The 57,671-nt window shown below is 51.9% G+C and carries 42 protein-coding genes and 8 pseudogenes (1 of these 50 running past the window's edge); 20 read left to right on the forward strand and 30 right to left on the reverse strand.

Annotated elements, in window-relative coordinates:
- Window positions 1–186: 186 nt before the first annotated feature.
- The 14 genes and pseudogenes from ftsZ to JCM15908_RS04745 form a co-directional block, all read right to left on the reverse strand.
- Complete coding sequence (ftsZ, locus tag JCM15908_RS04675; protein ID WP_025002462.1) at window positions 187–1,503, reverse strand: cell division protein FtsZ; 1,317 nt, start codon at window positions 1,501–1,503, stop codon at window positions 187–189.
- Window positions 1,504–1,555: 52 nt separating this feature from the next.
- Window positions 1,556–2,989, reverse strand: a complete 1,434-nt coding sequence (gene ftsA / locus JCM15908_RS04680; protein WP_025002463.1) for a cell division protein FtsA — start codon at window positions 2,987–2,989, stop codon at window positions 1,556–1,558.
- A gap of 71 nt (window positions 2,990–3,060) precedes the next feature.
- A complete protein-coding gene (locus tag JCM15908_RS04685) occupies window positions 3,061–3,942 on the reverse strand; it encodes a POTRA-like domain-containing protein (RefSeq protein WP_025002464.1) in 882 nt (293 codons plus the stop codon).
- A 6-nt stretch (window positions 3,943–3,948) separates the two neighbouring features.
- The gene (murC, locus tag JCM15908_RS04690) at window positions 3,949–5,328 is read right to left on the reverse strand and encodes a UDP-N-acetylmuramate--L-alanine ligase (RefSeq protein ID WP_025002465.1); all 1,380 of its coding nucleotides are present in this window, start codon (window positions 5,326–5,328) and stop codon (window positions 3,949–3,951) included.
- Window positions 5,329–5,570: 242 nt separating this feature from the next.
- Window positions 5,571–6,669, reverse strand: a pseudogene (gene murG / locus JCM15908_RS12360) (undecaprenyldiphospho-muramoylpentapeptide beta-N-acetylglucosaminyltransferase).
- Window positions 6,670–7,104: 435 nt separating this feature from the next.
- Window positions 7,105–8,394, reverse strand: a complete 1,290-nt coding sequence (locus tag JCM15908_RS04700) for an FtsW/RodA/SpoVE family cell cycle protein (protein ID WP_025002466.1) — start codon at window positions 8,392–8,394, stop codon at window positions 7,105–7,107.
- Window positions 8,395–8,551: 157 nt separating this feature from the next.
- Complete coding sequence (gene murD / locus JCM15908_RS04705) at window positions 8,552–9,883, reverse strand: UDP-N-acetylmuramoyl-L-alanine--D-glutamate ligase (RefSeq protein ID WP_025002467.1); 1,332 nt, start codon at window positions 9,881–9,883, stop codon at window positions 8,552–8,554.
- A gap of 173 nt (window positions 9,884–10,056) precedes the next feature.
- Window positions 10,057–11,327: pseudogene (locus JCM15908_RS12365) on the reverse strand (phospho-N-acetylmuramoyl-pentapeptide-transferase).
- A gap of 85 nt (window positions 11,328–11,412) precedes the next feature.
- Window positions 11,413–12,866 (reverse strand): annotated as a pseudogene (locus JCM15908_RS12370) (UDP-N-acetylmuramoyl-L-alanyl-D-glutamate--2,6-diaminopimelate ligase).
- A gap of 106 nt (window positions 12,867–12,972) precedes the next feature.
- Window positions 12,973–15,126, reverse strand: coding sequence for a PASTA domain-containing penicillin-binding protein (locus tag JCM15908_RS04720; RefSeq protein ID WP_025002468.1), 2,154 nt, complete (start codon window positions 15,124–15,126; stop codon window positions 12,973–12,975).
- A gap of 1 nt (window position 15,127) precedes the next feature.
- Window positions 15,128–15,772: an FtsL-like putative cell division protein gene (locus tag JCM15908_RS04725; protein ID WP_025002469.1), complete on the reverse strand. Its 645-nt coding sequence runs from the start codon at window positions 15,770–15,772 to the stop codon at window positions 15,128–15,130.
- On the reverse strand, window positions 15,759–16,709 hold the full coding sequence (rsmH, locus tag JCM15908_RS04730) for a 16S rRNA (cytosine(1402)-N(4))-methyltransferase RsmH (RefSeq protein WP_025002470.1): 951 nt from the start codon (window positions 16,707–16,709) through the stop codon (window positions 15,759–15,761). Before rsmH ends, JCM15908_RS04725 begins: the two co-directional genes overlap by 14 nt.
- Window positions 16,706–17,186 (reverse strand): annotated as a pseudogene (gene mraZ, locus JCM15908_RS12375) (division/cell wall cluster transcriptional repressor MraZ). Before mraZ ends, rsmH begins: the two are co-directional and overlap by 4 nt.
- A 115-nt stretch (window positions 17,187–17,301) precedes the next feature.
- Complete coding sequence (locus JCM15908_RS04745) at window positions 17,302–17,673, reverse strand: hypothetical protein (protein WP_148295517.1); 372 nt, start codon at window positions 17,671–17,673, stop codon at window positions 17,302–17,304.
- Between the two features lie 56 nt (window positions 17,674–17,729).
- On the opposite strand from JCM15908_RS04745, the gene JCM15908_RS15055 reads away from it, so the two are divergent.
- The 3 genes and pseudogenes from JCM15908_RS15055 to glsB all read left to right on the forward strand — a co-directional run bounded on the left by JCM15908_RS15055 (window position 17,730) and on the right by glsB (window position 20,067).
- A complete protein-coding gene (locus JCM15908_RS15055) occupies window positions 17,730–18,077 on the forward strand; it encodes a hypothetical protein (protein ID WP_148295518.1) in 348 nt (115 codons plus the stop codon).
- A 123-nt stretch (window positions 18,078–18,200) separates the two neighbouring features.
- Window positions 18,201–19,015, forward strand: a pseudogene (glsA, locus tag JCM15908_RS12380) (lyso-glycine lipid O-acyltransferase GlsA).
- A 59-nt stretch (window positions 19,016–19,074) separates the two neighbouring features.
- Window positions 19,075–20,067, forward strand: a complete 993-nt coding sequence (gene glsB / locus JCM15908_RS04755; protein WP_025002473.1) for a glycine N(alpha)-acyltransferase GlsB — start codon at window positions 19,075–19,077, stop codon at window positions 20,065–20,067.
- Window positions 20,068–20,194: 127 nt separating this feature from the next.
- Here glsB and JCM15908_RS04760 read toward each other — a convergent pair whose 3' ends face one another.
- Entirely contained in the window at window positions 20,195–20,755 is a 561-nt protein-coding gene (locus JCM15908_RS04760; protein WP_025002474.1) for a lipocalin-like domain-containing protein, read from the reverse strand.
- A 254-nt stretch (window positions 20,756–21,009) separates the two neighbouring features.
- Between JCM15908_RS04760 and JCM15908_RS04765 the strand changes: the two genes are divergently transcribed.
- On the forward strand, window positions 21,010–22,458 hold the full coding sequence (locus tag JCM15908_RS04765) for a lipopolysaccharide biosynthesis protein (RefSeq protein WP_025002475.1): 1,449 nt from the start codon (window positions 21,010–21,012) through the stop codon (window positions 22,456–22,458).
- Between the two features lie 117 nt (window positions 22,459–22,575).
- On the opposite strand, the gene JCM15908_RS04770 is transcribed toward JCM15908_RS04765, so the two are convergent.
- From JCM15908_RS04770 to tsaB, 9 genes and pseudogenes are all read right to left on the reverse strand, one after another.
- Window positions 22,576–23,538, reverse strand: coding sequence for a glycosyltransferase (locus JCM15908_RS04770; RefSeq protein ID WP_025002476.1), 963 nt, complete (start codon window positions 23,536–23,538; stop codon window positions 22,576–22,578).
- 4 nt (window positions 23,539–23,542) lie between these two features.
- A complete protein-coding gene (locus JCM15908_RS04775; RefSeq protein ID WP_025002477.1) occupies window positions 23,543–24,970 on the reverse strand; it encodes a DUF6080 domain-containing protein in 1,428 nt (475 codons plus the stop codon).
- Complete coding sequence (locus tag JCM15908_RS04780) at window positions 24,967–26,316, reverse strand: DUF6080 domain-containing protein (protein ID WP_025002478.1); 1,350 nt, start codon at window positions 26,314–26,316, stop codon at window positions 24,967–24,969. The genes JCM15908_RS04775 and JCM15908_RS04780 overlap by 4 nt, the downstream gene beginning before the upstream one ends.
- Before the next feature lie 503 nt (window positions 26,317–26,819).
- Window positions 26,820–28,220: an RIP metalloprotease RseP gene (gene rseP / locus JCM15908_RS04785; RefSeq protein WP_025002479.1), complete on the reverse strand. Its 1,401-nt coding sequence runs from the start codon at window positions 28,218–28,220 to the stop codon at window positions 26,820–26,822.
- A 39-nt stretch (window positions 28,221–28,259) separates the two neighbouring features.
- The gene (locus tag JCM15908_RS04790; protein ID WP_025002480.1) at window positions 28,260–29,417 is read right to left on the reverse strand and encodes a 1-deoxy-D-xylulose-5-phosphate reductoisomerase; all 1,158 of its coding nucleotides are present in this window, start codon (window positions 29,415–29,417) and stop codon (window positions 28,260–28,262) included.
- 96 nt (window positions 29,418–29,513) lie between these two features.
- A complete protein-coding gene (gene rimM / locus JCM15908_RS04795; RefSeq protein ID WP_025002481.1) occupies window positions 29,514–30,038 on the reverse strand; it encodes a ribosome maturation factor RimM in 525 nt (174 codons plus the stop codon).
- A 37-nt stretch (window positions 30,039–30,075) separates the two neighbouring features.
- Window positions 30,076–31,387 (reverse strand): annotated as a pseudogene (gene murA / locus JCM15908_RS12385) (UDP-N-acetylglucosamine 1-carboxyvinyltransferase).
- 4 nt (window positions 31,388–31,391) lie between these two features.
- A pseudogene (locus JCM15908_RS12390) lies at window positions 31,392–31,996 on the reverse strand (DUF4290 domain-containing protein).
- Window positions 31,997–32,232: 236 nt separating this feature from the next.
- Window positions 32,233–32,924 (reverse strand): annotated as a pseudogene (tsaB, locus tag JCM15908_RS12395) (tRNA (adenosine(37)-N6)-threonylcarbamoyltransferase complex dimerization subunit type 1 TsaB).
- 93 nt (window positions 32,925–33,017) lie between these two features.
- Here tsaB and JCM15908_RS04815 point away from each other — a divergent pair.
- From JCM15908_RS04815 to nadD, 4 genes are all read left to right on the forward strand, one after another.
- Window positions 33,018–33,896: a YicC/YloC family endoribonuclease gene (locus JCM15908_RS04815; RefSeq protein ID WP_025002482.1), complete on the forward strand. Its 879-nt coding sequence runs from the start codon at window positions 33,018–33,020 to the stop codon at window positions 33,894–33,896.
- 32 nt (window positions 33,897–33,928) lie between these two features.
- Window positions 33,929–34,603 (forward strand): guanylate kinase, encoded by a 675-nt coding sequence (gmk, locus tag JCM15908_RS04820; RefSeq protein WP_025002483.1) that lies wholly within the window; start codon window positions 33,929–33,931, stop codon window positions 34,601–34,603.
- A gap of 108 nt (window positions 34,604–34,711) precedes the next feature.
- Window positions 34,712–35,728 carry a DNA-methyltransferase gene (locus JCM15908_RS04825; protein ID WP_025002484.1) on the forward strand — a complete coding sequence of 339 codons (1,017 nt, stop codon included), beginning with the start codon at window positions 34,712–34,714 and terminating at the stop codon, window positions 35,726–35,728.
- Between the two features lie 127 nt (window positions 35,729–35,855).
- Window positions 35,856–36,425: a nicotinate (nicotinamide) nucleotide adenylyltransferase gene (nadD, locus tag JCM15908_RS04830; RefSeq protein WP_025002485.1), complete on the forward strand. Its 570-nt coding sequence runs from the start codon at window positions 35,856–35,858 to the stop codon at window positions 36,423–36,425.
- 431 nt (window positions 36,426–36,856) lie between these two features.
- Here nadD and JCM15908_RS04835 read toward each other — a convergent pair whose 3' ends face one another.
- The 4 genes from JCM15908_RS04835 to rpsT form a co-directional block, all read right to left on the reverse strand.
- Complete coding sequence (locus JCM15908_RS04835; RefSeq protein ID WP_025002486.1) at window positions 36,857–39,106, reverse strand: helix-turn-helix domain-containing protein; 2,250 nt, start codon at window positions 39,104–39,106, stop codon at window positions 36,857–36,859.
- A gap of 1,135 nt (window positions 39,107–40,241) precedes the next feature.
- Complete coding sequence (locus JCM15908_RS04840; RefSeq protein WP_025002487.1) at window positions 40,242–41,120, reverse strand: helix-turn-helix domain-containing protein; 879 nt, start codon at window positions 41,118–41,120, stop codon at window positions 40,242–40,244.
- A gap of 166 nt (window positions 41,121–41,286) precedes the next feature.
- Window positions 41,287–43,260, reverse strand: coding sequence for a DNA topoisomerase (ATP-hydrolyzing) subunit B (gene gyrB, locus JCM15908_RS04845; protein ID WP_025002488.1), 1,974 nt, complete (start codon window positions 43,258–43,260; stop codon window positions 41,287–41,289).
- 218 nt (window positions 43,261–43,478) lie between these two features.
- On the reverse strand, window positions 43,479–43,733 hold the full coding sequence (rpsT, locus tag JCM15908_RS04850; protein WP_025002489.1) for a 30S ribosomal protein S20: 255 nt from the start codon (window positions 43,731–43,733) through the stop codon (window positions 43,479–43,481).
- Between the two features lie 282 nt (window positions 43,734–44,015).
- Between rpsT and recO the strand changes: the two genes are divergently transcribed.
- From recO to JCM15908_RS14560, 5 genes are all read left to right on the forward strand, one after another.
- The gene (recO, locus tag JCM15908_RS04855; RefSeq protein ID WP_025002490.1) at window positions 44,016–44,741 is read left to right on the forward strand and encodes a DNA repair protein RecO; all 726 of its coding nucleotides are present in this window, start codon (window positions 44,016–44,018) and stop codon (window positions 44,739–44,741) included.
- A 60-nt stretch (window positions 44,742–44,801) separates the two neighbouring features.
- Window positions 44,802–45,677 carry a LytR/AlgR family response regulator transcription factor gene (locus tag JCM15908_RS04860; protein WP_025002491.1) on the forward strand — a complete coding sequence of 292 codons (876 nt, stop codon included), beginning with the start codon at window positions 44,802–44,804 and terminating at the stop codon, window positions 45,675–45,677.
- A 152-nt stretch (window positions 45,678–45,829) separates the two neighbouring features.
- On the forward strand, window positions 45,830–46,012 hold the full coding sequence (locus tag JCM15908_RS04865; protein WP_148295519.1) for a hypothetical protein: 183 nt from the start codon (window positions 45,830–45,832) through the stop codon (window positions 46,010–46,012).
- Window positions 45,988–46,242 carry a DUF2141 domain-containing protein gene (locus JCM15908_RS14340; protein ID WP_025002493.1) on the forward strand — a complete coding sequence of 85 codons (255 nt, stop codon included), beginning with the start codon at window positions 45,988–45,990 and terminating at the stop codon, window positions 46,240–46,242. Before JCM15908_RS04865 ends, JCM15908_RS14340 begins: the two co-directional genes overlap by 25 nt.
- Before the next feature lie 438 nt (window positions 46,243–46,680).
- Window positions 46,681–47,430, forward strand: a complete 750-nt coding sequence (locus JCM15908_RS14560; protein WP_025002494.1) for a hypothetical protein — start codon at window positions 46,681–46,683, stop codon at window positions 47,428–47,430.
- Here the strand turns inward: JCM15908_RS14560 and JCM15908_RS14345 are convergent.
- Both JCM15908_RS14345 and JCM15908_RS12400 read right to left on the reverse strand, forming a co-directional pair.
- On the reverse strand, window positions 47,332–48,036 hold the full coding sequence (locus JCM15908_RS14345) for a response regulator transcription factor (RefSeq protein WP_148295520.1): 705 nt from the start codon (window positions 48,034–48,036) through the stop codon (window positions 47,332–47,334). The two genes, JCM15908_RS14560 and JCM15908_RS14345, sit on opposite strands and share 99 nt — an antisense overlap.
- Before the next feature lie 106 nt (window positions 48,037–48,142).
- Window positions 48,143–49,060 carry a sensor histidine kinase gene (locus JCM15908_RS12400; protein ID WP_159101305.1) on the reverse strand — a complete coding sequence of 306 codons (918 nt, stop codon included), beginning with the start codon at window positions 49,058–49,060 and terminating at the stop codon, window positions 48,143–48,145.
- A 202-nt stretch (window positions 49,061–49,262) separates the two neighbouring features.
- On the opposite strand from JCM15908_RS12400, the gene JCM15908_RS04890 reads away from it, so the two are divergent.
- The 7 genes from JCM15908_RS04890 to JCM15908_RS14565 all read left to right on the forward strand — a co-directional run.
- Window positions 49,263–52,004 (forward strand): choice-of-anchor J domain-containing protein, encoded by a 2,742-nt coding sequence (locus JCM15908_RS04890; protein ID WP_159101306.1) that lies wholly within the window; start codon window positions 49,263–49,265, stop codon window positions 52,002–52,004.
- Between the two features lie 449 nt (window positions 52,005–52,453).
- Window positions 52,454–54,100 carry a M6 family metalloprotease domain-containing protein gene (locus JCM15908_RS04895; RefSeq protein ID WP_159101307.1) on the forward strand — a complete coding sequence of 549 codons (1,647 nt, stop codon included), beginning with the start codon at window positions 52,454–52,456 and terminating at the stop codon, window positions 54,098–54,100.
- An 80-nt stretch (window positions 54,101–54,180) separates the two neighbouring features.
- Window positions 54,181–54,381: a hypothetical protein gene (locus JCM15908_RS14070; protein WP_025002498.1), complete on the forward strand. Its 201-nt coding sequence runs from the start codon at window positions 54,181–54,183 to the stop codon at window positions 54,379–54,381.
- Between the two features lie 102 nt (window positions 54,382–54,483).
- The gene (locus JCM15908_RS04905) at window positions 54,484–55,326 is read left to right on the forward strand and encodes a hypothetical protein (protein ID WP_148295521.1); all 843 of its coding nucleotides are present in this window, start codon (window positions 54,484–54,486) and stop codon (window positions 55,324–55,326) included.
- 11 nt (window positions 55,327–55,337) lie between these two features.
- Window positions 55,338–56,129: a hypothetical protein gene (locus JCM15908_RS04910; protein ID WP_148295522.1), complete on the forward strand. Its 792-nt coding sequence runs from the start codon at window positions 55,338–55,340 to the stop codon at window positions 56,127–56,129.
- A 117-nt stretch (window positions 56,130–56,246) separates the two neighbouring features.
- Window positions 56,247–57,488, forward strand: coding sequence for a hypothetical protein (locus tag JCM15908_RS04915; RefSeq protein WP_025002501.1), 1,242 nt, complete (start codon window positions 56,247–56,249; stop codon window positions 57,486–57,488).
- Window positions 57,371–57,671, forward strand: partial view of a hypothetical protein gene (locus JCM15908_RS14565; protein ID WP_025002502.1) — the 5' portion only. Its footprint extends 551 nt past the window's final position; the window shows 301 of its 852 coding nt (coding positions 1–301); the start codon lies at window positions 57,371–57,373; its stop codon lies beyond the right edge, outside the window. The genes JCM15908_RS04915 and JCM15908_RS14565 overlap by 118 nt, the downstream gene beginning before the upstream one ends.

The raw sequence follows: 57,671 nt of genomic DNA on the forward strand, positions 1-57,671 counted from the left end.
AAAAATATTTCTATACGTATAGAAATTTTCCGCTAACCGTATATAAATTTGAGGCCTCCCTGAAGCCCGGAAAACAACGGCCAATCCTGCCGGAAAACGGTACTGTCCTATAAAAAGACGGGCGCGAACCAACTGATTCGCGCCCGAAGGAAAATGACTTAATTATCTTTTAGAACCCGTAATGCCCTACACAAAACTTATAACTCCCTGCACGGCATTGTCCGACTCGTCTTCTTCGCCAGTCAAAGGATTGCTTGCGTGGCGGATATTCTCCAGCTGCTGCTTGGTCCGCTTGGCGGTAGGAGTAGTCTCTACATCGGCAATGATGTCCTCGTTGTCCAGCTCTTCCGGTGTGAAGAGATAGATATGATGACGACGCTTCTGCAACATGCGGTGAGTATCCTTACCATAATACCTGTCGCGACGGAGTCCGCGCTTCTCTGCATCCTCGTCGAGCTTGGCACGCTCATCGTTGGTACGCACCTTGATATGGTCGTCCATACCGTCCACATCCTTGATTCCGAAGCCGGTGGCGAGAATGGTTACCTTCACCTTGCGGTCAAGTTCGGGGTCAATGGCCGTACCCCACTTCAGCTCGAAGCCGTCGTTGAACTGTTCCATGAAGTCGTTGAGATAGTTCATCTCTTCCATGGTCAGCCCGGAATTGTCCTTTCCGTCACTGCTGAAATTGATGGACATGAGAATCTTCCGCGAGTTGAAAATATCGTTATCGCTCAGCAGCGGTGAGTTCAGCGCATTGTCTATAGCCTGCTTCAGGCGGCCTTCGCCCTCACCGTAACCCGTACTCATAATGGCAACTCCGCCATCTTTCAGGACGGTCTTCACGTCGTTGAAGTCAAGGTTGATAAGGCCGTGCACCGTAATAATCTCCGCAATACTCTTGGCGGCGATGCTCAGCGTATCGTCGGCCTTGGCAAAGCCTCCCAAAAGGCTCATTTCCGGATAGATGCTACGCAGACGCTCGTTGTTGATAACGAGGAGGGCATCGACGTGCTTCGACATTTCCTCCACGCCATCAAGGGCCTGATCAATCTTCTTCGTGCCTTCAAACTTGAACGGAATGGTAACAATTCCGACCGTAAGGATGTCCATTTCCTTGCTGATACGCGCAATGACAGGTGCTGCGCCCGTCCCCGTACCGCCACCCATTCCGGCAGTAATGAAGGTCATTTTCGTACCGTCACTGAGCATGTTCTTTATATCGTCGATGGTTTCCTCGGCTGCTTGCCGTGCCTTTTCGGGACGGTTGCCGGCACCCAAGCCCTCCTTGCCCAGCTGAAGATGCACGGGAACTGGAGAATCGTTGAGTGCCTGCGCATCGGTATTGCAAAGTACGAACGTTACATCGTGGATTCCCTCGCGGTACATGTGGTTGACGGCATTGCCGCCGCCGCCACCTACACCAATGACCTTGATGATGCTGTTCTCGTGTTCAAGGTCGTCGAAGTCCAATATATTGTTATTGATATTGTTGTCTGCCATAACAGTAGTTGGTTTTTAATTGTTCTTGATAGTCTGTAACGAAACGCACGTATTATTCTTCCGGCTCCAGAATGGAATCGCCGAAGCCCTTCAGCTTGCGCTTGAACTTTCCCCACGGGCTGTTCTCGCGACGCTTGCGACGCTCTTCCTCCTCTCTGGCTATGCGCTGACGCTCCTCCTCTTCGAGACGGAGCCGTTCTTCCTCCTCGCGCCGGCGGCGTTCGGCCTCTTCCTTCTCCTTCTCGGCCTGAGTCTTCACCACTCCGAGCTGCTCGCCCTTGGCAATACGGTTGCCCTGCACGCCGTCTTCCTGTGCAAAAGGCAGCTCGCTGGGGTTGTAGGGAGCACCGACGCAGTTCATGTCTGCCTTGGCTATGAGTCCGAGAACGGTATTCATTCGACCGTTCTTGGCATTTACCTCCGGATTGGAAGACGTAACCGGCTGATTGACAAACTTGGCAACGCGCACCTTGTCGGCCTGCGCGTATGTACGGAAGGCACGTTCTATATTCTTCATGTTGGCACCGCCGCCCGTCAGGACAAATCCGTTGATGAGCTTGTCGTGGTATTCTGCCGGAATCTGTACGGCTACATTCTCCACAATTTCCTCCACACGCGCCTCGACAAGGTCTATGAACGCGCGGCTTTCCACGCTCTGTTCGGGGTCTACGGAATACCGCAGGCTGCTGTCGATGTCGCTCAAGTCCGTATAGGCACTGGCATACTTGAGCTTCATCCGCTCTGCATCCTTCTCGTCAATGAGCAAGGAGGTCAGATCCCGCGTGATATTGTTGCCCCCAAGAGGGATGACGGCAATGTGGCGAATGACATTCTTGTGGTAGACGATAACGGTGGTCGTGTCGGCCCCAAGGTCAACCAAGGCACAGCCGCCACGCTTCTCGGCATCGGTCAGCACGCTGTCTGCCAGTGCTACCGGGGCGAGATAGAGTTCCGCAATGTTGATTCCGGCCTTGTCAAAGCTGATATTGAGATTGTTGTAGAAACTCTTCCGCCCGAGGATATTGAGGAAATTGCCCTCCAGATGGCTTGCCGTCATTCCTATAGGGTCAATGGCGGTCTGCTTGTCTACCTTGTATTCCTGTGTGGCAGCGTAGAGAATCTCCATCTCCGGGTACGCCATGTTGCGGTTGGCATCCATCAGGCTGTCAACCATCGTGCCGGTGATGATGGTCTCGTTGGGCAAATCCTTGACAATAACGTTGCGCACGCTGCGTATCGACTGGCCGCCAATGCCGACATAGACCTGCGTAATCTCGTACTTGAGCTGTTTCTTTAGCTTGTTAATAATACCTGTCAGGCATTGTGCGGTGCGGTCTATGTTGTTGACATACCCCTTCCTGATACACTGGGAAGCATCTTCCTGCACAACGGCATTAACAGTGATGCTGCCGTCAAGGTTCTTCTTGCCGGCTACACCTGTTATCTTTGATGAGCCAAGTTCAATGGCTACGACGTATTCTGCCATACACTTTAGAGTATTATGAATATTGTTTTATTTTCTGTTCTTGCTTGTTTCTTGTATTCATCTGCCCAGCATCATTCGGTCAGCTGCTCCACCGGGGCTTCCTCCTGTTTCTTTTCGGGCTTCTGACTGTCGCTGACAGCCTCTTCCTCCTTACGTTCCTCCTCCGCACTGCGCCGCTTGCAGATAATCTGGTTATCAAATTCTACGCTGATGTAGGAGTATTTGTTCCATCCCGCCTGCGACAATCCGTACCGGTAAAACTTCTCCAGCCGGGACAGCTTCCGGTCCGTAAAGGCAATGATTTCGCGGTAGCTGACATTCTTGTTGCGGCTCGTCGGCAGATAGCCGAGGAAGAGTATGTGGTCTCCCACACGCGGTACCAGCTCTATGCCGCGGTCGGGCAGCACGTGTATCTGCTCTATCTGGTTGCTCCAGAACTCCGAGCGGTTGATGCCCTTTGCGAGAGGGGCGATGCCATAGTGGGCAAACCAGCGGTTGATATTTCCCGTGGCGATAATCAGGTCGCTCGTGTACTTCGAGTTGGGGAGTATTCCCCCGTTGTCGTCAAGGTAGTAGTCGGCTCCCCGGTCGCTCTTGATACGGATAATGGGCATCCGCTGCGAGATGGTTATGTCGACATGCCCGTTCTCCGTAACGAAACATTCGGCTGTCCGCACGAAAGGCCCTACCTTCAGGGCTTCCTCTATCTGCCGCGGACTGACAGCCTTCAGCGGTTTGTTGAGCGGATACAGCCCGTCCTTCTCAAGGATATGCTTTATTTCCGCAGCACTAAGGAAGCCGGCATTGTTGGAATCAGATATGTTGATGTCTACCTTCGTGCATACACGGCTGCCCTTGTCGGGACTATTCCATGAGGTTATCGCCATGACAAGATAGACAGCCAGTACGACGTTCAGCGTACAGATAATTATCTTCTTCCAGTTAACGCGCATCTTCGCTTATTCCTTTTCCTTTATCAGCTCCGCTATCTGCGGAACGTAGTTGTCAAGGTCTCCGGCACCGAGAACGACGAGCACGTCGAAATCGCGCTTCTTCACAAATTCGAGAACCTCGTCCTTCCGTATCATCAGTTTGCGCACCCCATGGCGCAGATGGTCGTAAATGAGCTTGGAGGTAACGCCCTCTATCGGTTCCTCACGGGCCGGATAGATTTCGGTGAGGATGACTTCGTCGAAGTAGCTCAACGAGTCGGCAAACTCCCTGTAGAAGTCGCGCGTCCGGGTATAGAGGTGCGGCTGGAAGATAGCCGTTACCTTGCGCCCCCTGTAAAGCTCCTTCAGGCTCCGTGCACTCTGAAGCACCTCCTTGGGATGGTGCCCGTAGTCGGAGAGGAAGACATGCTGGCCGGTCTTCACCTTGAAGTCGAAACGGCGGTCGACGCCCCCATAGGTCTTCATGCCGTTCCTTATCTCGTCGGCAGTGCAGCCGTTGAGCTGTGCCATCGCCATGGCGGCAATGCCGTTCTCTATGTTGATAGGCACGGGCTGCCCCAGTTCCACATCGGCAATGTTCTCTACGGGAGAAACAAAGTCGAAGACAATCGTCCCGTTGGCTATGCGGATATTCTCGGCATGGAAGTCTCCGTCGTTGCGGCCGTATCCGTACACCCTTACCCCGTCGCCGACATGGTGCTGCACCTCCAGCCCCGTGCGTATAATCAGCGCACCGCCCTCCTGAATGAGTTCGGTATAGTGTCGGAAACTCTCAAGATAAGCCTCCTTGGTTCCGTAGATGTCAAGATGGTCGGGGTCGGCAGAGGTGATGACGCTCATCCACGGACGCAGCCAGTGGAAGGAACGGTCGAACTCGTCGGCCTCGATGACCACGTAGTCGCTGTGGTCTGAGAGTATATAGTTGGTGCCGTAGTTCTTCGATATGCCTCCGAGGAAGGCATTGCAGTCTACTGCGCTCTGGTGCATGATATGCGCACACATGGCCGACGTGGTGGTCTTGCCGTGCGTGCCGGCGAAACAAAGTCCCTTATGGGTACGGGTGAGCGTGCCGAGCACTTGGGCACGCTTCTCTATCTCGAATCCGCCGGCACGGAAATAGGCCAGTTCGCTGTGCGATGCCGGGACGGCGGGGGTATAGACGACCAGTGTCGACCGGCTGTCGCGGCACGCCTCGGGAATGAGTTCTTCGTTTTCCTCGTAATGGATAGAGACTCCCTCCTTTTCCAACTGACGGGTCAGGGCAGACGGTGTCTTGTCGTAACCGGCCACGACCGCCCCCTTGTGCAGGAAATAACGGGCGAGGGCACTCATGCCGATGCCGCCTGCACCTACGAAGTAAACTGCTTTTATATCCTTGAGTTCCATTGTTTCGTTTATACTTCTTTCTTTTTGCTTGGGGGTGAGCACTGCGACCGGAGCGCAGAATACGGGAAACGCTGCCGGCAAAGATTCTGTCCGGGCGGACTGACGGGAGCGTCTGTCCCTACAGCGCGGTTGCCCTTGTCAGGGGGCTTGACGGTACTAAATCGGCCGTCCGCCCGTTTCCGGCCCGGGTGCGCCCTCGTTTGGTAATCCGCACCCCTCCCCCGAGGGACTTGGAGAGGTTTTTATATCAGCTTCAGCACCTCGTCGGCAATCACGTCGGCAGAGTTGTGGAGTCCCATTTTCCTTACATTCTCCGCCAGACTTGCCAGCCTTGCATCGTCGGCAACGGTTTCGAGGGCAAGCCTCAGCAGCGTATCGGGAGCCTCGGCATCCCTCACGCAGAGAGCGGCATCCTTATTGACGAGTGCCATGGCGTTCTTTGTCTGATGGTCTTCTGCCACATTCGGGCTCGGAACAAGGATAACGGGCTTGCCGATAAGCTGAAACTCGCTGATGGAGCTGGCTCCGGCACGGCTGACAACAAGGTCGGCAGCCTTATAGGCAGCACCCATATCGCTGATGAAGTCCATAATTTTCAGGTTCGGAAGCTCCTTGCCTCTCATAAACCCGGCGATGCTCTCGCTATAGTATTTGCCCGTCTGCCAGATGATTTGCACGTCTGTTCCTGCCACCAAGTCAAGATGCTCCATGATGGAACGGTTGACGGTGCGTGCCCCAAGGCTGCCTCCCACAAAGAGGATGGTCTTCCTGTCGGGTTGCAGGCCGAAGCTCCGGCGGGCCTCTTCCACGCTCATCGGCGTAGCGAGCACGTTCTGACGGACAGGATTGCCCGTCATGATTATCTTGTCGGCAGGAAAGAACCGCTGCATGCCTTCATAGGCAACGCAGATTTTCCTGACCCGTTTGGCCAACAGTTTGTTGGTAACGCCTGCATAGGAGTTCTGTTCCTGTATCAGGCAAGGGATGCCCATCTTGGAACATTCGTACAGCGTCGCACCACTGGCATATCCGCCTACGCCTACGGCTACTTGTGGACGGAACTCCCTGATGATGGCGCGCGCCATGCGCAGACTCTTCACCAGCTTGCAGAGCACGGAGATATTGTTCAGCTTGTGTGCGCGGTCGAATCCCTTGATGGGAAGTCCCTTTATCTCGTATCCTGCTGCCGGAACGCGCTGCATCTCCATTCTGCTCTGCCCCTACGAAGAGGATTTTGGCTTCGGGATGCTTCGCCCTGATGGCGTTGGCTATGGAAACAGCCGGAAAGATATGTCCCCCCGTTCCACCTCCGCTGATGATGATTCTCAAATCTTCGTCCATATTAATACGTATAGTGTTCTGCAAAGATACTCAATTTTTTCATCACAGGACAATTTTCCCTTTATTTTTAGGCTCTTAAAGCGAGCCGGACTTGCCTTTTCCGCTTTTTCGGCCGGAAAAATATTTACTGCCATTATCTCCTTGGCTCTTTTTCGCACGACGAGACCAAGACTATCGCATCGGGAGCGCAACCAGTTGTCAGACAGAAACTTATCGGACTGCACTGCGGAAGTGGCACTTTCGCTTAGTGAACAAGCCCCTTTCGCAAGGAGAAAGAGCCGCTTTAGAGAGCTGAAAACGGCACTCTGACCATGCCGCCAAGCCTGTCCGGCCAGCCGTCCGCCATCTGATTGCGAAATGTCTTTACAACAAGGGCATGGCTTCCTGCCTGCCGTCTGACATTCTCGCCGGAAAGCTGACAGACCACACTGGCAGCTAAGCTCCGGCTGCAGCGGCTGCAGCCTTGCCTGAGCTCGCGGCCTGCTGCCCCCGGTCTTTTTTCTTTGCCGACCGGCTGATGCTGAGAATGACGCCTATGTAGATGCAATTGATGATGGTAGACGTACCTCCCTTGCTGATAAGCGGGAGCGGCTGACCCGTTACGGGGGCCAGTCCGACGGCTACAAGCATGTTGAACAATGCCTGCGTTACGAGCAGCAGGGCAATGCCCATCGCCAGATAGGCAGGGAAAGCGTTCTCGCACCGATTGGCGATGATGCCCGTACGGAACAGCAGGAAGATATACAGGAAGGCGACAAACGCCGCTCCCTCTATGCCCATCTCCTCAATGATGATGGAGTAGATGAAGTCGGAGAAGGCCTGCGACAGGAAATCGCGCTCGGTAGAGTTGCCCGGCCCCTTGCCGACGATGTTGGACGAGGCTATGGCTATGTTGGAATGGCCTATCTGTCCGTCCTTGTCGAGGTCATATTCATGGGGAGGCACCTCTTTGTTGTCGAAAAACTTGCGGATGCGCGCCTTCCACGTACTGGCACGGTGGAATATTTTCTCGGCGAAGCTGGGGTCTTCCTGCTCTTCCTGCCCTATGGTCTGCTCGGTCAGGTTTTCCTTCTCGGTAGTCTCGCCCTTGTCTCCTCCCACCAGCATAATTACCGATACAGCCAACACGGCACCCAAGGCGAAGATGCCGAGGAGGCGGCCGAGCTGCTTCATGGGCACCCGTCCGTAGAACATCATCAGAAGAACGGTGACGGAAAGGAGCATGGCTGTAGAGAGATTCTCAAGGACTATCGGCCCTATCATGAAAAAAGAGACTATCAGAATATACTTGAAAGCCTTTCTGTCTGCTCCATGGTCGGTCTGCATGCGGCTGAGTATCTGCGCCACAGCCAGTACCAGTGCGCCCTTGGCAAGCTCCGACGGCTGAAATTGTATGCCGAGTATGCTCGTCCACCGGTTGGCCCCGTTGGTCGTCTCGCCTGCAAAGAGCACCCAAATGAGCGTGATGAAGGCAAAGAAGAGGAGGAACGGCGTTGCCAGACGGAAGTACTTGCACTTGATGTTCAGCACGACGACCATCATGCAAGTGCCCAAGGCAAGAAGACCGCAGTGCTTGATAATCGGACTCCAGTAGTTTCCGCCCTTGTACGACAGCGAACTCGAAGCGGAATAGACCTCGATGATGCTGATGATACAAAGGAAGAAGAAGACCATCCAAATGACCTTGTCGCCTTTGATGATGTTGCTGAACGATTTGTTGTTCATCTTTTGTTTTCCGTTTTTGCGATGTTTGCTTTTTGTTTGTCCTTTATGCGTGAGGCTGCCGGAGAACAATTACCTGCCCCGGGCGTCGCCACGACAGGGCGACCTGCCAGACTGCAAGCCGTCAATTCCCAGCGTTCATCGCCCAATCTCCCCGCCGCTACAGCGCACGGGCAAGGGTCTTGAACTGCTCGCCGCGGTCTTCCATGTTCTTGAAGAGGTCGAAACTGGCACAGCAGGGACTCAGGAGAACGGTGTCGCCGGGCTTTGCCAGCTCGTAGCAGGCCCGTATGCAGTCTTTCATTGAATGGGTGTCGCGGACGGGTATGCCGAGGCCGTCGAAGTTGTCGTGCAGCTTCTGGTTGTCGGCACCGAGATATACCAGTCCGGCACACTTCTGCCTGACAAGCTCCTTTATCGGTTCGTAGTCGTTGCCCTTGTCCTTTCCGCCGAGAATGAGGATGGTCGGGGTACGCATACTTTCGAGGGCGTACCAGCAGGCATCGACGTTGGTGGCCTTGGAGTCGTTGATATATTGCACGCCTGCGACCTTGCAGACCTTCTCCAGACGGTGCTCCACACCGGGGAAGTCGCTCAGACTCTTGCGGATGCTTTCCTTTCTGATGCCGCTGATGTTCGAGGCAATGCCTGCGGCAAGCGAATTGTAGATGTTGTGCTTGCCCGTCAGCGACAGCTCCTCCTGTTCCATGTTGAACGGCGTGGGCTGTTCGATGGTGTATTGTCCCTCTTCGATGTAGCCGATGCTTCCCTTTTCCTTCAGTTCCGAGAAGGGATACTGCACTGCCTTTACGTCGAACTTCTCCAGTTCTTTCCTTATGACAGGGTCATCGTTCCAATATATGAAGCTGTCCTCGTGGGTCTGGTTCTGAATAATGCGCATCTTCGAGTCGGCATAGTTCTCGAACTTGAAGTCGTAGCGGTCGAGATGGTCGGGCGTAATGTTCAGAAGGATGGCTATGTTCGCACGGAAATCGTACATGTTGTCAAGCTGGAAACTGCTCAACTCTATGACATAGTAGGCGTGGGGTTCCTCTGCAATTTGCAGGGCAAGGCTCTTTCCGATGTTTCCGGCAAGGCCTACGTCGTACCCGGCATCCTTGAAGATGTGGTAGATGAGGCTCGTCGTGGTCGTCTTGCCGTTGCTCCCGGTAATGCAAATCATCTTGGAGTCGGTGTAACGGCCGGCAAATTCTATCTCGCTGATGATGTGCGTGCCCTTCTCAATGAGCTTTCTGACCATCGGAGCTTGGTCGGGTATGCCCGGACTCTTGATGACTTCGTCGGCACAAAGTATCCTGTCCTCGGTGTGATGGCCTTCCTCCCACTCTATATGGTGGTCGTCCAAGAGCTTTTTGTACTTGTCCTTGATGGCCGACATGTCCGAAACGAAGACGTCGAATCCCTTTGCCTTTGCCAGTACGGCAGCTCCGGCACCGCTCTCTCCGGCTCCCAAAACTACTATTCTCTTCATCATTATCTTGTTTTTATGCTTCTTTCGGATGGTCCCGACTGCAAATCGGCATATCCGTTGTCTCTTTCTTTTTATTTCTCCGCTGCTTTCTGACTTTGCTCTTCCGCCTTTCGTTTCCGGCAGCTAACGGCATCTCACATTCCCTTCTTCGGGGATGCTTGGGAAGACCTTGCCTACCTTATCTTCAGAGTGATAATGGTCAATGCCGCCAAAATAATGGTTATAATCCAAAAGCGGATAGTTATCTTGCTCTCGTGGACGGCAGTGTGCGGCACTCTTATAAGATATTTACATTCCGGGTCCAACTGGCTGTCCTGCGTACGGAAGTTATCGTGGATGGGAGTACGCTTGAATATGCGCTGCTTGATGCCCTTGCGCTTGCCCAGTTTGTAGTAATAGACTTGCAGAATGACGCTCAGGCTCTCCACGAAGAAGATGCCGCAGAGTATCGGGAGCAGCAACTCCTTGTGTATGATGATTGCCCCGACGGCAATAATGCCGCCTATCGTAAGGTGCCCGTGTCGCCCATGAATACCTGTGCAGGGTAGGCATTGTACCACAGGAATCCGATGAGGGCACCGATGAACGCCATGAAGAACACCACCAGTTCTTCAGAACCCGGTATGTACATTATATTGAGGTAGGCGGCATACTGAATATGGCTGCTGACGTATGCCAGTATGCCTAACGCAACGCCTATGATGGCAGAGTTGCCGGCCGCCATTCCGTCCATTCCATCGTTAAGGTTGGCTCCGTTGGAGACTGCCGTAACGACGAAAATAGTCATTATGACGAAGAGAATCCAGCCAGCCGCCGTCTTGTGCTTGCCGCAGAAAGACATGATTTCGGAGTAATCAAGGTTATGGTTCTTGACAAACGGGATGGTTGTCTTCAAGGTTTTTTCGGCCTGTTCCTTATGTTGGACGACTACTTCCTTTCCGTTCTGCTGCACCGTCTCGAGGTTCAGGTTCGCCTTTACGTCCGGGGAGGCCCAGAGAACAATGCCGACTATCAGGCCGATGGTCAGCTGCCCGATTATCTTGTATTTGCCTTTCAACCCTTCCTTGTCGTGGCGGAATATCTTGATGAAGTCGTCCATGCCGCCGAGAAAGCCGAGCCAGATGGTCGTGATAATCATCAGGATAAGGTAGATGTTACGGAGCCGGCCCAACAGAAGCACGGGAACGAGGAGCGCGACGATGATAATGATACCGCCCATTGACGGAACTCCTATCTTCTTCACACCAAACGGGTCTATCGAAGCATCCCGCTGCGTCTCGGTAATCTGCTTGCTCTTGAGATACTTGATGAACCTTTCGCCAAACCATGACGAGATAACAAGGGCGAGAATCATCGCCACAATGGCACGGAAACTGATGTAGCCCCAGAGGTGAGAACCACTGATGCCGAACTGGTCGAGCCATCGGAAGATATAGTATAACATTCTTTCTGCTTTTTATAATTAGTATTGGAGGAGACGGGGCGGACCTTCCGGTATTGCCGACAGGGGCAGCCCGGTGGGCCTTGGACTATATTCCAAAGATTTCCCGTATTACCTCGTGGTCGTCGAAATGGTGCTTCACACCGTTTATCTCCTGATAGTCTTCATGTCCCTTGCCTGCCACGAGTATGACATCTCCCTTCTCCGCCATCATGCAGGCAGCACGGATAGCCTCCCGACGGTCGCAGAGACAGAGCACTCTCTTCTTCTGCGCATCGTCAAGTCCTGCCATCATATCGTCAATAATGGCCTGCGGATCCTCGTCCCGGGGATTGTCGCTCGTAAGGATGACCTTATCGCTCTGCCTTACCGCCTCCTGTGCCATCAGCGGACGCTTGCCCTTGTCGCGGTGGCCGCCGGCTCCACAGACGGTAATGACCTTTCCGCCCTTTCCCTCCAGCACGTCGTGAATGGCACCGAGTACGTTTTCCAGTGCGTCAGGGGTGTGGGCGTAGTCTACAATGGCCGTGAAGCCTTCGGGAGAATGGATGGGTTCAAGTCTGCCGTTGACACTTTTAAGGGTGCTGAGAGCCACAAGGATGTCCTCGGACTTCTTGCCCAACATCACCGCTGTACCATAAACGGCGAGCAGATTGCTGACATTAAACTTGCCGATAAACTGCACTCCGACCTCCCTGCCGTCGATTTCGAGATACATTCCCTCGAAATGACACTCCAAAATCTTCGCACGGAAGTCGGCCATCCGCTGTACGGAATAGGTCTTTACGACTGCCTTGGTATTCTGGACCATCACCATGCCGTTCTTGTCGTCGGCATTTGTTATGGCGAAAGCATCCTTGGGGAGATTGTCGAAGAACTTTTTCTTCGCATCGCGATAATTCTCAAACGTCTTGTGATAGTCGAGATGGTCGCGCGTAAGGTTCGTAAACAGACCGCCGGCAAACTTCAATCCACCAATACGATGCTGATGGATAGCATGACTGGAACACTCCATGAAGCATATTCGCAGCCTGCCGCCACCATCTCGGCAAGAAGATGGTTCAGTTCAATAGGGTCCGGCGTTGTATGACTGGTAGGATATGCCTTGCCGTCAATGTAGTTGCAGACGGTCGAAATCAGCCCGACCCTATGGCCGAACTTGCGGAACATATCATATAATAAGGTGGCGACGGTAGTCTTTCCGTTCGTACCCGTAACACCGACGAGCTTCAATCTGTGCGAGGGATTGCCACAGAAGAGGGTTGCCACCTTCCCTACCGCCTCTTCGGTAGAGCCTACCTGCACATAGGTAACGCCTTCCGACAATTCCGCCGGCATATCTTCGAGCAGCACGGCAGTCGCTCCCAGCTCTACAGCCTTCGCTATGAAGCGGTGGCCATCGGTCTGCGTACCCTTGATAGCGACAAACAGATGTCCCTTTTCTATCTTGCGGCTGTCTATATTGATGCCGGCTACTTCTACGTCCTGACTGCCCCGTATATCGAGCGGCTTGACGTTCTTGAGCAATTCGGTTAATTTCATATCTCGTATATTTTGTTTCTATTTACTCCGAGGGACTGAAAGAGTTAGTAAGATTAAAGGAGCCGAAGGGCGGATATTCCATTTTCCAAGCCACCCTACTGCCCTGTCATCCCAACTGCAGGCTGCAGACCATTCCTTTCTTTACCTTGTCGCCCGGTGCAAGACTTTGCTGCAACACCTTTCCCCGGCCGTTCAGGCGTACCCTTATTCCCCGTTTCTCCATCATATAGACGGCATCCCGTGCACCCATTCCGTGGACATCGGGCACCTGACCCGCCCTGTAGACCTTCTCTCGGTTGAAAGTCAGCGACCTCTTATTACCCGTAACGGTTCCCCAAACAGGGTTGCCGAACGGATAGGCACCGCGCCACCCATTGGTTACATTGAAGCCGAGGGCGTTCAAGACATAGTCGGAGGCAAGCAGATTACCGTTCTTTGCAGACGGGATAAGGACAGACGACGAGTCGCGGGCATCGCTAACGCGGAGTTTCAGGCTCTGTGCCATGATGCCTTCGGCAATATGATGAAAGACGACACCGCTCATACCGCCACCCGACGCAGGCAGCCCCGTCTTCTGAATACAGACGATACAGCTGTAACGGGGGGCATCCGCCGGGAAGAAACCTGCAAAGCTAAGCAGGTAACTCGTTCCTCCGGCCTTGTAGCCGAGCGCACCTTTCGACATCTGCGCAGTACCCGTCTTGCCTGCAACGAGGAATTTGTCCGATCCGGCCTTCTTTCCCAATCCTTCCGAAACGACTTCGGTGAGTATTCTGCTTATTTCCCTGATGGTGCTCTCCTTGGCTATCTGAGGCTTGAGAACGACCGGCGGATAGTCGGCAACGACCTCCCCATCCTTTACTATCTGCTTGACGAAACGCGGACGCATCAGTTTGCCGCCGTTAGCTATGGCATTGTAAAACGCCAAAGTAGATATAGGAGGCACCTGTGTCTCATAGCCGATGCTCATCCACGGCAGAGCCGTCGCACTCCAGTTGTCGTATTGCCCATGCTTATTGCGATGCGGCATACGTATCTTAGCCGGAGAATAGCCGACAATGGGTATCTTGAGGTCGGTCGCCAGACCGAGGTCGTAGATTCCCTGTACGAACTTCTCGGGATTCTTATGGTAGAATCTGTCAATGATACGGCTTACACCGATGTTGGAACTGTACTTCAGCGTCCACGGAAGCGTCAGAACACCGTATCCCCCACGCCTCCAGTTATGGTCTTTCATGTCCCTTCCGTACATGTTCCACACACCACCGCCCGTCTCAATGGTGGCAGTGGTATCAACAAACCCGTCGTCCAACACCGTCATAATGGACGCTGTCTTAAACACGGAACCCGGTTCGAGCAGGTCGCTGACCGCGTGATTCTTTATTTCGCGGTACTCTCCGTCGCTGCAACGGTCGAGATTGACTATCGCCTTCACGTCGCCCGTTTCCACTTCCATCACGATGGCCACGCCGACATTGCCGTTTATCTCCTTGAGTTCTTCTCTCAGGGCACGCTCGGCAAGGTCTTGCATGCCTACGTCTATCGTGGTAACGATGTCGGCACCGTCTATCGGCGGCGTGTCGGTAATGTTCAGATACTTGTTGAGCACCTTGCGGCGGTGTATGATACCGTTGGTCCCACGGAGAATCTTGTCGTACGACAGTTCCAGACCGCAACGGGCGGTATCCTTCGCACCGAACATGTCGCCCACCGTACGCTGTGCCAACGAGCCGAACGGACGGCGGCGGGCATTGAATTCCTCCCAATGGAAACCGCTGGTGTTCTTCCTCAGATGAAATACGGGCAGCGACTGCACCTCCTTGAACGTATTGTAGTCGATGCGCTTCTTCCAGATAGGCCAATGGCGGCTCTCCTTGTGGAGTCCTTCGAGGAGGTCTGCCTTGAACCGAGCAGCACTCTTCTCCGGGAAAATATCGTTCAGCCCCTTGCAGATTTGGCCCAGACTATCTACGAAGGCCGTGTCCTTACCCGATGTCTTGAGGGCGTTGAAGTCCATATACACCTTGAACTCGGGCAGCGAACTGGCCATCAGCTGTCCGTCGCAAGTGAGAATGTTGCCCCGGGTCGGCTTGACGGGCACGCTGTCCTTCTTCTGCGTCGACGCCACATCCATCCAATAGGCACGCTTGGCGGTCATGGTGTAGCCTGCCTTGGCAAGTACGGCAAGAGCTATCAGCGTCATCATAAAGGCAATGACGTTGTAGCGGGGCAGCGATTTGTTGTTATTGAACTTGCTCATACTACTTTTTCGGGACTTCTATTTTATAAGGTGGCTGTGCGGCCATTTTCAGCACGCTGTCTTTATTTGTCTTCAGAAGCTCGAGCACATGGCTTTCACGCGACTTCTCCGTGAGCTGACTGCTGCTCGAAAGGGCACGATACTTGGCATCCTCCAGCTCCGTGTTGAGCTTGTCTATCTCTATCAGGTCTTTCTGAACGCTGTACCGATTGGTGATATAGACGATGACGAAACCGACAATCAGCAATATCAGCTTGATGTTGTTGCGGAAGAGCTGTGCCGAAAGAATGTCGCCGCCAAGGATTTTCTTCAGCGTCAGATTGGGCGACAGGGGCTGTTCGTCCTCCCTCGCATGCTCGGCAATGACGGCCTTTATCACCTCTGCCTCCTTGGCCTCCTCTTCCTCGCGCAGCCTTACCTTCTCAGCGTGCGCGGCAGCCTTTTCCTGTTCCTTCCTCAGCTTCCTTTCCTCGGCCGACGAAAGCTCTGACTCCCCTTCTGCCTCAGGTTCTGCCGTGGACTGAATCTCCAAGGGAACGGACCCGACGACATGGCCGTCATAGTCTCCGGCCTCCGTATCAGCCGGGACGACAGGCTCTGCCAGAACTTCCGCCTCGGTGGTCTTGTTGTTCTTATCGTCGTTCATTCGTCTTCTTTTCTGCTATTCTGAGTTTTGCACTGCGGCTGCGCGGATTGCCTTCCTGCTCCTCCTGCGTAGGGACAATGACCTTGCTGTTGACCAAACGGAACGGGGTCTCTATCCGCCCGAAGAAGTCCTGCTGCACCTTTCCCTCGGGATTGCCTGCCTTAATCACGTTCTTGACGATGCGGTCTTCGAGCGAATGATAGGTGATGACCGAGAGACGCCCACCCGGCCGGAGCAGCCCGGTAGCCGAAAGGAGCATCTCGCGCAGGGCGTCCATCTCGTGATTGACTTCTATACGCAGGGCCTGAAAAAGCTTTGCCATCTCTTTCTTCTCGCGTTCACGCCTGAAGAACGGCTCGACGACGGCCTGAAAGTCGTTCGTCGTGAGGATGGCCTTCTGCCTGCGTGCAGCTATGACGGCAGCAGCTATTCGACGCGAGTTTTTCAGTTCTCCGTAGATGTAGAACAGGTTGGCAAGTGCCTCCTCTTCGTAGTTATTGAGCACATCGGCGGCCGTCTGTCCGGCACGCTTGTTCATCCGCATGTCGAGCGGAGCATCGAATCGGAACGAAAAGCCGCGCGTCTCGTCGTCGAAGTGGTGGCTGCTCACGCCGAGGTCGGCCAGCAGCCCGTCTATATGGGCGACACCGTAGTAGCGCATCCAGTTCCGAAGATAACGGAAGTTTGAGCGCACGAAGGTGAAGTTGTCCAACTGCCTCCGCTCACCGCCAATTCCGTGTATGTTCTGCTCGGCATCTGCATCCTGATCGAAGCTATACAGGTGCCCCCCCCCGGAAAGACGGGAAAGTATCTCCCTGCTGTGTCCGCCACCGCCAAAGGTAACGTCTACATAGATGCCGTCGGGGCGTATGTTGAGTCCGTCTACACTCTCGCTGAGGAGCACCGGCACATGGTAGGTCTCGGCTGTCTTTATCATTTCTGCGGATTGCTGTTGGTAGTGGTGGAGTCCCGGCCCGGCTCTGCCATCAGTTCTTCCAAGGCCTTTCCGAACTCTTCGGGCTGCATGAAGGCCTGCTGACCGTCGTTGCCCCATATTTCGATACTGTCGTCCATGCCGATGAATTTTATCTGCTGGTCGATACGGGCCATCTTCAAATAGCGTTTCGGAATGAGGAAACGTCCGTTCCCGTCGAGTTATCAGTTCGACATCTGCCACAAACTGGCGGTAGACCATCTGGTCGCGCTGGCTCCATCTGTTCAGCCGGACACGCAGATTGTCCAACATTCTGTCCCATACCGACTGCGGATAAAGCACCAGACAGGGCTGGAAAACGTCCTTCCTCATCACAAGCGATTCCTCGCCAGACGCATTAAGGGTCTTGCGAAACACAGCCGGCAAAAAGGCTCTTCCCTTTGCATCGGCCTTGGCTTCTATGTTTCCGAAAAATCGCATACGCACTTGCTAATAGTCGAATTTGGCTTCAAAGTTAAGGAAAATTCCCCACATTCCACCACTATGCCCCTCATTATTTATAAGAAATAGTGTTTTTTGTTTATTTTAACGGATATTATTTTATAGCAACAACAAAAGAAAGGAAGTCTGCCGGAAGTTTTTCCGGAACATCCAAGGAGCTTGTCTCCTGCGCAATGACGCCAACCCGTGCAGCAAGGGAATACCGAGGCGCGGCCTGAAGCCGCAGCAGGCACACAGCCCACGCACACGTTTCCGACGCACAGCAGCACTTTTCTAAATAACGAAAAACATTTACAAGCACTTCCGCGAGAATCGTCCAAACGCCTTTTACTGCCCTTTCGGCCGCAAATACGCGATTTTCAGGCATGCTTGGCAAGCCTTTGAATATCAAGGATTTAAGTCCGGAAAGAAATTTTACACAGGTTCTTCGCCTGTCCAAAAGGCTGTTATCACATCCTCTTTCCATACTTTTAACGCCATGAAACCGCCATTTTCAGAAATCGGACAAGCCTTGTCCGCGATGTGAAAGCGGCACTTTCGCATCGGCAAGGTGGCATTTTCATTTTGCCAATAGCCCTTACTGGCTCTTTCAGAACGTTGTTACCATCTTTTCATTTCTACTTTGCGAGTAAACGAAAGTTAAATTACTATCATTTAATTTTACAATCTGAAGATTATCAAAACTCCAGTTCCGGCATATCTCTCTCCCAACACAATTCTGCCATGCAGCACCCTTGCCACTGGCTCGTGGCGCAAAGTGGAGCAGGAAGAGAGGCCCTTGATGCAGGCAAACTACTCTACCGGCATCCCCACACCGCCAACCCGGATAACGGACTTTACCTGCATTGCTTCATGGCGAAAAAGACATAAGTGTTTCAAAATAAAGTATTTTTGAGACTTTATTGCACATTTCTCGAAAAAAACGCAACTTTTTTCAAAAGGTTTTCCTACTTTTGCATATTGTTAGGAGAAAGAAGAGGTATAGGGAAAGCAATGGAAAAGACGATAGACATAGACAAGATACTGGCAGGAAAGATGGGCGAGAAGGCAAAGTACATGCCCGGCTTCGTCGTCAGATGCTGAAATCGATTGCCCATGAAGACGAAGTGAACGCATTTCTCTGGGAGAGCCGGCATCTTTCGGGCACGGAATGGCTTGCCGAATGTGTGCGCTACCTGAAGATGACGCTCGACATCGTCGGATTGGAAAACCTGCCCGACAAGAACGACGGGCGTCTCTACACCTTCGTCTCCAACCATCCGCTCGGCGGACAGGACGGTGTCGCACTCGGATCTATCATCGGCCAGCACTACGACGGGCGTTTCCGCTACCTTGTCAACGACTTGCTGCTGAACCTGCCGGGCCTGAAACCCGTCAGCATCGGCATCAACAAGACGGGCAAGCAGAGCCGGGACTTCCCACGGATGGTGGAAGCCGGATTCCAGAGCAACAACCACATACTCATGTTCCCGGCCGGACTGAACAGCCGGAAGATAGACGGACAGATTCACGACCTGCCGTGGAAGAAGACTTTCATCAGCAAGAGCGTGGAGTACCGGCGCGATGTTGTCCCCATCCATTTCGGAGGACAAAACTCCGAACGCTTCTACCGCATAGCCCGATTCAGCGACCGATACGTCAGAAAGGTGAACATCGCCATGCTCTTTTTGGTCGACGAGATGTACAAGAACGTAGGAAAGACTTTCCGGGTCGCCATAGGGAAGCCCATCCCATGGCAGACTTTCGACCACTCGAAAACACCGATGGAATGGGCAAAATTTGTAGAAGACCGAGTCTACGAGCTGTAAGACGGATTCGGACAACCACCAGACAGACCGACAAACATAGCACGCAATAAACCGAACGTATGGAAGAAGAGATTATAGCACCTGTCAGCAAGGAGCTGTTGAAGAGCGAACTGACCCCCGACAGGATGCTTCGGATGACGAACAAGAGCCACAACGAAATTTACATCATATCGGCTCACGAGGCTCCGAACGTGATGAGCGAAATCGGAAGGCTGCGCGAAATTGCATTCCGCACGGCCGGGGGAGGCACCGGCAAGACCGCCGACATCGACGAGTTCGACACGATGGAGGGTTGCTGCAAGCAACTTATCGTGTGGAATCCGGAGGCGGAGGAGATTATCGGAGGCTACCGCTATATCTTCGGAGAGGACTGGCAGTACGACGACGAGGGGCAGCCGATACTCGCCACGAGCCACATGTTCCACTTTTCCGACAAGTTTCTCAAGGAGTACGCGCCTTATACGGTAGAGCTAGGACGCTCGTTCGTGTCGCTCGACTACCAAAATGTGCGCAAGAACGCAAAGAGCATTTTCGCCCTCGACAACCTCTGGGACGGTCTGGGTGCGCTGACAGTGCTCAATCCGCACTGCAAATATTTCTTCGGAAAGGTTACCATGTACCCGTCCTACATACGCCGGGGGCGCGACATGATTCTATATTTCCTCAATAAGCACTTCGGCGACAGGGAGAACCTGATTCTTCCGATAAAGCCGCTCATCATTGAGACTCCCCAAAAGGAACTCGAAAACCTGTTCATGCACGATAATTTCAAGGACGACTACAAGATTCTCAACCACGAAATACGACAGCTGGGCTACAATATTCCGCCATTGCTCAACGCCTACATGAACCTTTCGCCTACGATGAAACTCTTCGGCACTGCCATCAACTATGGCTTTGGCGATGTCGAGGAGACGGGAATCCTCATTGCCGTGGACGAGATTTTTGAGGAAAAGCGCATCCGCCACATCGAGAGCTTCGTACAGAAACATCCCGAGGCACTCAACTTCACGAGCGGAGCCAACAACGTCATCTACAAAGACAAACTATAGAAGACGACAAAAGAATCGGGCAGGGAAACCGAATACGGCTTTCCTGCCCGATTGTCGTTCTGTTTTCTCTATATATGAGCGGCGGCATGTCCTGACAAAGACATCGTTACGATTGTCCCGGCTTGCGCTACTTCACTTTCTTCATAGACATTTTGCACGACTTCACGTAGCCTTCCGACTCCGCAAAAATAGCATCCGTGAGATCCAGCTCGAGTTTGTTTTTATTGAGGGCAAGGACTTTGAGAGTCTGAGGCTGCTCGCCAGAGTGAGTGATAACGAGCTTTCCATCCATCAGGATGTAGCTGCCGCTGTCTAAGAACTTCCAGTTTCCGTCCGTGTACTCGTAGGTATCAAAGTGTCCGTCGTCCTTGAACTCAGCACGGGCATAGATAACCGACATAGGTTCCATGTCGGCTCCAAAGCTTTCAAGAGGGACTTTCATGCCGTTCATGTACGCAACAATGAGTCCGTTCTCTACCTTAAAGTCGACGCTTAGGCCCATCCCGACATTGGGAACATCAATAACCATATTGGCTTTCTCCAGTTCCCACGTGCCGATAATGGAAGTTTTCTGCTGATCAACGGGATTATCCGGATCGTCATTGTCGTCTCCGCAGGAGGTCAGGGTGAATACGCCTGCCAGCAAAAGCAGCATCCACAGAGCGTGGCAAGTAATGATTTTCTTCATAACAATATTAGTTTAACATTTTCATATTATTGCGACAAAGATATGGAAAATATTTTATTTCGGACAAAAAAAGCCGAATAAAACTTACATTTGGCGTATTTGAAACGATTTTCTTGGCATTCTCGCTCCATTATATTACTTTTGCAGGTCAATACAAGGGATGAGAAAAGAGGCTTCCAGACTATCTTTCCGCACGGCTATGTGGCGGTATGGAAAGGAGACAGCGCATCTTCTAAACCTTGAATATAGGGAAAATGGGACAAGAAACACTGAAGGACAAGACGGCAAAGGGACTGTTCTGGGGCGCGTTGAACAATGGAACAATGCAGCTCCTCAACATTGTGATAGGCGTATTCCTCGCCCGGCTGCTCTCGCCTGACGACTACGGACTGGTGGGCATGCTCGCTGTATTCACGGCCGTGGCCGGCGCATTGCAGGAAAGCGGCTTCACCTCGGCATTGGCCAATATGGAACGCCCGTCAGACAACGACTATAACGCTGTCTTCTGGTTCAGCACGCTCGTCGGTTGGGTCTCCTACATCGTTCTTTTCTTCTCTGCGCCATTGATAGCCGGCTTCTTTCACCACGCGGAACTCATCGATTTATCGCGCTTTATCTTCGTCTCGCTGCTCTTTTCTTCAATAGGCACCACTCCGGCAGCCTATCTTTTCAAGAACATGATGGTCAGGGAGACGACGCTTCTCCGCGTTTCTTCGCTGACAATATCGGGCATTGTCGGCATCGTCTTGGCTTTCCGGGGCTACGCCTATTGGAGTCTGGCATGGCAGCAGGTGCTTTATATCATGCTGACGAGCCTCGGCCGATTCTTCATTATTCCGTGGCGGCCGTCTTTCCACATTGACTTCACACCTGTGCGTACCATGTTCTCATTCTCGTACAAGATTCTTATTACCACCGTCGTGAACACCTTGAGCCAGAATATCCTCACGTTCATCTTCGGACGTCTCTATCCGGCAAAGGCAGTGGGCAACTTCTCACAGGCCTTCAAGTGGGACACGATGGCCAGCACCTTCGTTTCGGGCACAATAGCACAGGTTGCCCAACCCGTATTGGTGGAGGTTAACGACGACAAGGAGCGTCAGACGAACGTCTTCCGAAAGATGTTGCGCTTCACGGCGTTTCTTGCTTTCCCCGCGATGTTCGGACTTTCGATGGTTTCACGTGAGTTTATCGTTCTTCTGATTTCCGACAAATGGACAGACAGCATCCCGCTTCTGCGTATTCTCTGCGTTAGCGGCGCGTTCCTGCCCTTCTATACCATGTACCAAAACCTCATTATCAGCCGCGGCAAGTCGGCCGTCTACATGTGGTGTACCATCGCCCTGATAGTGGCACAGACAGCTTTTGTCGTCGCCTGCTACCGGGAGGGCATCGTCCTGATGGTCTCCGCTTATACCGCAATCACCATTCTCTGGCTCTTTGTCTGGCAGTATTTTGCCGGAAAGGAGACAGGACTGCGCCTCCGGGATGTGCTAAAGGACATCTGCCCATACCTGTTCGCATCGGCAGCAGTGATGTTCTTAACCTATTTTTCTACCGATTTCATCGAAAATCTATTGCTGCTTTTAGTGGCAAGAGTAGCCTTGGCAACCACCCTCTACTTCACCATAATGAAGTTGGCAGGCTCTAAAATCTTAGTGGAATGTATGAACTACCTGCACCGGAAAGGAAAAAGGAAATAATCATATTAAAGAAGTGGCAGGAACAAAATGCCCGTATGCTCCTCCTATTCCCAAGAAACGGTCAACCCGTCTACTCATTCACTTGCCAGCACACCGACCCTTTCTCCTGCCAGTCCATCAACTTTGGCGATACATATACAGCTGCATGACAGGATAGAGAAAGGCTCTCAGCTTCTTGACGATGCCTCCTCCCTCGGTTTGGAACAACTGCCGTGAGTGCCGGACAAGAAGGATTTGCAAGCGGACGAAGTCGAGCGGAGTATCTGAAACCTCCCTTCTCATCATCTTTTTTGCCTCGATGAAATCGGCTGTTTCCGCATTGATATATTCCAACAATGCCAACTTCCCCCGATAAATAGGCACAGCCACCGACCTCGCTTCGCGGTAATGACGGATTCCCCACAAGAGTTCGTGCAGGCCGTTCCGCCATGAGGGCAGACTGCGCCTGTAATCCTTGTAGGTCGTGGCAGCAGTATGGCGGCGGAAGTTGACCAAGACGAACGGGGTAAAAACCAGACTATCGTATGCGGAAGCAATAATACAGAGAACCGCATCGTACATCGTAATCCTGTAAACTGGATGGCTCAGCGGAGGGAGTTCCGCAAGCAGGCTGCGCCGGAACAGCAGAGTGTGTCCGGGAAGACAAAGGAACAGCATGCGGAAGATGCTCGTATTGTGTACCCGGTCGTCGAAATGGGCAAACGAACCATCCGAGGAGAACGAACGCGAGAGGCCGCTGCACATCATCTTGTCTCCAATGGCATCCATCTGAAGGGCAATCTTGTCGTTCTCCCACACGTCGTCCTGATCACAGATGGCGATATAGTCGCCCGTCGTCCGTGCCATAGCGGAAAGAAAATTCCCGTTAACCCCGTGTTCCTCTTCATTCCTATAGAGCTTGAAAATACTATTCTGACTTTGATATTCTTCCAGTATCTCCCATGTTTCGTCGGTAGAATAGTCATCCTGCACGATAATTTCGTGAACCGGATAAGACTGACGGAGGAGGGAGTCGAGCTGTGCCCGCAGATATTTGGCACCATTGTAGGTGCAGAGAACGATAGAAACGGTTGGATTCATAAGCCTATGTGTAGAGGGTATTGACTAATAATGATGTATTATAGATAGCCAGATAAAGGGCAATAAGCACGATGAAACCGTCCAAAACAAGTCGCTTTCGCCCAGTCGCAGCACGCAACAGGAATCCCAGACTGACAGGAATGACGTATGCCCAGTGGGCTGTCATAATGTAGATTTCGTTGATGCCGAAGCCCAGTCCTAAATGGAGCACCATATCAAGGGCAAAGAACGAGAATGTCAACCAAAGCAACCGACTTTTGCGCCCAGCCCACACCCCTGCGGCAAAAAGGAGAAAGAGCAGGGCCTCAACGACATAGTTGAATATCCAATTATAGCGGACGACAACGGGACGGTCGCGCATCACGTCGTCCAAGGCGTGTTGCTGATGCAGCTGCAGCGACTCCCCGAAAAGATTCTCTACCACCGTGGTGAGACGGGAGGTAGACATATCAGTCCAGTTCAGGAACCTTTTGCGACTGATAGGTTCTCCGGCATGGGCATGTTGTGGCTCTTTCGCTTTCTCACGAAGCACTTTTTTCCGATGATTCCGCCATATTTGGTTAAAAGCCCTTGCCTGCCCGGCATTGTCGCTGACCGTCGTCGTATCCCTGAAGCGAGACAGCATCAGTGCCTTTTCGGCCCTCACGGCCTTCGAGCGTGCCACCTTTTGCGCACGAACGCCGTCTGCCACAAACGTGTTGTATTCCCATTCACCGAATCCCCATATCGCTGCTGCAGGCAGAAGCACGGCAAGGAGAAGATGGCCGGGACGGAAAAAATGCTTTCCGTTGCTGAAAAGACTGGCGAGAAATGCCTTCATCCCATTGTTGAGCGACACGCCTGCCGTCAGGAGAAAGAAGAGAACGGTCTGCCATTTCGTCATCCGCCTGCCTTCCTTCATCTGTTTTCCCGTTATATAAATAACCAGCAGAAGCAGGAAAAGGGAAACGACAAAATGGTCGGGCGACACGGCTGCCAGCATAATATATGCAAAGGAGAAAAGCAGGAAAGCCAGTATCACCGCCTCGCCCAAGGCTATCCCGACGAGTTCCCTGCCTATCCGAATCATCAGGACAAAGGCATAGAACGAACAGAACAACAGAATGGCAGCCACGATGAATTGGGCAAAATTTACGCCTGTAGCATAAATCAGCCCCCGATTGAGCAGATAGAAAGGATAGTACAGGAAGGCCAGCAACGGATGCCGGTTGACATCGAAAGCCGTACTCCAGTCGGAGACGACGCAATAGGTCAGGGGGTCGAAGCCCGAAATGTGGAATCCGTCGATGAAGGTCTTGCGGTAGTCTGTTACCACCTTTGAGAAAGCAGGATAATACTTTCCTATGACAAGTGCCTGCAAAACCACCTGCCAAAGCAGAAACAGGCCGGCCGCCCAACGCTCCTCTCTCCTTATGCTAAGAAAACCTCTCATTTCAGCAGGTACATCGCTATTAGTCCGCCATTGTAAATCCACAGATAGGCGGTCAAAAATATCAGAATCCATCGGAAAATACGCTGTGGCGTATAGGCAAGAACACGCTGGATATAGCCGAATGACACTGGAATGATGAACGCCCAGCCTGCCGTCATGATATAGACCTCGTTGATGCCGAAGCCCAGAACTAGATGAAGCGTAAGGTCGCAGACAAACCACGAGAGCAACATCAGGAAGAAACGCTGCCGGAAACTGAAGAGAATACCGACCAAGAAGAGCAGGACTATCAGCCCCTCAACGACGTAATTGGCAATCCAGCTATACTGAACGAAGACGGGCCGGTCCCACGAAACATCCTTCAGCAAATACTCCTGATGGAGCTGGATGGACTCCCCGAAGAAGTTTTCCACCAGTGTCGTGCCTCGCGGAGTAGATATATCCATCAGTTTCCCGATAGCTCCGTCTCCGGCAGGCTTCCCCGTGTGCGCCTTCATCCAGTCGTCGCGCATCTTGGTGCGGGCCTCCACCTTCTTGGCATCCTTCTTCTTGTTCACCTTCTCTATGTTGTGGATAACTGCCTGCTGAGGCACTTCCAACAGATAATATTGCGACTGCTGAATACCAAGCAGCAGGAGGAAAGGCAGGACAACGCCTACAAGAAGATACTTCCACGTGAAAAAACGCCTGCCGTTGGCAAACAATCCGGCAAGCAACGTCTTTGCTCCGTTGGACGTGGCCATCCCTGCCGTGAAGAACGTCAGCACAAGCGACTGCCATGCACCGAGCATCCGCCCCTTTTTCATCTTCATCCCGACAATGTAAAGCGTCATGGCAAGCAGCATCAGCGAGATAATGAAATGGTCGGGAACCATCGTCGGCACCAACACGTGGGCAAAAGAGAAAAGCAGGAGGGTCAATATCGTGGCATCGCACCGCTTCAGCTCCATCACTTCACGGAATACCCGATACATGAAGACCACCGCATAGAGAGCCGAAAAAACGATGATGGCCGCCATGAAATAGACGGCAAAGTTCATCCCGACAGCATCTATGAGCCAGTGGTTGAGCAGGTAGAGCGGATAGAGAAAGGTAAGATAGAGCGGATGGCGGATAGTCTCGAAGTGGATGCGCATGCCCGATATGGTTATCCACGACCAGTTGTCGTAGCCCGACATGCGGAAGTTCTTGGTAAAGATAGTCCAGAATCCTCCGTGCGCTCCCATTGTATAGACATGGTAATGGCTGGCAATGAGCAGGGCGTTGAACCCCACAAACACTGCCAGCAGGACCAATGCCAGCCACCGTTCTTCTTTCTTTATCTTGAAAATATCAAATAACGACATCCTTCATCTATAGATTTGTCCGTGCAAAGATACGAATTTAGAGAGACCCGACCAAAAGAATATGGGAGTATCGGAGCGGAAACGGCTCCGTCGGGCAGACAGCCCCGTCCTGCGCATCCTTTCCGGAGAACCAGTCCCCGTGAAGATTTCCATCCGCTGCAACACGAGCTTTGCATAGGGAGAGCCTCCGGCAATGCAAGGAGAAGACAGCGTCTTCGTTCCATTCCTTTCGGGGAACAAATCCAAACGGGCACTTTCGCAAAACAAAAATGCCCGTTTCGTGTGGTCAAAGTGCCCGTTTCATGGTGCGAAAGCGGCACTTTCATATTTTGAACTTGAAGAGGGGATTGCCTGCAACAGAAGCTGCCTGCTTTCCGCGTACCCGACGGCAGCATGTTTCATGGTCATAAAACGGCAACGGGCACGCACCCTGCGTGGTGCATGCCCGTCGTATGGACGCGTGGCCCGGCCCTTTCGGGGCAGGCGCAGATTCGTCCCGATGCCTACATAATGTGCAGCCAGCGCAGAATATCGTTCAGGTTGGCAACAACCATAAGGAGGATAAGAATCGTAATGCCGACATACTCGGCACGTATCATGAACTTTTCGGACGGCTTGCGGCGGGTTATCAGCTCGTAGAGAAGGAACATGACGTGTCCGCCGTCAAGGGCAGGAATCGGGAGAATGTTCATTACCGCAAGGATGATACTGAGGAAGGCAGTCATGTTCCAGAACATGTACCAGTCCCAGTACGGGGGGAAGAGGCTGCCGATAGCACCGAATCCGCCAAGGCTCTTCACACCGTCGGCGGAGGCGAGGTAGCGGAAATTGCCCACGTAGCCGCGGAGGATGTTCATGCTGTAGCGCACGCCTGCCGGAAAGCTCTCGAAGAAGGAGTAGGTCTCGACGGTCGGCTTGTAGTAGGAGGCGAGGCTGCTCTCCACCACGCCTAACTTGAGGTCGGGCGTGAGTACGACGCGGGCGGTGTCGGAAGCAGTCGCTCCCTTGTGCCGGAAGACAATGGTTGCGGTGCGCACAGCCATGGAATCACGGTGCGTGTTCTTCACCGTCATCACGTCGTTGAGTATGCCTATCTGGTAGTGCCAGTCGCTCCAAGTGCTGACAACCTTTCCGTTGACGGACTTGATGACGTCGCCCGGCCGCATGCCTGCCTTGGCTGCCGCGCTGCCTTGGGCCACGCTGTCTATGCGCGTGGGCAGATAAGGCTCGGCAAAGAGCGGACGCTGCTTAATCATCGAGAGCATATCCATCTCGCCCGAAAGCGCAATGCTCACCTTCTTGCCGTTCCGGAGCACGTCGACACGCTTTGCCTGTGCTATCTGCCGGAAGAAGTCGCCGTTCACGTTGAGGTATTCCTTGAACGGGCCTTGGTCGGTTCCTATCATCACGTCGTGGTCGTGGAATCCGAGGGCCTTTGCATCGGCATTGAAGCGCATGCCCATCGACATGTCAGCCACCTTATAGTAGCTGTGCCCCCACGCGAACATCATCATCGAATAGATGAAGAGGGCAAGGAGGAAGTTGACCAGCACGCCGCCCACCATGACGAGCAGCCGCTGCCATGCCGGCTTGATGCGGAACTCCCACGGCTCGGGTTCTTTCTTCATCTGTTCGGTATCGAAGCTCTCGTCTATCATTCCGGCAATCTTGCAATAGCCGCCCAAGGGCAGCCAGCCTATGCCGTAGGTGGTTTCGCTGTTCTTGGGCTTCCAGCTGAAGAGGCTTCCCTTCCATTTCCCGACAGACATATCGAAGAATACAAAGAACTTCTCCACTCTTATACCGAAGAGCTTTGCGAAGAACATGTGTCCGCCTTCGTGGAGGAGGACAAGCAGAGAGATGGCCAGAATAAACTGGAGGACTCTGATTAGTATCGTTTCCATTAATCGTTTATAGGGTTTTGTGAATAATCGTTTTATACCTTATCGCCCTGCCATCAGTTCGGTGGCGATACGCCGTGCCTCGGCATCGGTCTGGAGATAGACGTCGAGGTCGGGGTTGGCATCGAAGGTGGCGCACTGCATGGTCTGCCCGATGATGTCGCCCATGGCGAGGAACGAGCACTGGCCCTTGCGGAATCCTTCGTTTACTATCTCGTTGGCGGCGTTGACGATACACGGCATGTTGCCGCCCTTGGCTATGGCCTCGTAGGCCATGGCGAGGCACTTGAACTTATCTACGTCGGGTTCAAAGAACTCCAAAGGCTGCCTGAAGAGGTCGAGGCGGTCGCCCTTGAGGGTCAGACGCTCGGGGAAGGAGAAGGCATACTGTATCGGCAGGCGCATGTCGGGGACGCCCAGCTGTGCCTTCACGCCGCCGTCGCGGAACTGTACGCCGCTGTGGACGATGGACTGCGGATGGATGAGCACCTGAATCTTTTCGGCAGGCACGCCGAAGAGCCATTTGGCCTCTATCACCTCGAAGCCCTTGTTCATCAGCGAGGCGGAGTCGATGGTTATCTTCGCCCCCATGTCCCACGTAGGGTGCTTGAGTGCGTCGGCCGCGGTAACGTCTTGGAGCTGCTCATGGCTGTAGAGGCGGAACGGGCCGCCCGAGCAGGTGAGGAGAATCTTCTCTATCTCGTTCTGGTCTTCGCCTACAAGGCTCTGGAAGATGGCACTGTGCTCGCTGTCTACGGGCAGGATGGGCACATGATACTGCTGTGCAAGCTGACAGATTAGCTCTCCGGCGACGACGAGGGTCTCCTTGTTGGCAAGGCAAATCTTCTTGCGTGCCTTGATGGCATGGATGGTCGGGGTCAGCCCGGAGAAGCCCACCATGGCCGTGAGCACCATGCTGACGGGTTCGGCACCGACTATCTGGTCGAGCGCGTCGTGGCCTGCATAGACCTTTATGTCGGGCTGGTCTTCGAGTTCCCTGACCAGAGGTTCGTAATACTTCTCGTTGGCTATGACGACCGCTGCGGGACGGAACTTCCGGGCCTGTGCGGCAAGCTCCTGCCAGCGGTTGTTGGCGGTAAGTGCGTAGGCTTCGTAGAGGTCGGGGTGCTGCTCTATCACGTCGAGAGCCTGCGTGCCGATGCTGCCTGTGGAGCCGAGGATGCAGATTTGTTGTTTCATTTCCGTTTGAAGGGTGAGGGGGTTGGATGATGGGGGATGAGTGACGATGGGCGGTTATGGGACGGAGGACGATACGGGCCTCGGGGATGCTCGCCGTCAAAGTTCGAGGAGACCTTCGGGGATATGGGCCTTTATCGTTCGGCAGGTGGTGTCCATGTCGGTGATGAGCTCGCTGCTGGCAGGGACGAGAAGGTCTGTGCCCGACGGCGTGCGGACCTCGAAGAGGATATTGGCGGTGGTATCGTCGACAGACTGGATTTCGCCTATGACCTGACCGCTACGGGCATCTTGAAGCGTGAAGCCGACGATTTGCGCCCACGAAAGGGAGTCGCCGCCGGCGGCTTCGGCAAGGCGGCAGGGGAAGTAGACGATGCTGCCGGTCAGCTGCCGTGCCTGCTCGGCAGTGTCGACGTCGCAGAATTTCATCAGGACTATCTCGTCGGAACGAAAGCGGTACTCGTCCATGAAGAACGGGACGAGGATGCCTTCCATGTCGAGGACGAGGTAGGCGGCATCGGCACGGTCGAAAACGTCGTCGGAGTACTGCATCTGCAATTCTCCGTGCACGCCGTGCGGCTTACCGATGCGGCCTATTCTGTAGACTTCTTCTTTCCTTATCATTAGTGTTGTTGGGGGTTAAGGGAGGCCGGGGAGTCTCTCAGGCCAGCTCCACTCTCCTGATGTTTGCCCCGAGAGCGTTGAGGCGGTGCTCAATGTCTTCGTATCCGCGGTCTATCTGGGCGATGTTGTCGATGCGGCTGGTTCCGCGCGCGGAGAGGGCGGCGATGAGCAGGGCGATGCCTGCGCGTATGTCGGGACTTGACATGCGCCCGGCGTGGAGGGTGAGGCTGTGGTCGTGCCCGACGACTACGGCGCGGTGGGGGTCGCAGAGAATGATTTGCGCGCCCATGTCTATGAGCTTGTCGACGAAGAAGAGGCGGCTCTCGAACATCTTCTGGTGGAAGAGTACGCTGCCGCGTGCCTGCGTGGCTACTACGAGGAGGACGGATATGAGGTCGGGGGTGAGTCCGGGCCACGGTGCGTCGCTGATGGTCATGATGGTTCCGTCGATGAATGTGTCGACGGCATAGTGGTCCTGCCGCGGATGATGAGGTCGTCACCCTCCTCGACAATCTGCACTCCGAGGCGGCGGAAGGCGTCGGGGATGAGCCCGAGGTGGCGTACGGCTGCGTCCTTGATTCTTATTCCGTCGCCTATCATGGCTGCCATGCCTATGAAGGAGCCTACTTCTATCATGTCGGGGAGGATGGTGTGCTCTGCTCCGTGAAGGCTTCCGACTCCCCTGATGGTGAGGAGGTTGCTGGCTATGCCGCTGATTTGTGCTCCCATGGAGTTGAGCAGGTGGCAGAGCTGCTGGATGTAAGGCTCGCAGGCTGCGTTGTATATGGTGGTGGTTCCCTCGGCGAGCACGGCTGCATGATGATGTTGGCCGTGCCGGTAACGGATGCCTCGTCGAGGAGCATGTCGGTGCCGGTGAGCTTGTCGGCCTTTATCTCGTAGACGTTGCGGTCTTCGACGTGTCCGAAGCGTGCGCCGAGGTTCTTGAATCCGAGGAAGTGGGTGTCGAGCCTGCGCCGCCCTATCTTGTCGCCTCCGGGCTTTGCGACGGTGGCCTTGCCGAAGCGGCCGAGCAGCGGGCCGAACATGAGCACGCTGCCGCGGAGGGAGGAGCATTTGCTGACGAACTCCTCGGTCTCGAGATAGCCGAGGTTGATGTCGTCGGCGAGGAAGGAGTAGTCGTTGGGGGCGAGCTTGCGGACCTTGACCCCGATGTCCTGCAAGAGCCTGATGAGGTTGTTGACGTCGAGGATGTCGGGTATGTTGCGGATGATGACTTCCGCAGGGGTGAGGAGTGTGGCGCAAATTACCTCCAGTGCTTCGTTCTTGGCTCCCTGCGGTGTGATGGTTCCGCTGAGCCGGTGTCCGCCTTCGATGATAAAGGATTCCATTGTTCTATCGTCTTTTCTTGTTGTTTTGCTGTGGCTGTACGAGGTCTCGCTCGGATATTTTGCTGAACTTGAAGGTGCTGAGGTCGAGCTGTATCTTGCCGTCGGTGTACCGGGCGAGGTCTGAGGCTACCTTCTCGTTGTCGGCAGAGCCGTGGCTCCACTGCATGAGGCTGCGCTTCATCTGGTTGGCGACGAGCCGGGTCAGCTCGTCGCGCTCTTCCCCGGGCTGCATTTCCTTGAGCCGGCCGAAGAGGGACGACATGATTCTGCCGTAGTGGCGCACGGGGGTGTCGCCGGCCGGATAGTCCATCGGCTCCGGCCTGCGGGCTATCTGTGCGGCTTGGGAGACGTCGCAGGGATAGTCGATGTCGAGGCGGAAGCCTGCCATGATGGCGAGGTGGTCCCAGAGCTTCTGCATGTAGTCTGCATTGTCGCGGTTCTGGGGGTTCATGTTGTCCATGACCGCGACGATGGTCTCGGCACACTGCTGCCGCTCCTCCTTGGTGGGGAGGGTGATGGCGTGGTCTATCATCTTCTGTATCTCGCGCCGTATCCGGGGAGGATGAGCCTCTCGCGCTGTGTATTGTAATCCAGTCCGTCTATGTTCATATCTCTTTGATGTTTTTTCCTTTTGCTGATAGGGTGTGAATAATGGCTGCGATACCCCACGGGTTATATGTCGCCGCACCCCACTCGTGGGGTACCGGAATACCCCACGGGTGGGGTAGTCTGCAAAATAAATTATTTTGCAAGGCCGCCGTCTCGTGCCCTCTCTTGGCCGCCGCCGGGGGCCGGGGGCGGAGGGGTACTCGTGGGGTATGGCGGCAGTCCTTTGCTGCCGGCTGTCAGAGCAGCGGGCGGGCCTGCTTGGCCACGAAGTCCTTCAGATAGAAGGGCACGAAGTAGGCGACGTCTTCCAGTCTTCCGTCGAGCATGCGCTTCTCCGCGAGGGGCATCATGTTCTTCGCCAGCGGCTCTATGCCCTTGATGAAGCGGGCGTTCGGGTGGGCGATGGTCTCCATGCACTTCTCCGCGCCGTTGCCGAAGAAGTAGACGGGCCCGCGGCCGAGGTATTCCCTGTAGGTCTCCGCATCGACGATGTCGGCCTGAACGGGCCGTATTTCCCTGAGGCTGCGGTCGAACACCTGCGCGTAGACCTCCATGCGGCGCGCGTCGAGCATGGGGACGAGCAGCGCGTCGTCCTCTATCTCCTCGTGGCGGAGCAGCACCGGCACGCAGAGCAGCTCGGGCGTAGGGACGGCTATGAGCGGGATGCCGTAGCCGTAGCAGACGCCCTTCGCCATCGAGTGCCGACGCGCAGCCCCGTGTACGACCCCGGCCCGCAGCTGACCGCCACCGCGTCGACGGGGATGGCGTGGCTGTCGGCAAACGAGAGGGCCTCGTCGACGAACGTGCCGAGCCGCTCCGTGTGCCCGTGGCCCTCGCGGCTCTCGTCGTGGTATATGCACCTGCCGTCCTCCGACAGGGCTATCGAGCATACGTCCGTGCTCGTCTCAATGTTCAATATGCAAGACATGATTTCGGGAATATCGCATTAAATAACGTGCAAAATTAGTCTTTTTTCCTGCAAAATTCGTACATTTGCAGAAATTTAACGCGATAAAGCCAAATGATACTATCAATGACAGGCTACGGCAAAGCTGTCGTCGCCTACAAGGAAAAGAAAATCAACGTAGAGATTAAGTCGCTCAACAGCAAGACGCTCGACCTCTCCGTACGCATCGCACCCCTCTACAGGGAGAAGGAAATGGACATGCGGCACCTCATTGCCAAGAACCTCGAACGGGGAAAGGTAGACTTCTCCATCTGGACGGAGAAGGAAGCCGGGACCGAGGCAGCCGCCATCAATGCCGCGCTGGTAGACAACTACTACCGGCAGCTGAAGCAGATAGCCGGCAAGTCGGGCATCCCCGAGCCGCAAGACTGGTTCGCCACCCTCCTCCGGCTGCCCGACGTAACGGCCAAGACCGAGACCGAAGTGCTTGAAGACGAGGAGTGGGAGGCAGTGCAGAGAGCCGTCGGCGAGGCCATCAGCCGGCTCATGGACTTCCGCCGGCAGGAAGGAGCCGCACTGGAGCGCAAGTTCACCGAGAAGATAGACAACATCGAGGCCCTCCTGAAGAGCATCGTGCCGTTCGAGGAAAGCCGCGTGCCGAAGATAAAGGAGCGCATCATCGAAGGACTCAAGCAGATTTCGGCCGTTGACTACGATGCCAACCGCCTCGAGCAGGAGCTTATCTACTACATCGAGAAGCTCGACATCAGCGAGGAGAAGCAGCGGCTGGCCAACCATCTCGCCTACTTCCGCGAGACAATGAAGGAGACCGGGCACGGAATAGGAAAGAAGCTCGGATTCATCGCACAGGAGATGGGGCGCGAAATCAACACCACGGGGTCAAAGAGCAACCACGCCGAGATGCAGAACATCGTCGTCAGGATGAAGGACGAGCTGGAGCAGATAAAGGAGCAGGTGCTCAACGCGCTGTAGGAAAGCCCCTCCCAAAACACGAAAGACAAAGCATGAACGACATATCAACCAACATTCCGTCAGGCACTACCTCCTCCCCGGAGCGGCAGGGAGAGACTCCCGAAAGGAGCAGGGGTAGGTTAATCATCTTCTCCGCGCCCTCCGGCTCGGGCAAGAGTACCATCGTACAATGGCTGATGCAGGAGCATCCCGAACTCAACCTTGCCTTTTCCATCAGCTGCACCACCCGCGCACCGCGCGGAACAGAGCAGAACGGCGTGGAGTACATCTTCCTCTCTCCCGACGAGTTCAGGCAGAGAATACAGGCGGGCGACTTCCTCGAATACGAAGAGGTCTATCCCGGCCGATTCTACGGGACGCTGAAGCCGCAGGTGGAAAGCCAGTCGGCTGCCGGACAGAACGTAGTCTTCGACGTAGACGTGAAGGGCGGCTGCAACATCAAGGATTATTATGGCAGCCGCGCCCTCAGCATCTTCATCCAGCCACCCTCGGTAGCCGAGCTTCGCAGGCGTCTCGAAGGCCGCCGGACCGATACGCCCGAGGCCATAGAGAACCGTCTCGCCAAGGCGGAATACGAACTGACCTTTGCCGGTAAGTTCGACAGAATCGTCGTCAACGACGATTTGGACAAGGCAAAGCAGGAGGCATACGAGGCGATAAAGACGTTTCTGTCCTCCCCGAAACCTTCACAGGGAAGGAACGCATAGCCATGGGCAACTCCACAGCATCCTATCCGCTTCCCATGCACGTTGCCCGAACACGGGAACCGCATAGGATGCTCCACGACAAGCCTAATATCCATCTGCATGACAACAATGAATGAAGAAAGAAAACAAAGAGCAGGAAGAAACCGTACTTTAACCATTGAGGCAGAAGAACGCCCCCTGCTGGAGTCGATGATAGACTCCGAGGCTGCCCTTTGCCGTGAATTTCGTGATGACATGATTGTCAATGGCGATGTGATGAGCTGTCTGAGCCACATTCCCGACGGATATTTCGACCTGATAATAATAGACCCGCCCTACAATCTGGACAAAGACTTCCATGGCAACAAGTTTTCCGCCATGCGGACCGGCCAGTACGAGGATTATCTGCGGAGCTGGTTCTACCCCGTTTGCGACAAGCTGAAAGCCGACGGGACGCTCTACATGTGCGGCGACTGGAAATGCACGTCGTCCATGCAGCGTGTCATAGAAGAGAAGCTGACGGTTCTGAACAGGATTTCGTGGCAACGGGAGAAAGGGCGAGGCGCAAAGACCAACTGGAAGAACAGCATGGAGGATATATGGTTTGCCGTCAAGAACCCGAAAGACTATTACTTCAACGTCGAGGCCGTCAAGATGAAGCGGCGAGTCGTTGCCCCCTACCGCGTCAACGGACGGCCCAAGGACTGGGAGGAGACAGAGGCGGGCGACTTCCGCATCACCTGCCCGTCCAATTTCTGGGACGATATAAGCGTCCCCTTTTGGTCAATGCCCGAGAATACCGACCATCCCACGCAGAAACCCGAGAAACTTTATGCCAAGCTCATGCTCGCCTCCTCGCGTGAGGGCGACAGGGTCTTCGACCCGTTCCTCGGAAGCGGCACGGCGGCAGTGGTTGCCAAGAAACTGGGCAGACGCTTTTTCGGTGTGGAAATCAACCGCGAGTATTGCTTGTGGGCAGTCAAGCGGCTCCTCAATTCTGCTCAAGACACTTCTATCCAAGGCTATGCCGACGGTGTGTTTTGGGAAAGAAACTCCCTGAACGCGCAGAAGAGGCAAGGCAGGGGTTCCACCCGGCACATTCCACCTTTACCTTTTCTATGCCGGCAGGGCAGCCTTTCTAAATAAGATTCAGGCCACAGGCGTCGTGCAGAACGCATCACGGAAATTCTCCGGAACACAAAAGACTGACGGCTATAGCCGCCACACCGAAAAGGCTCCGCCTGTTCTCCTTCCCACAAACAAGCATAGACAAATGAACATCGGCATCTACGGGGGAACATTCAACCCCATTCACAACGGGCACATCGCCCTTGCAGAGACGTTTCTCGCTCAGGCAGGATTGGACGAGGTGTGGCTGATGGTCTCACCGCAAAACCCATTCAAGGTCAGCGACCGCCTATTGGATGACCGCCTACGCCTCGAAATGGCGCGGAAGGCACTTGCCGGGCAGTCTCGCATCGTAGCTTCCGACTATGAGTTCTCCCTCCCGAAACCATCCTACACTTGGGACACCTTACAACATCTGTCTGCCGACTATTCCCATCACCGCTTTACGCTTCTCATTGGAGGCGATAACTGGCAGTCGTTCGACCGTTGGTATCATTCCGAAGACATTCTTTCCCATTACCCGATTGTCGTTTTCCCGAGAAAGGACAACGATATTGACGAACGCTCGCTACCCCGCAGTGTGCGCCTGCTGAAGTCGGAGCTCATCAATGTCAGCAGTACCGAAATACGCGAAAGGGTAAAGAACGGCATGCCCGTCGCCGATTTAGTACCTCTGCCGATTGTCGCTGAAGTGCAGAGGCATTATTGCCCTTAGCCGTTCCCGTCTGGATGAAAGCCCGGCACCGCATGCGTCAGAAACAGATGCAACTATCCGGCACCAACGGACAGCATGCAAAGGTTGGCTTTCCACTTACCCCATGGTTTATCCTCATCGGCAGATGCCACCTCACAATACATACCCACCCTTCATACCATACAAAAGATGTCCAACTGCTCACGCAGTCGGACATCGTGCCACTTAACTAAATAACTCAAAAAATTACTTGACTCAATTCGTACTGATCACTTTCTTCACGAAAGCACATCAATATTGTTTTTTTGACTATTAACTTACTAATAACTATTCTCTGTTAATCAAATAGTTTGAATTGATGAGTGCAAAGGTAGTAACTTTCCTGATAAATACAAGCATCTTTCACTGAAAAAATGTTCTCATTACACTTTTTTAATTGTTTACGGCACACCTTACGGCAAAACAGACAAAATTATAAGCAAAAACTGAAACAAAGGACAATCCGCCTTGCCTGTAAAACATAATATACAGCTACCTTTCACCTTGCCGAAGCGGACGAAGCTCGCCAAAACAAGCGCAATATCGCCGTATGTAACGTCGGCCGGACAGAGCATTTTGATAGGTTTCATTCCCTCCGTGCTGCCTACACCTTTTACGATACGGCGGATGAGTTCCGACTTCTGCCTGCCTATGAGTTCTTCAACCTTCATCTCACCTGTGCGGACGCGCTTTACAAAGTGGTTTTGTACCGTAGAGACATTCAGTCCCCGTTCCGCGGCAATCTCGGCAAACGACTTTCCCTGCCTGAAAAGCCGATAGCTGATTTCGTCCGTGCGCTCCTTCGGCACCTTGGCAGCCTTTGCCTTGCGTTCGCGACGGCGTTTCGGTGCATCTCCCTCGCCCATACTCGAAAGAATGGCATCCTGTTTCGCCTTCAGATAGCCGGCAACCGTAAAATCGGTCTCCGTCATGTCCTCCAGCAGATAGCGTTTGGCAAGATAGGCCTGCTGCAAGTCGGAAAAGGCATTGCCGTACCGCTTCATGCCCACCTTGTTTCCTGTCTCCAGCCCCTTGGTAAGATCAATGAGGCGGTCGAACAGTTCGACAAGGCTGCTCTGAAAGTAGAGCGCACTCTTGCGTACGCGTGCGATGAACTCCTCACCGTGCAGGTCGGCCTCAGGCAGGCTTCCGATAACGCGAATCCATTTGTCTGCCACCGCCACAATACGCGTGTCAAGGTCGGACAGGGTCATCTTGTGCAGGGCGTTCACCTTGGGATACTTGTAGAAAAACTCCGAGAGCACGCGGAAGAGCGCGGCCTCCAGCCGCTGAAGCTCTGCAAAGCTGAACATATCCATGAGCAGACTGCGGTAGTAGGTCTCCTTCAGCGTCGGCAAACTCTCTATGCTTCGGTTCGTCCGCTCCGCCTGCCCGTCCATATAGTTGCGCACGCGGTTGTCGTTGATGATGGCTTCCTGCACGACGGGCGTGGCGAGCACAAGTCCTTCCAAGCTGCGGCAGCGGCTCAGAGCCACATAGACCTGTCCCGAGGCAAAAGCCGACTGCGCATCGATGATGGCATGCTCGAAGGTCAGTCCCTGACTCTTGTGTATCGTTATTGCCCATGCCAACCGCAGAGGGTACTGCCTGAACGTGCCCTGCACCTCAGATTCAATCTGCCGCGTCTTCTCGTTGAGCGTGTATTTCGTATTCTCCCACACGTTGGGCGCGACGTCTATCTCCTCCATGTCGTCAGGGCAGAGCACATGGATATGCTCGTCGTCCACGTAGGTTACGTGCCCTATCTTTCCATTGTAGTACTTTCCGTTGCTGTCGTTGTGGATGAACATCACCTGCGCGCCCACCTTGAGCGTCAGCTGATAGTCGGCAGGATAGTTGTAGTCGGGAAACTGCCCGTCGGTCTCGGCCGTATAGGTGCAGCTTCTGCCTCCGAGGGCGTGCAGACGGTCCTGATTGTAGCTGTCGGCCATGCGGTTGTGCGTCGTCAGGCGGATATAGTCGCTTCCCGTTTCGGGACAGAAGCCTGGCCGGTACCTCGCGTTGAGCATCGCAAGGTCGCCGACCGTCGCATGGCCGTCGCGGATATGGTTCAGGATAGTGATGAAGCTGTCGTCGTGCTGACGGTAGACTCTCGTAAGTTCTATCGTTACATAATCGATGCTGCGGAGGGCACGGGAGCTGAAGAAGTAGGGTGTCTCATAATAACGCTGAAGCAGCGGCTCCTCGTCGGGGGTAACGACAGGCGTCAGCTGTTGCAAGTCGCCAATCATAATGAGCTGCACGCCGCCAAAAGGCTTGTCATGCTCGCGGAAGCGTCGCAGTACGGAGTCGATGGCATCCAAGGTATCGGAACGCACCATACTTATCTCGTCGATAATCAGAAGGTCGAGCGTGCGGATGATTTTCCGCTTCTCCTTGCTGAAGTCGAAGCGTGTCTTCACCTGCGTCTCGGGCACAAAGGGTGCAAGGGGCAGCTGGAAGAAGGAGTGAATCGTTACGCCCCCGGCATTGATGGCCGCCACGCCCGTAGGGGCCACTACCACCATCCGCTTGCTGCTGTGCTCCCTGACGGTACGCAGGAATGTGGTCTTGCCCGTCCCGGCCTTGCCGGTCAGGAAGACGCTCATCCCCGTATGCTCTACAAATTCCCACGCATTGCGCAGCTCCTGATTCTTCTCCATTCTGCTATATCGTTTATATTGGCCTAAAACAAAGGCAAAATTACTGAAAAAAGCCGAGACGGCAAAGGGCACGAAACAAAACGTTGACGAACATCAACCGTCTTGACGCATCGCAATAAAGCAGCGAATATACGGCGATTCTCCCTCCATAGTCTTGCACACGAACAATTATAGCCTTACCTTTGCACTGCAATTAAGATTTAGGATAACATTAGGAACAGGAGACAAACGGTCTCCATTAAAGGTAAAGAAAAGATGATGACATTGGTATTAGTAGTAGCTGTAGTAGCAGCGGCAATAGCACAGGCAATAAACGTCAACAACAAGCTGACCGCCTGACCTTGAGAAAAGAACAGGAACAATTTGAGAGATAGAATCCCGGCTTCATCCGTATCGGATAGAACCGGGATTTATTTTCGGGAAACGGGCAGCCTCACGCTGACAAATATTCCAAAAAGAACTTTACAAAATATCACTAAGACAATAACAAATATTTACGAATACGGCATGACTCTTTGGGGCAAATAATCACGCAAAGGGAAGCATACGGCTCTATTCGGCATTGCTCTCCTTACCCATAAACAGAAAAAGACGAGCCGACTCCCGCAACACATCAGTTGCCGGCTCGCTATGTGGAAGGCAAAGATATATCCTTACCATCATCATAACGATTATACCGACGACCGAACAGACAATAAACGGCTGTCCCGGCAAACGGTCAGCAGAACAGAAATGTAAATAAAAACAACAGAAAAACAGGCTCTTGAAAACAGGGCAAACAGAAACGAAATCGCACCCAAGACACTATGATGACACGCGCAAGGACAAACTGAGAAACGAAACGGGCACTTTCGTTCGGTCAAAAAGCATTATTGACCACACGAAAGTGCCCGTTTCATCGAACAAAAATAGTAGTATCGCGACGCGTTTCCGACTTCAAAAAAACGCGAAAACATCGTATTCATTCATCAACGGGGAACCATACAAAAGGTGGCAAAAAGCAACCGCCTGACAATCAAGCCACTATAGAACTGCCATATTTTGCATATTCAGAAGCGAAGTCGTACCTGATGGATTTTAAGCCAGCCATAACGACACCTTTGTAAAGAAAATTCTAAATTTTCAAAACCGCAATTTATCCCCTTTCCTTCCTGTACTGCGTAGGACTGACACCGACCTTGTCCTTGAAGAACTTGCCAAGGAAGCTCTGCGAGGGGAAATTGATGGCTTGGGAAATCTCCTTGATGCTCATGTCGCTGTTGCGGAGCATGGTACGTATTTCGAGCACGATGTAATAGTCTATCCAGTCGCTCGGTGTCCGCTTGCTGATGCTGCGGATAGTCTGCGACAGATATTTATGAGTGATGCAAAGCTCGTCTGCATACCAGCTGACACGCCTCTCGGTGCGGAAATTCTTCTCTACCAGCTTTATAAAATCTGCAAAAATAGCCTCACCCCGGGGTCTCCCGTTATCTTCCTTCTCCCGCTGCTGAACCCGGTAGATGATATTGCTCATATCATAAATAAGCACCTTGAGAATGGTGCAGACCAGTTCGCGGCGGAAACGGTGCCCAGTGTCGAGTATCTTGCGCTTGATTTGAACGACATAGTTAAGAATTTCCTTCGTCTCAAAGCTGTTGAGATGGAACACGGGATGGGTACGGGCAAAGAGAAACAGGGCAGACAAGCCCTGAATACCCATGACTATGTCCTGAAAGAAGTCCGTGGAAATCATCCACGCCACCCCCTCGCAATCGGGCGACAGATTATAGTCGCCGACCACCTGCCCCTCGCTGACGATGATAATGTCGCCCGGCCCTACCTCGTGGAGCTTCGTATCGACCGTATATTCTATCTTTCCTGCCGTGCAGATGGCCAGAAGCAGGCAGGTGGTACGGGCCGACTCGTCGGGGAAGGGCAGCTCCCCCACCCTGTCGAAAAGCAGAAAGTCCTTGTCGAGGTAGTAGCCCCCCGTATATTGTGTCAGCGTCTGGTCAATGCTGATTTCTCTCATTGTATAATCCGATTGATTGTTCTTGCGTCATATCCGGCAGAATACGAATCTGCCTGCCGGTTGTTCTCGCGTTAACGGCAATCCCCTCCGACAGCTTGTTTAGGGCCGGCGGAGGGGATGGATGTATAGTTATTTGTCCTTAGCCCTGAAAGGACAGAGCTTCATGTTAGGCGTCGATGTTGGCGTAGGTGGCGTTCTTCTCAATGAAGTCGCGGCGCGGCTCTACGTCGTCGCCCATCAGCATGGAGAAGATTTCGTCGGCCTCGGCAGCGTTCTCTATGTTGACCTGCTTCAGCAGACGGGTCTTCGGGTCCATGGTGGTTTCCCAAAGCTGCTCTGCGTTCATCTCTCCAAGACCCTTGTAACGCTGGGTGTGTACGGCCTTGCCGTCTTCCACGCCGTTGGCGTACTTGTCAATGAACCTCTGCCGCTGCTGTTCGGTATAGCAATACTCACTGATTTTCTTATAGGTACACTTGTAGAGCGGCGGCGTAGCAATGTATAGGTGCCCCTCCTCTATGACCTTCGGCATATAGCGGTAGAAGAGCGTCATAATAAGAGTGTCGATGTGAGAGCCGTCGACGTCGGCATCGGTCATTATAATAATCTTGTCGTAGCGGAGCTTGTCGGTATTTGCTTCAAAGTCGTCTTCACCGTCAACACCAAAGCGCACCCCGATGGACTGAATGATGTTCATAACCGACTCAGCCTCGAAGACACGATGACGCTGCACCTTCTCCACGTTCAGTATCTTACCGCGCAGCGGCAGGATTGCCTGCGTGTATCGGTCGCGCCCCTGCTTGGCAGAGCCACCGGCCGAATCGCCCTCGACGAGGAAGATTTCACAGTCTTTCGGGTCTTTCTTCGAGCAGTCGGCGAGCTTGCCGGGAAGTCCGCCGCCCGTCATTACGTTCTTGCGCTGCACGCTCTCACGGGCATTACGGGCTGCGATACGGGCCGTGGCAGCGAGTATCACCTTGTTGCAAATCTGCTTGGCTTCGTTCGGGTGCTCTTCGAGATAGTTGGACAGGGCTTCGCCCACAGCCTGCTGCACGGCACCGGAAACTTCGCTGTTGCCGAGCTTCGTCTTCGTCTGACCCTCAAACTGCGGCTCGGCTACCTTGATGGAGATAACTGCCGTCAGACCTTCGCGGAAGTCTTCGCCGGCAATCTCAATCTTTGCCTTTTCTATCTGCTTCGAGATGGCAGGGTCGGCATCGGCGTATGCCTTCAGCGTCCGGGTGAGGGCTGCACGGAAACCCGTCAGGTGGGTACCGCCCTCTATGGTATTGATGTTGTTGACATAGGAATGAATGTTCTCCGTATAGTCGGTATTGTACATCACCGCTACCTCTATAGGAATATTCTGCTTCTCGGTCTTGAGATAGATAACGTCGTCGAAAAGATGCTGACGATGCCGGTCGACATAGCGGACAAACTCCTTCAGGCCATCCTTGGCGTGGAAAACCTCCGTGCGTGTCTTGCCTGTCTCCGGGTCTGGACGAAGGTCGGTGAGCGTGATTCTGATTCCGGCATTTAGATAAGCCAGCTCGCGCATGCGCCGGGCCACGATGTCCCACAGGAAGACCGTAGTGGTGAAGATGCCCCCGTCGGGCCAGAACTGCTGACGGGTACCCGTTTTTTCGGTCGCGCCTATCACCTTCACAGGATAGAGCGGCTTTCCTTTCTCGTATTCCTGCTGGTAGATTTTGCCATCGCGGAAAACCTGCGACTTCATGTGGGCAGAGAGCGCATTGACACAACTGACACCTACGCCGTGCAGACCACCGCTGACCTTATAGGAACCTTTGTCGAACTTACCACCGGCATGCAGCACGGTCATTACGACTTCAAGCGCACTCTTATGCAGCTTCTTGTGCTCATCGACAGGTATACCACGCCCGTCGTCCTCGACGGTTATGGAGTTGTCTTCGTTGATAGTTACCTCTATGTTCTGGCAAAAACCAGCCATCGCCTCGTCGATAGAGTTGTCTACCGTTTCGTTGATGAGATGATGAAGTCCTTTTTCACTAATATCGCCAATATACATTGCCGGGCGTTTGCGCACAGCCTCAAGTCCCTCAAGAACCTGAATGTTACTGGCGGAGTAGTTACTCTCGTTTTCTTGAATATCTGCCATTCTTAGTTAGATTGTTCTGAAATTTTTGCAGACACGGCACAAGTGCATTCTCCGAGGCTTCGGAGTCCGTTCCCGAGCGCGCCTATATTTTGCAAAGATACGAAAAATACCGCATACAGGGAAAGAAATAGGGTCAAAAAATACTTAAAAAGAAAGGGTTGCAACCCTATGGATTGCAACCCTTTATATCATTTTAGCTATGATTTCTCCTAATTGCCTTAGCCCAATGCAGCAATATGCTTGCAAAGGCCCGACTTCAGGTTAGCCGCCTTGTTCTTGTGAATAATGTTTGTCTTAGCCAACTTATCCAACATCTTCTGAACCGAAGGATAAAGCTTGACAGCCTCTTCCTTGTCAGTAAGCGCACGCAACTTGCGCACAGCGTTACGCATTGTCTTTGCGTAATACTTATTATGCAGCGTCTTAACCTTGTCTTGACGGATTCTCTTAAGTGATGATTTGTGATTTGCCATCTTTAAGTTTCTTCTTTTTTATTTTGTTAGTAGTCCCTAGCAGAGTCGAACTGCTCTTTAGAGAATGAAAATCTCTCGTCCTAACCGATAGACGAAGGGACCATAGTCGCATTTTGCGGGTGCAAAGGTAACCCTTTTATTCTATCCCACCAAATATTCTTGAATATTTTTTCTCCAGACCCTTTATTTTTGTATCTTTGTATCATTATCTTCACCCAGTGGTCCCGATTGCACTCGCAAAGGCTGCAATCGCCGCTGCACGCCATCAATGCGCACCATTATATGCTAATAAAGACCAAAGCCATCGTGCTACGCTGCATCAAATACGGCGACTCGTCGCTCATTGCCGACATCCTCACCGAGGCGATGGGGCGAGTCTCGTTCATAGTGCGGATTCCCAAGACGGCAAAGGCAAAGGTGAAGAAGCAGTTTTTTCAGCCCCTGACGATACTCGAGCTGGAGTTCGACCACCGCCAACGGTCGCAGCTACAGCATATCAGGGATGTCCGTATCGCCCTGCCCTACACCTCCATACCCTTTGAGCCTGCCAAATCGTGTATTCTGATTTTCCTTGCCGAGTTTCTGTATTACGTTACACGCGACGAGCAGCAGAACACACCTCTTTATAATTACGTGGAGTCGAGCTTGGCATGGCTGGACGGGGCGTCGTCGGGATTTGCGAGCTTTCACCTTGTCTTTATGATGCGCCTGTCTCGCTTTGTGGGCTTTTTCCCTAACTTCGATGATTTTATGCCGGGCTGTCTTTTCGACCTTCGGAGCGGCAGCTTCTGTCAGAATGTCCCCCTCCACACGGACTATCTGATGCCACAAGAGGCCGAACGGGTGGGAAAACTGATGCGGATGGATTACGAAACGATGCGTCTCTTCCGTCTTTCCCATTCAGAGCGCAACCGCATTGCCACACTGACCCTACTCTATTACCGCCTTCACGTACCCGACATGCCCGAACTGAAAAGCTTCCCAATCCTGCAAGAGCTATTCGCTTAGGCGGACATAGGGAAACTTCGAGCTCTTCGCCTTTGACATACACCGACAATAACACAGCTTATGAAACTGGCAAAAATCATAAAATCGCCTGCCTATATGGCAGAGAAACCTTGGAAAACGATTCCGTTTACGACGGCCATTGTCGTCCTATGCCTGTTCCTCTCCCACCCTTGGGGCAAATTCGACTGGGCGACCAATCTGCGGATAGCCTTCTTGTCCGGACTCGTCTCCGCCATGGGCGAAACCGCGCACTACTATCTGCTGCCACGGCTCTTTCCCCGGTGGCACGACACACAGTACTGGACAGTGGGCAAGCAAGTCTTGTCAACAATGGCGATGCTGCTGACAATAGCCACTTCCATTTACGCCTTCTACGTCGTTGTTTTTCGCATGCCGGTATCGTTGCCTGTTCTTTTTTACTTTGTTTTCATCTTTCTACTTATAACACCCCTCCCCCTGACCTTTGGACTAATGTGGAGCCGTAATCTTGAACTGCAGAGAAATCTCCGGCTTGCCAATGAGCTGAACGAGCGAATCATGGAGAAGTTATCGGAGGAGAAGCGACCAAAAGAGGCGGATTCATCGAAGAAGGCCATTACATTTCCGGACGGACGAAATTCGGATTTCACCGTTTCACCGGAAAATATACTCTTCATCTGCTCGGAAGGCAACTATGTGAACGTCGTCTTTTTTCAAGAAGGACAATGCAAGGAAAAGATGCTGCGCTGCACGATGAAGACCATTGAGCAGAAAATGGAGTCCTGCGCGGAGATTGTGCGGTGCCACCGCTCGTTTTTCGTCAACCTTTCCAAGGTTAAAATGGTAACGGGCAACGTGCAGGAATGTCTGCTCCACTTCGACGAACTCCGCCAGACCGTTCCCGTATCTCGAAGCTATCGGAAAGATATTGTAGGGCGGGTAAGAAACAGCAGATAAGCAACAACCGTCCCATTTTGCTCCGTTTATCACTCGCCGACTGCCATTCATCACAAACCCCGGCCGTCTGTCCCTATTATTTGCAGGCAGATTGCCATTACCCTACCTTTGCATTGGAAATAATTCCACAAGACAATCAAAATCAAAAAGTGATGAAGAAGTTATTTTTAATGCTCGCCTTCGCAGGAGCAGCAACTCTGACGAATGCACACAAAGTCGTCATCCGCATTAACAAGGTAGACAATGAACGTGGACAAATAGGCGTAGTCGTTTTCGGGAAAGACAACTACATGAAGACAGACCATCCCACTTGGGCTACACTCACCGACCAATAAAGGGAACGACCACCGTAACAGCCGACCTTCCCGACGGACAGTATGCCATCTTGGTAATGCACGACGAAAACAAGAACCATCGGCCTGACATGGACGGCAACGGCATACCTACAGAACCAACGGGAATGAGCAACAACCCGGAACTACACGCCTTCCCCACATTCGACCAACTCGCCGTCAACATTCAAGGAAACACGACGATTGACATTGACATGGTCCGATACAAATAAGGCTCAGGTCGTATCTTCCCATAGTTTTGCCTTCCTTGCCACCATACAACAAACGTATGGCAAAGCACAGACAAGCCAAACATCAACTTCCAATACCCGTCGGGGCGGCAGCACTCCTACTGTCAATCCGACGGGTTTTTCGGTTAGCCTTACGCCTGCACGGGTACACTGCATCCCGATGGAGAACTGACCAACAAACACACATTGCCAATGGAAACATACTGTGTTACAAGGCGAAAACTAAAAATTAAGGTAAAAATAACGTTACCGATGTTCGTATAATGAAATTTAATTACTACTTTTGAAATGCATACAAAAACATTGAATTGAAATAGATATAAAAAGCACTGAAACGAGATGAAAAAGGCTCTGATATATTTCCTGTTATTCTCCGGCATTACCTTGATATTCATATTATTGAGTCTGTTAGTCGCAGGTATGCTGTTTGACAAGATTACAAATGCCACGGGAATCTCATACAGCGAGGTTACCCTGATAGCCACGGTGATAGTTGCCGCGCTATGGATGGTTGCCATCATGGGGACATTCATCCATTTCCGCATGGCCGACTTCGGCAAAGGGACATTATCAAAAGGCGGCATGGTGCGCACAACCATACTGACCCTCCTTATACTGATGAGCATAAACATTGTGGGATATGGCTATAGCAGCTTTATCTCGGATAACAGAACAGGAAACCAAATCATGCTCCTGACATTCCGCAGCATGCCCATAGCTACACTCATCCTATACATTATTATATATACGGTAACACAATTGGTATTCGTTGGCGGCATACTAAAAGAGCTGTTGGCTTCGACCAAAAGACACAGGATGGTGATTCTCGGTTGGGCGGTAGCCTTGTCCATCAGCGAGTTTGCAGGAGGAGCTTCTTCGTGGCCTTCATTCGTTACGACTATTGCCACCTATTATATTATAGGGAATGTCTTTGCCAACACAAAAACAATCTTTCCCGGAACGGCAGCACTCATTATAACAGACTTTCTTCTCGTAGTTGCCGCAGGCTATCAGCCTTCCGCAGGCATCACCGTCTTGGCGGCGGCAATACTCGTTATCAGTCTGCCACTTCTATTCGAAGTCCGATTCCGCGTAGCTCCGAATGACAACCTTCGGGTCTCCGCTGACCATTTTGCGCAACTTACTGACAAACACGTCAAGCGAACGTGATGCGAAATGTATATCAACATTGGGCCAATATCGCTCGAGGATAACATTTCTCTCTACCGTCTTTCCCATATTCTGTGCAAGCAATTCGAGTATCTGACACTCACGCAGCGACAACGAAGTCCGGCTGTCGTCATGGGTATTAAGCAACACAGCCTCAGTAGGAACAAGCACATAAGCCCCTATCGCAAGGGAGGCCTCTTGCCGGCCGGCCGGCATGGAATTGCGCAACCGCAGCATGGCACGTATATGGGCATCAAGCTCTTCGGGCATAAAGGGCTTCTTTATATAATTGTCGGCACCGAGACGATAACCGGCCTTTATATCTTTGGGAGAGGTCAGTGCGGACGTAAAAAGAATAAGACACACCGGGTCTTTTCTGCGTATCTGCTCAACCATGTCGAACCCATCCATCACAGGCATGTCAATATCTGCCACGACAATATCGGGCTTGCAACTAATCCATTGCTCAAGGCCTTCCTTTCCGTTCGATGCCGTAAACACTTCATACCCCCCGATAATTTCCTCCAATTCTGTCTTTTCCAAAAAGCGGAGATTCTCATCGTCCTCTACTATCAACAGACGTATTTTTTCGTTATTTGCTCTCATATTATTATATAATGGTTGTTAACTGAGAAAAGAACTATTCCTTAAATGATTCACTCCCCATTGCCGGAGCTTAAAGGAAACCTCATGGTAAATCGTGTCCACTCACCTAACCTGCTCTGCACTTTAACATTCCCCCTATGGCTTTCATGACAAGCGCAACGAAATTGAGGCCAAGTCCAAATCCCGAGACTCCACTACGCCGTTCCGATGTACCAGACAGGCTTCGATGGAACTTATCGAACACGTATGCCTGTTCTTCCTTTGATATGCCGATACCTTCATCGTACACAGAAAGCAAGATGTTTTTTCCGTCCTGCTGCGAAGAAATCACAGCACAAACTTTTTCCTTAGAATACTTTACAGCATTGTCAAGCAGATTGTCAATGGCCTCCTCCAAGTATTCTCTATCAGCAAATACCATCGGGGCCTTTAAGTCCATCTCGCATCTGAAAGGCTTACTGCAACTTAACTTCCATTTGGCTACCAGCTTATCGCAAAGCTCCTGAAGGTCTATCTCGGAACGACAAAGTGTCAGTCGCCCGTTCTCAAGTTTAGAAATGGTCAGCAGTCTGTTTACAAGACGCATGAGATGCTGAGTTTCTTCGTTCAGTATACGGAAATAATCGCTGCGCAGCTTAGGTTTTTCATCAAGTTTTCCTGTACCCAAAAGATGCGAAGCCATCATAATAGAAGACAAAGGAGTCTTCATGTCGTGTACCATAGAATAGGAAAAATCGTCTTTCAACTGCGCTACTTGCCGCTGCTTATCTATCTCATTCAGTTGTTCAAGCAACGCAACAACCAACAGGACACAGGCAAAAATGGTAGCAACTACTACCATCCACATGCGGCGTATGGCTTTTATTATCATATCAAAATCAAACAGGGGCACCTCTCCCACAGCTTCATTGCCGTTGACGGGTGTACCGTCCATCATAATACATGCGTACAGAATCCATACGATTTGCAGAATTATGATAATCATCAGAGAGACGACCGTCAGATACTTGCTATTAGTAGCCATATAAAACATGTTGCTTAAAAGCACTACAAAGTTAAGCAAAAAAAACGAATTGGTAAAAGATAACCTAAAATTAACGTCGTTTTTCAGGAATTAAAGTTTTTAATGACTAAATTTGTTACAGAATAAAAAGACAATGCCAAATATTGTAAAATAAGCGGATATTGTAATTCAAATAAACCATAAAATCAGTATTATGCCAAAAGTGATTCATTATTTTCTGATGACAGCCATGCTCAGCCTACCGATGCTGAAAGCTGACGCACAGACTGTACATGATGTTCCTTATGCGACTTCGTTCGACACTAAGGAAGAATTCGACGAGTTCAAGGTTATTGACAACAATCATGACGGCAGCACATGGGCCTATAGCGAAAGCGACCAGTATGCCAAGTACACTTACAACAAAAACAATCCCGGCGATGACTGGCTGATTAGCCCTGTCATACACTTTGAACAGGGAAAGACTTACATCTTCTCGTTCAAGTACCGCAACGGCTATGGCACAGACCGCATGGCCATAGCATACGGGCAGGGAGAAAATCCGGCAGAGAATTATACCGTATTGGATGCTGGCTTTGACATTTCCAACCACGATCTCCTTGACAAGTCATACGAGATAACCCCTACAAAAACAGGAGATTACCGTATGGCATTCCATGCCATCAGCGACGCAAACAAGTTTTATATTGTTGTCGATGATATTGAGATAAAGGCAGGAGTTGGGGGTAATCTTCCCGACAAGGTTTCAGACTTCTCCCTTGTAGCTGGAGAACAGGGTAAATTGTCTGCTACTGTCAACTTTACAACCCCGACAAAGGACAAGGACGGCAATCCTCTTTCATCACTGACAAGTGTGAAAATCATGCGCAACGGTGAGGTGATACATACTATAGACGCCCCCGCTACCGGACTTAAGTTCAGCCAGACTTTTGAAGGTGGTAATCAGGGTATGAATGTATTTAAGGTAATTGCATCCAACAGCACAGGAGACGGTGCCGAAGCAGAAGACAGCCTGTGGCTTGGAGTGGATATTCCACAAGAGCCTAAAAACGTCAAAGTTATTGATAATGGAACTACACTTTCCGTTTCATGGGAAGCTCCTGTAGGAGAAGGTGTGCACGGTGGCTATGTTGACCCACAAGCCATCAAGTACAACGTATACGATTATACAGAGTCCTTGAAATCCAACGACATCACGCGGAACTACTTCCTTGATGACGATATTGATGTTACCTCCTTTAACAATCCTATCCAGTATTATGTTACGGCAACCAATAGTGCCGGAGAAAGCACGAAGGGAATGACCAACAAAATTTATATTGGCAAAGTAGTAAACCTGCCACTTTATGACTCATTCCCCAAAGGCTTTTCTAATCAGGAGATAAGCTGGTGGACAGACACCAAGAGCTGGCTTGGCTCATCGGACAAGAGCGTTGACAACGACGGAGGTTGTTTCCGTCTTGACAAAGAAGGAACTTTCGTTGTCAATACAAACAAAATATCTCTCAAAAACGAGGCTAGCCCATATATACGCTTCGCCTACTATGTACAGCCCAACACAAAGAATCACCTGAAAGTGATTGGTTCCAAGATGCAGAAAGAGGAGATGGAACTCCTTGACATAAACGACGCTACCGTTGGCAAGGAAGGCTGGCAGACTTTCTATGCTTCGCTTTTGCCCCTAAAAGACAAGAATGGTTATGTGGTGATTAGACTACAGGGTACCTGCGAGTCCGAAGCTAACCCTCTCTATATAGATAAGGTGGAAATTACCAACTTGAGCAAAAAGGATTTGAGCATAGCTCTTAAAGGCTCCCAATATGCAAAAGTTGGCAAAGTACAGGATATTACAGCTACCATTTCCAACGTTGGTATAGAAAAAACTGGCAAGTACAACGTCAAGTTGTTTATAAATGACGATGAGGTTTCCACCAAGGAAGGTATGGAATTAAATCCGAATGAAAACCAGAAGATAACTTTCTCTTACGAGGCTACCCCCGCATGGAACGACACGGTGAACATACATGCTGAACTCGTATATGCAGAAGACAACAACGAAGTCAACAACAAGTCGGGTATGGTACAGAATATAGTTGTGAAGAACTCTATCTATGCACGCCCAACCAACCTCTCCGGAACAATAAGCAACGGAACTGCAAAACTCAACTGGACTGCCCCAAAGCAAAAAGAGACAGTAACCGAAACATTTGACACTTACAATGCTTGGAGCATCAACTATGTAGGCGACTGGACGCTCATTGATAACGACAAGCAAGAGACATACGGTATTAGCGGTCTTGAGTTCCCCAACCATGGCGACCCAATGGCATACATTGTATTCAATCCTCAAAAGGCAGGCTTGAACTTTGACGAAGATCCGGAAATAGCACCTAAGAGCGGAAGCCAGTTCATGGCATCGTTTGCAGTATTGCAGCTAATGGAACGGATAAATCCTAACGACGATTATATCATATCTCCAAAGCTCAATGGCAACGAACAGACTATCAGCTTCTGGGCTAAATCACTTTTCGAGAAGAATGACACAGCTTCTCTCTTGGAGAGCTTTGAAGTTCTTGCTTCAACGACAGAGCCTACCATTGCAGCTCTTAAAGCAGCAGGATTGTCAGACAACGCAGTTCCTGCCGACCAATGGAAGAACTACAGCGTAACGTTACCTGCCGGAACTAAATATTTCGCAATACACTGCAACTCGAAGAACAAGTTTATGTTCATGCTTGACGACGTTACATATAGTCCTGCCCCACTCGTTCTCAAGGGCTACCGAATCTACCGCGATGGTAAACTTGTAAAGACTCTGGATGGAGCAGAAAACACCAACTACACAGACAACGAAGCCGGTGAAGGCGGAGTATATACTGTAACTGCACTCTACGAAGAAGGCGAATCTAACTTCTCCGACCCGAAGACCATTACGACGGTATAGAGAATATCAATTCTGATATTCGCTCTAATGAAGGCAACTATCGTTATAACATCTCTGGTCAACGAGTATCAGACGATTATAAGGGTATTGTAATTCAAGACGGAAAGAAATTTGTAGTTAAATAAAACACCCTAACCTCACTCTATGCCCCCTTTTTTATAAGGGAATGGCATAGGGGGAGGTTGTTAACAGCCATAACCGATATGAGAAAGATTTTTTTTATACTATGTTGTGCATTCGCACTGAGTGCATCTGCCGTTCCTGCCAAACGTGGGCAATGGCGTACAGTGAAACTCATTGACGGAGCTTCTGTTAAAGTAGAAATCGTCGGAGACGAACACTTTCATTACTTTCAGGATGAAAAAGGCACACGATATGTCCAAGATAAGGAAACAGGCAGATACCGAGCCATAACCGATGAACAATTTGCTCAAAGTCGCAGCAGGCGCATGGCGAAAATACAAAAGGTGCGCAAAAAGGCTGGGGATTTCGGAGTTGCCAATACAGAACTTTATAAAGGTGTAAAACAAGGTCTGATTATCTTGGCACAATACCCCGATAAAAAGTTCAAGCCAAGCAATGACAAGACTTATTACGACAAGATTGCCAACGAACGTGGGTTCTCTGATGACAATGGCTTCAAAGGAAGTATCCGTGATTACTTCTACGCCCAGAGTAGCGGAATCTTTGATTTGCAATTCAAGGTTGTCGGCCCGGTAACTTTGCCACAATCCTACGCATATTACGGCAAGGACGACGAATCAGGAGAAGACTCCCATGTCGGACAAATGATTGCGGAAGCCTGTCAGCTTGCGGCCAACGAAGTTGATTTCAAACAATTCGACTGGGACGGAGACGGCAAGGCCGAGCAGGTATATGTAATCTATGCTGGAGAAGGCGCACATGCCTCCATGGACAACAATACCATTTGGCCGTGTTCATGGACACTTTCTGAATCGGATTATGGAAAGTCAGTAACCCTAAACGGAGTTATAGTTGATCAGTTTGCCACAAGTAACGAGGTTACTTCAAAAGGCACTATTGAAGGAATCGGTACTATTTGCCACGAGTTCTCTCATTGTATAGGCTTCCCCGATGCTTATGATGTCAGTTATGGTGGCAGCTTCGGTATGGGGAACTGGGACTTGATGGATAACGGGAACTATGCAGGAAATGGCTTTGTCCCCGTTGGCTACACAGCCTATGAAAAAATGCTGTGCGGCTGGACTACCCCTGTAGAATTGCTTGGAGACACCATTGTTACGGGAATTAAACCCATTTCTTTGGGCGGACAAACATACATTATCTACAATAAAGCCAACAAAGACGAGTATTACCTCTTGGAAAACCGTCAGAGAGTCGGCTGGGACGCCTATTTGCCCGGTACGGGAATATTGGTAACCCACATAGATTATGACAAAGAGATATTTGCCAAGAATCTGGTAAACGCTATTGGCGACTTCACATCTTTCGCCGGTGTCAAGAACGACCACCAACGCTATACGGTAGTCCATGCCGATAACGATGATGATTCCGAATATTGGAGTGAAATGATGCACACGCACATGATAAGCACAGAGGCAGGCGACACTTACCCCTACGATGACAATGACAGTTTGTCCAATAAGTCTCTTCCTGCTGCCATGCTATATAACAAGAACTTCAATGGGCATAGCAAACTGAACGTAAACATCCGCAATATGGCCATTGCCGAGGATGGAACAGCTTCATTTGCCTTTACCGACTTTTCCAATGTCCCGCATACTCTGCCAGACATCCCCGGCATAGTCTTTTACGAGTCCTTCGACGAGTGCGAGGGCGTTGGAGGCAATGACGGAGACTTCTATAGCGGCAATGCCGGACAAGGAACCTTCTATCCCGATTATGAGGACTGGATTTCCGAAGCATCTTTCGGTGCAAACAAGTGTGCCAAGTTCGGAACCAATTCCAAGTCAGGCAATGCCCAGACACCAAGGTTCAAGGTATATGGCAAGACCGATTTCAGTTTTATCGCAGCCCCATTCGACTACGACGACACGGAGCTAACCGTTACTGTAAGCGGCAATGCAAGATTACTCCATCAACATTCTCGCTGAAGGCCAACCAGTGGACTGAATGTAAGGCTGTCATCGAAGGCGACGACGAAGTTTGTGTAAAGATTAAGCCTGCCAAACGAATGTTCCTTGACGAAGTGAAGGCCATCCTCCAAGACCCGACATTGGGAGTGGATGGGGTCAAGAACCATATTTCTGCTCCCGATGCTCCCGTTTACAACATGATGGGACAGAAAGTTGCAGACAGCTATTCTCACGCAAAGAGAGTCCAGCTTGCCTCCGGCATCTATATTTGCAACGGCAAGAAGTTCGTCGTGAAATAAAACCAAAAGAGTTATAACGCAAGCAGCTTCGTTTCTCTTGCGCTATAGCTCTTTGTTCATTTAATACAAACACCCTATATTGACTATACCTAAAGTAAAAATATGAAAAAGATTTATTTATTACTGCTTACGGCATTTGTCGCAACCATATCCATGGCACAGGTCGTTCCCCCAACAAATACCAGACCTGTCTCACAAAACGGATTCCTCCCTGTAGACAACATCCTGCTACAGCAGGGGCAAAGCATGGCCAACATATTCAAGGCACCCTCGGACAACCCTATCACCCAACAGCCCGAAGGAACCAACTATACCAATGTGAACCGAAGCGGCCGTGGCTATTACAACTCCGTCCTTGGAGTTGATTTTGGAGAATACACCTGCACGTTAGGAGAATATGTCGTTGGCAACGATAACAATGTGTACATTAAAAATCCATTCAGCCAACAAAGGACAAACTCTTATCTGAAACTGGAACGTCTCAGTGGCGACACCCTTATCGCACGCCTTCCGCAGGCCATTGACACGAAAAACGGAGAAAAGACTTTTGCCATGCGCATGGTAATGAAGATGTTGGATGACGAGCATTTCACTTATTCTCCCGATACATTGTCCGACAAGACTATTGCATCTGATATGAAATTCATCATGCGCAATGATTCTATCATACAGCTAAGTGATGGCAAAGAAGAACAATACGGCCGTCCCAAAACCATACTCGGAGAGATGTCCGAAGATGGCTATTGGACAGGATTCGGAGACGACGAAGAAATATGGTCGCTAATCAAGGAGACTGCCACAACACTGCCCGAAGGCCTTACCATAGAAGACTACCAGCTGCGCTATGCACCAACAGATTCTACCCTAAGCAGCCAAATGGTCAAAGTAGCTTTCGATGACAAGAATATATACATATCCAATCTCAGCCAAGGCAACGAGTGGTAAAGGGTGAAATTATGGGCAACAAGGCCGTATTCAAACAGCAATATCTCGGACGGGATGAGAAGGAGAACTGCCATGTCTACTTCATCCCTACAACGTTTACCTTGGTAAACCATTACAGCAACTACGAAAAGGCTGAAGAGCTGACGTTTGACTATAATGCCGGGGAGAAGTCATTGACAGCCCCTGAAGGAACTTCCATGTTCGTTTGCGCAGGAAAGGTTCTTACTCCCAACAACAAACTGGCTGCCTATGACAATCCCGTACTTACCAAATTCACAGAGAAACCTGCCACTCCGGCAGCTCCTATCATCCGTAGCGCAACACCTGACGAGACCGGATGGGGCGGCTCTCTTGAATACATCATCAAGGCCGAAGACGTAGACGGCAATTACATTTCGCAAGAGAAACTTTACTATTGTGTTTATTTCGACGAAGACTCCGAGCCTTACACCTTCGTTGATGCCGACGGTAACCAAATGACCGAGATACCATGCAACTATGTCAACGGCACGTCATTCTTCTACGTAAACGGGACTCACTATATCGTGAGCCTCATGAAGACATTCAACCGTGTAGGTATCGCAGAAATATACAAGGGCGGTGGCGAAACCCACATGTCTGAGACAACATGGTATGAAGTAACTGCCGACGGTCTCAAAGCCGTTGAGACTTCGGACAACGTAAAGAGCGTAACCTATTATACGCTTTCCGGCATGCAGGTAAGCAAACCTGCCAACGGATTGTTCATACAGGTTACAACATTTGCCGACGGCAAGCAAAAGAGCATCAAGATTGCCAGATAGGCATTGCACAGCAGCTTTCTGACCGAATTGCCCATACACGGGCTATCGGTCGGAAAGCTATCATAGATTCTCTTTTTATTTTGACAAATATTGTTTATAACCTTAATTAAAGAAAATATGAAGTATATGCAAATACCACGAACGATTATCTTAACGTTCCTCTCTGCCTTTATACCTTTGTTCGCAAATGCACAGCTTGTCATGGTGGGCGGTGTAGAAGTAACGAAGCAAAACGCTTCCGACCTGACAAAGTATATAGACAATGCCTCCGGCAAGATTTCCTACGACTACGCAAGCCATACCCTTACCATGGAAAACGTGAAGATGGCCTGCGAGAAATACGACAAGCCCGTGTATGTAGAAGGAGGAAGCCACTTCATACTTCAGCTGAAAGGCGAGAACATCATCACCACAAGCCTCGGACAGATGGAGCTTGGCGCAAAGAAGAACACCATTACGGGCAAGGGCGGAATACTGCGCATCTCGACTCCCAAGCCTGCTCCCGGCCTTCAGGTAAACAGCTCTGAACTTATCATTACAGGAGGATGCACCGTCGAAGCCGAAGGCGAGTGGGGAATCACGGGCGACAACGTCTATGGCACCGTACTGCGCATCAACGGCAAGGACGGCACCGTAGTGAAGGCCAAGGGCAAGGACCAGCCTTCCATCTGCGACTTCGGTGAGATTTATCTCGAAGACTGCGCCGTAACGAACCCCGTCGGGGCAGAAGTCGTAACCGACGAGAACGGACACATGCGCATATTGAAGGACGGAGGGGACATCTTCGAGCAGGTTGTCATCCGCAAGGTCGACGCCGACTACGACCTCACCGTCAATGGCGTAAAGGTAGATGCTGGAAATGCAGGAAACGTACTCGGAGACGGCAAAGTCGTATTCAATGCCAAGACAAGAACCCTCACCATGAACGGTGCATCGATTGCCGCGACGGGGCATCCCGCCATCGAGGCCAAGTCGGACGTGGCAGTGCTGTTCAGGGGCGAGAACACCCTCTCGTCGGACGTTGACGTATTCAACTTTGAAGGCGAGACCATCCTGACGTGCAACGGCGGCACCGTCAGCGCAACCTCCCAAGGCGGAGCAGCCATCCGCGCGAAGGGCAACTTGTCGATTACGGGCATGTCAGGCGAGCTGAAGGGCAAGCAGGGCATTTGGGGAGAAGGCGGAGATGCAGAGCTGAAGCTGGCACACTCCAAGCTGAAGGTAACGGGAACGGAAGCTGCATGGGCGGCTTTAAGGCCATTGTCTTCGACGGATGCCAGATATACAGCCCCAAGGACGCCAAGGCAGAGAACGGACAGGTTACGCAGGGCGGAGCCGTATACAAGGGCGAGGCCGTAATAGGCCTGACGGAATACTATCCGCTGCACGTATGCAACGTTCAGGTGAGCACTGCCAACTGCGACGACATTCTCGGCAACGGCACCGCCTCCTACGACATTGACAAGCACGTGCTGACCCTCGACAATTTCCGCTATGAGCCGGAAGACTTCATACAGGGCGTTGCCTTGGGTGGCGGCTTGG

The organism is Prevotella dentasini JCM 15908 (genome assembly GCF_000614065.1).
In the GTDB taxonomy this organism is placed as follows: Bacteria; Bacteroidota; Bacteroidia; order Bacteroidales; family Bacteroidaceae; genus Prevotella; species Prevotella dentasini.

What these genes read in the sequence shown, in the direction of transcription:
- ftsZ (WP_025002462.1), bottom strand. Translation starts at nt 1,503, where the DNA reads ATGGCAGACAACAATATCAATAACAATATATTGGACTTCGACGACCTT.
- JCM15908_RS14560 (WP_025002494.1), top strand. Translation starts at nt 46,681, where the DNA reads ATGCTGTTTGACAAGATTACAAATGCCACGGGAATCTCATACAGCGAG.
- murD (WP_025002467.1), bottom strand. Translation starts at nt 9,883, where the DNA reads ATGAAGAGAATAGTAGTTTTGGGAGCCGGAGAGAGCGGTGCCGGAGCT.
- JCM15908_RS04910 (WP_148295522.1), top strand. Translation starts at nt 55,338, where the DNA reads ATGGGCAACAAGGCCGTATTCAAACAGCAATATCTCGGACGGGATGAG.
- rimM (WP_025002481.1), bottom strand. Translation starts at nt 30,038, where the DNA reads ATGATAAGGAAAGAAGAAGTCTACAGAATAGGCCGCATCGGTAAGCCG.
- JCM15908_RS14070 (WP_025002498.1), top strand. Translation starts at nt 54,181, where the DNA reads ATGTTCCTTGACGAAGTGAAGGCCATCCTCCAAGACCCGACATTGGGA.
- JCM15908_RS04860 (WP_025002491.1), top strand. Translation starts at nt 44,802, where the DNA reads ATGAAACTGGCAAAAATCATAAAATCGCCTGCCTATATGGCAGAGAAA.
- JCM15908_RS04815 (WP_025002482.1), top strand. Translation starts at nt 33,018, where the DNA reads ATGATACTATCAATGACAGGCTACGGCAAAGCTGTCGTCGCCTACAAG.
- rsmH (WP_025002470.1), bottom strand. Translation starts at nt 16,709, where the DNA reads ATGATAAAGACAGCCGAGACCTACCATGTGCCGGTGCTCCTCAGCGAG.
- rpsT (WP_025002489.1), bottom strand. Translation starts at nt 43,733, where the DNA reads ATGGCAAATCACAAATCATCACTTAAGAGAATCCGTCAAGACAAGGTT.
- JCM15908_RS04780 (WP_025002478.1), bottom strand. Translation starts at nt 26,316, where the DNA reads ATGTCGTTATTTGATATTTTCAAGATAAAGAAAGAAGAACGGTGGCTG.
- JCM15908_RS04685 (WP_025002464.1), bottom strand. Translation starts at nt 3,942, where the DNA reads ATGCGCGTTAACTGGAAGAAGATAATTATCTGTACGCTGAACGTCGTA.
- JCM15908_RS04700 (WP_025002466.1), bottom strand. Translation starts at nt 8,394, where the DNA reads ATGAACAACAAATCGTTCAGCAACATCATCAAAGGCGACAAGGTCATT.
- glsB (WP_025002473.1), top strand. Translation starts at nt 19,075, where the DNA reads ATGGAAGAAGAGATTATAGCACCTGTCAGCAAGGAGCTGTTGAAGAGC.
- nadD (WP_025002485.1), top strand. Translation starts at nt 35,856, where the DNA reads ATGAACATCGGCATCTACGGGGGAACATTCAACCCCATTCACAACGGG.
- JCM15908_RS04895 (WP_159101307.1), top strand. Translation starts at nt 52,454, where the DNA reads ATGGCGAAAATACAAAAGGTGCGCAAAAAGGCTGGGGATTTCGGAGTT.
- JCM15908_RS14345 (WP_148295520.1), bottom strand. Translation starts at nt 48,036, where the DNA reads ATGAGAGCAAATAACGAAAAAATACGTCTGTTGATAGTAGAGGACGAT.
- gmk (WP_025002483.1), top strand. Translation starts at nt 33,929, where the DNA reads ATGAACGACATATCAACCAACATTCCGTCAGGCACTACCTCCTCCCCG.
- JCM15908_RS04760 (WP_025002474.1), bottom strand. Translation starts at nt 20,755, where the DNA reads ATGAAGAAAATCATTACTTGCCACGCTCTGTGGATGCTGCTTTTGCTG.
- JCM15908_RS04770 (WP_025002476.1), bottom strand. Translation starts at nt 23,538, where the DNA reads ATGAATCCAACCGTTTCTATCGTTCTCTGCACCTACAATGGTGCCAAA.
- recO (WP_025002490.1), top strand. Translation starts at nt 44,016, where the DNA reads ATGCTAATAAAGACCAAAGCCATCGTGCTACGCTGCATCAAATACGGC.
- JCM15908_RS04720 (WP_025002468.1), bottom strand. Translation starts at nt 15,126, where the DNA reads ATGAGCAAGTTCAATAACAACAAATCGCTGCCCCGCTACAACGTCATT.
- JCM15908_RS04725 (WP_025002469.1), bottom strand. Translation starts at nt 15,772, where the DNA reads ATGAACGACGATAAGAACAACAAGACCACCGAGGCGGAAGTTCTGGCA.
- ftsA (WP_025002463.1), bottom strand. Translation starts at nt 2,989, where the DNA reads ATGGCAGAATACGTCGTAGCCATTGAACTTGGCTCATCAAAGATAACA.
- JCM15908_RS04915 (WP_025002501.1), top strand. Translation starts at nt 56,247, where the DNA reads ATGAAGTATATGCAAATACCACGAACGATTATCTTAACGTTCCTCTCT.
- JCM15908_RS04865 (WP_148295519.1), top strand. Translation starts at nt 45,830, where the DNA reads ATGAAGAAGTTATTTTTAATGCTCGCCTTCGCAGGAGCAGCAACTCTG.
- JCM15908_RS04790 (WP_025002480.1), bottom strand. Translation starts at nt 29,417, where the DNA reads ATGAAACAACAAATCTGCATCCTCGGCTCCACAGGCAGCATCGGCACG.
- JCM15908_RS04840 (WP_025002487.1), bottom strand. Translation starts at nt 41,120, where the DNA reads ATGAGAGAAATCAGCATTGACCAGACGCTGACACAATATACGGGGGGC.
- JCM15908_RS04745 (WP_148295517.1), bottom strand. Translation starts at nt 17,673, where the DNA reads ATGGAAAGAGGATGTGATAACAGCCTTTTGGACAGGCGAAGAACCTGT.
- JCM15908_RS04905 (WP_148295521.1), top strand. Translation starts at nt 54,484, where the DNA reads ATGAAAAAGATTTATTTATTACTGCTTACGGCATTTGTCGCAACCATA.
- JCM15908_RS12400 (WP_159101305.1), bottom strand. Translation starts at nt 49,060, where the DNA reads ATGGCTACTAATAGCAAGTATCTGACGGTCGTCTCTCTGATGATTATC.
- rseP (WP_025002479.1), bottom strand. Translation starts at nt 28,220, where the DNA reads ATGGAAACGATACTAATCAGAGTCCTCCAGTTTATTCTGGCCATCTCT.
- murC (WP_025002465.1), bottom strand. Translation starts at nt 5,328, where the DNA reads ATGGAACTCAAGGATATAAAAGCAGTTTACTTCGTAGGTGCAGGCGGC.
- JCM15908_RS04765 (WP_025002475.1), top strand. Translation starts at nt 21,010, where the DNA reads ATGGGACAAGAAACACTGAAGGACAAGACGGCAAAGGGACTGTTCTGG.
- gyrB (WP_025002488.1), bottom strand. Translation starts at nt 43,260, where the DNA reads ATGGCAGATATTCAAGAAAACGAGAGTAACTACTCCGCCAGTAACATT.
- JCM15908_RS04825 (WP_025002484.1), top strand. Translation starts at nt 34,712, where the DNA reads ATGAATGAAGAAAGAAAACAAAGAGCAGGAAGAAACCGTACTTTAACC.
- JCM15908_RS04775 (WP_025002477.1), bottom strand. Translation starts at nt 24,970, where the DNA reads ATGAGAGGTTTTCTTAGCATAAGGAGAGAGGAGCGTTGGGCGGCCGGC.
- JCM15908_RS04835 (WP_025002486.1), bottom strand. Translation starts at nt 39,106, where the DNA reads ATGGAGAAGAATCAGGAGCTGCGCAATGCGTGGGAATTTGTAGAGCAT.